Genomic DNA, 46,560 nt, shown 5'->3' with positions numbered 1-46,560 from the left:
TTCGATAGAATCCATCAACACGTTTTGGCCGACTGCAAAGTTGGGGCGCATGAACTTTCAGGGCTGTTTTAGGACATTTGAACTGGGGTTATAGCGACATTCATCAACACGTTTTGGCCTATAACCCGCCTATAACCCCGAATTGCGGCATAAAAGAAGCAGGCCAGAGAGTATAGCCTCTGACCTGCGAATGTATGGTGGGCGTTACAAGATTTGAACTTGTGGCCTCTTCCGTGTCAGGGAAGCGCTCTCCCCCTGAGCTAAACGCCCTCAAGGGTATGTCGCGTGCGCGACGCTTGCGTATTCTACCAAAGCTGTCCGTTTTGTAAACCGCTTTATAAAAAACGCCCATTATCGATGAAGATGGAGGCGACGTCCGGATTCGAACCGGAGATCAAGGCTTTGCAGGCCCATGCCTTACCACTTGGCCACGTCGCCATCTCACTTAAAAGGCCGGCCGAATAGTTGTGTTCGGCCGGCCCCATTCAGCAATGGAGCGGACAACGGGGTTCGAACCCGCGACCCCCACCTTGGCAAGGTGGTGCTCTACCAACTGAGCCATGTCCGCGCGCAAGAAAATATTATACGCGACAGACCCCTTGAAGCAAGCCCCAATTTTTGGGAGACCTACCGTCCATAACCTGAACACATGCCGGAACACATGCTCCAACCGTCTCCAACCACGCCGGAAACTGGCGGCGCAAAATCGCAAGCAGGCCATCCTGCCGACGCTGTTTCCGCTCCGAGCTGGGACGTGGACTCCAGCACAGCGCCTTACCCTCAGCACAAGCCTTTCCTATGAAAGCGCGCGAAGCGTTGTTCCAGCTCGACCTTCTTCGCCGCGATATCCGCATTGTAAATCCAATCCCAACCGAGCCATGTTACTTTTGCCCCTTCGGGCATATGGTTGTCCACGTTTGGATGCGTGGACAAGAAGTAGTTGTCCGAGAAGATACGCCCAACCTGCTCGGAAAGCAGCCAATCCAGCAGCGGTTGATTCTCGGGCTTCATATCCTTTCTGGCAAGCAGGGCTATCGGCTGCGCGAGCACGCCGTCTTCCGGCCAGACCACGTCAACGCGACCGGGGTTTTCAGACCCCTGCGCAAAGATCCACGGGGCCATGTAAATGGCGCAGCGAGGCTCCGATTTCGTACCGGCGGTGCGGGCGGCTTCGGGACCCACGAACCCGATACTGAAGTTGCGCTCCATCGCGGCAAGGCCCTCTTCGCCATACTGCTTCCAGATGTGCAGAAGGAATCTCGTGCCTATCTCGTTGTGCTGGTCGGGCGCCGCGATGCAGCCTTTGTATACGGGGTCCATCAGGTCCTCAAGCTTATGCGGGACCGGCCTGCCTCCCAATTCCTCCCTATCCACAAGCAGAACCTCGGGAAACAGCGCCAGCGGGTTGAACGCATCATAGCGCTCCCTGAACAGCACGGGGTCCATGATGGGAAGCGGCGCCGCATCCATCACGCGTTTAAACGCGCCCTTCGTCACGAAGCGATCGAAGAAATCTGTGAATATCAAGTCGCCGAACACCATATCGATCATCAGATCGGGGATATCATCGGTGGTTTTCATAGCCTCATAGTCGCGCACCGTGTTCTCGGTTTCCAAATCCGCAGGACACATCGTGGGAACGAAGCTGAAAAGCCTTCTGCCTGTTTCAGCACGGTATTTCGCTTCGTATTGGTCGTATTCATTCCTAAATCGCTGCTTCATCGGACAGGGAACGCCCACCATGAGATCGAGATTCCTTTTGGCGGTATGGCTTGCTACGGCATCTCCCACCAGGTCGAGCAAACCTTGGTCATATTCGAGCGTATGCAAGGTATCCATGTGCCCTCCTTCTACTCGGCTGCCGACAACGCGCCATGCAATCTGGCTCTCAGGTCGTCATCCAATCGTTCGCCACCCCGGATTCCATTGCGCAATGACAGCATGAACGAATCGAGCTTGCGAAGCAGCGAAAGATTCTTGCGCTCTTCAGGTGTGCTTTCCAGTATCGCCTTCACCGCGCCATTCTCAATGACGAGCCTGCGGCATCCGCCGAGCGCCAATACCGGGTCGTGGGTGGACAGCAGAACGATTTTGCCCTCATCGACGAGCATGGAAAGCGCTGCAGCGCGGTCGATGCCGGCATTCTCGATTTCATCGATAAGCACGATGGGGGATTCGGAAAGAACCACGGTATCCGCCACCATGAGCGCACGCGATTGTCCGCCCGATAGTTGCGTTATCGGCGTATCTCCCTCGAAATGCTCGCCCGACAGTTCGTTCGCGCATGCTATTACGCGGTCGATGATGCACGGATCGAATACGTTTCTGCTCTGAGCATGCATACTCACAAACGCCGCAACCGTCAGATCTATGACGAAGTTCATGTTCTGCGTGATTTGGGCGATCATGCGCCTCCCCATTCGAGCGCGCATCTCTTCGGATGGAGCTTCTCCGTTCACCAGCACCGACCGACCCGATGGCGTATCGTCCTGCGCAAGGGATTCCACATCCTCCAGCAGGCGGCTTTTTCCAGAACCTGTGGGGCCTACGATGCAAACTACTTCACCGGCACGCACCGTGACATCCAGGCCTTCGGGATAGCCGTCCTTATCATGCCCGCCGCGAATCGTGATGCTGGCGATCGCCGGGCTATCTTCCCGTTCCTCGAACCCATATGTGTCGATGAAATCGATGATGGATGTCGCAAAGGCGGTCTTAGTGAACCCGTAATCGGTAAAGCTCTCATCCGGGTATGAGTTCAGGATGTCTATAACGGTATCCGTCCCCGCAAATGGGCTGATACGAATGGCCGAGAACATGTTTTCCAGATAGGGGAACCGTTCGATCAGATCGTCGTACCCCGTCTTCAGCAGGTATCGCTCTACTTCGCGTTTTTCCATGATATCCCCCTGCTAGTGTCCGAAATCTATACGGCGCACGCTTCCCGATGAATTCGTATCGCTGATGAGCGTCTGCCCCAAGCAATACGAGCACAACCCCGAGGGCATCGAAAAGCGTAGGTGCTCCCCCAACAGCGTCTCGACATCACGCTCCGCAGCCATGAGATTGGCGATCTGAACAGAGCCCTGCCCGGTTATGCCGTTTGCGGGCACGATGCGCGCACGAGGGTTCACCTGGTGAATATGGTTGTAAAACACCTCGCGTTCCGCCTGGCTTACGATGTCGCCCTTGGTCACCACGACAACATCGGCGAGGCGAAGCATGGGACCGATCTTCTTCGGCGTATTGATGCCGGCCAGATTATCGATAACGCAGATTGCCAAGATGCCCCTCACGTGCGGCGAGCAACGGTTGCATAGGCCGGCGCTTTCGCTTATGAGCACATCGAAGCCTTCGCGTTCGCCCCACTCTATGCACTGCTCGATGTTGATGATGAAGAAGTGGTCTGGGCATAGGTTGCCCGCCAAGCCCACTACAACGGGGACATCGTGGCGTTCGTACGTCTTATCGTCGAGCGAGCTCAGGCAATCGAACTTCACCACGCCCACGCGCTTTCCCTGAGCTTTCAGCCGGTCTATCGCTTTGAGAATGACCGATGTTTTCCCCGATGACGGCGGTCCGGCAACGGTAATGAATTGCATGGCTGTCTCTCCTCCACTCGTTTTTCCTTTTCACTTGACGATGGGCCGCAGATGGCAAAGCACCTGATCCCCTGTCTCACCGTCATCGTTTGCCATCAAGTGCGCCGAGCGCGATGATGCTCCGATACGTTGATCCATCGATGCCCACTTCGCGAATGCGAATGTCTGCTCTGAACGCACGCCGCATATTCTCTTCGGTGATCACGGAAAGCGAATCGCCGAAGAGCGCTTCCCCCGGCCCTTCCAAAAGGAGGGCTTTCCCATGCCCCCGAAGCGCGTGTTCGGGATAATGCGTGGTCATGATCACGGCCAGCCCCTGTTCATGCGCCAGCTGGCTTAGCAGGTCCAGCACCACAAGCTGGTTGTGGAAGTCAAGCCCGGATTCCGGTTCGTCCAGAACCAGAACGTGGGGATGGGCTGCCAAGGCTTTCGCGATGAGCACGAGCCTCTGTTGGCCTCCGGACAGCAGCTGCAACTGCCTACGAGCTGCGCTCGCCATCCCCACATCGCCGAGCGCCCTCATGGCTGCCTGTTCGTCCTCAGCAGAAGGCTGCGAAAATAAACCGATGTGGGCGCTTCTTCCCAACAGCACGGTTTCCAAGGCGGTCAAGGACAGCGTCGTGTGATGCACCTGCGGCACATATCCCACATGCGACCACATGTCACGTGGCTTCAGCGCAGCAACATCTTGCCCATCCAGCAGCGTCCGGCCTTCGCTCCACTTGAGAATGCCCAGCATGCAACGGAGCAGCGTCGACTTCCCCACGGCGTTCGGACCCACCAGGTAAAGAAGCTCGCCGGCATCCACCCCGAAGGACAGGCTTCGAATGACCTCGCCGCCTTCGCCCTTCCCATAGCTGAAGGATGCATTTTCAACCCGCAGCTTCATTTCACCGCCCTACCCGTGTTGCGCAGAAGCACCACGAATACCGGGGCGCCAATGAATGCGGTGAGAATGGAGAGCGGGATCTCCATGGCAAGCGCCGAACGAGCCGCGGTGTCGACCACCACCATGAACAGCGCGCCGAGCAGCACGCTCGTCGGTATGACGAAGCGGTTGTTGGATCCGCAGATCAAACGCGCGCAATGGGGAATGACCAACCCCACCCAGCCAACCTGCCCGCAGATGGATACCACCGATGCCGTGATGAGCGTTGAAAGCACGATGACGGCAAGGCGCATGGGAGCGATACGCATACCCGATGCGCGCGCCTCCTCTTCGCTGAGTGCTAATATGTTCAGCCGCCACCGCAGCAGCATGAGCCCCGCGATGCCCACCGTGATACAGATGCCCCCATATGTGAGCGCGGTATCCGTGGCGCCCGTAAGCCCGCCCATGAGCCAATACGTGATCTCAGGTAGCTGGTCTGCGGGGTCGGCGACCAGTTTCACGATGGATATCGTGGCATTCATCAGCGACGTCACAATGACACCCGAGAGGATGAGCCTTGTTATCGTCATGGTGGCCTGCACGCGCGCGAACATCACCGTCAGCGCCGTAGCGCCCAAACCAGCTAGGAACGCGGACAAGTGCACTATCGCCATGGGAAAATCGAGCAGCAGGCCCACCACGGCGCCGACGGCCGCGCCGCTCGCAACGCCCAATGTATCGGGGGTGGCAAGCGGATTCGAAAACACGCTTTGGTACGAGGCGCCGGCACATGCCAACCCCGCGCCTACGAACAATGCAAGCAGAATGCGCGGGATGCGCAGCGAGAAGACGACGAGGTCGATATTGTGGTCGACATCGCCTCCCGTGAGGTGCGCGGCGATGTCGCCCCATACCTCCGAGACGGAAAGGGGCATGCGGCCGCACGTCAGGCATATGAACGCCGCCGCGGCAACCGCCGCGGCGAGCGCTCCGTAGACCACATAGCGCTTTCTGCTATCGAACAGCTTCTCAAGCACGCATGCCCCTTTATCGAGCCGGGGTCCCTGATCAGATTCCCGCGTAGTCGGGGAATATGTCGCTCATCTGGGCATCGCTGAGATCGACGTTGTAATAGCTCTTGTAATACGCCTTCGTGTCGGCAACGACATCGATGTCCGAGGTCAAATCAGGATGGGTGACCTTCGCAAGCCATTCCATCGTCAAAGGCCAGTCGACGCTCGGGGTGAACCAGCTCCAGCTGCCCAGGCCGTTGCAATACACTTTGCCGTTTTGAACTGCGGAGAGCGCGGAGAAATCGGCTCCTTCGATGGTGTTGCCGATCAGATCGGGCGGCAGGTATTGGCACTGACCGATGCCGGGCAGCAGAATGATGTCCGGGTTCCAGGCGACGACCTGCTCCATGCTGGTGCCGTCGATGCCATTGATCTCTTCGGCTGCGTTGGCCGCGTTTGCGTACTGATACCAGAATGTGGCGCGCGAACCGCTGCCCGTAACCTGCATGTTTCCATTTGAATACCCGAACACTGTCAGAATGCTGGGCTTGTCACTCGCATCGCCGACAGCTTTCTCAACCTTCTGGTACATGGCTTCGCCATCGACGATGCATGCATCCATCTTACCCGGCTCGTCGAACAGATCTTCTAGCATGCGCAACCACTCGACGTATAGCGCTTTCGGATCTCCGGCGACGTTGAACGCCACCGCGTTCAAGCCGGCTTTCTGCAGATTTTCGGCCAGCTCAGCATTCTGGTTGGGAATGATGATGACATCAGCCTTGAGCTTGACGAGCTCTTCCATGTTCAATTTGCCGTCGGCAAAGCAATCGGAGGAAAGATTCTGCAGGTCGGGAATCATGTCCATGAGAACCGAGCCCTTCATGCTGCCGATAATGTTCTTCGAGACGCCGACCAGGCCTTTGGTCGTGCCGCCTTGGTATGCGACATACGTGCTCAGGATAGGCACCTGGACGATTGCGACGCGTTCCACCTTCGCGGGAACCTTCACTTCGCGGCCCAAAGCGTCGGTTATCGTGCGCGTACCGTCCGCCGATGCGCTAGCGCTGGACACGCTGGCGCTTGACGCTCTCTCGTTCGAAGGTGAAGGCGATGCGCAACCTGCGCAGACCGCCAAAGCCATGATCAGGGCGATTGCGATTGCAACAAAACCGACGCTGCGCCGCCTATCCTTCCCTCTTCCCATGATGCGTTCCTTCATGCCTGCTCCTTTCCAACTTGTATCCATTGCATCGTCAAGCCATAAGCAGGATTATTCTTGCTTGCACCATATATCGAAGAGTAGATTATACTTGTTTGAGAATATGTTGGATATCCAACGGATGAGGAAATGAATTGCGGTCGATCGCTTAGCGGCTCCGCACGCGAGACAAAAGGTGAACCATGTCGCATTCGAACAATATGGATGAAGTTACACGCATCTTGATTCGGTCATCGCTTTTCAATGGCCTTTCCCGCGACCAGATCGACGCCGTAGCTAATCGCATGCAGGCTCGGTTCGCATCCGTTCCAAAGGGCGACCTCATATTCACGCTGCACCAACAGGTGTCCTGTTTCGACTACCTGGTATCGGGCAGGGTCGAAATCGCCACAACGGACGCATGGGGGGACAAGCACATACTCAGCATCGCGGGACCCGGGCAGACGATCGGGGGGATACTTGCGTTTTCGGACGTGGACAAGCCCCCGGCCAACGCCGTGGCGTTGACCGACTGCAGGCTCATACTGTTCGACCGTAACGCCATATGCCATCGCCGGGATGACCCGCTCGGCGAATGCTTCAGCATCCTGATCGGCAATTTCACGCGGATTATCGTGGACAGCAAACTGCAGCTCATGAAGAAACTCGATACCCTGTCGCAACGCACGATAAGAAAGAAGATACTCACCTTCCTGTCATACCAAAGCGAGAGCAGCGGTTCGCGCTCATTCGACATCCCCTTCGACAGGCAGCAGATGGCGAATTATCTGAATGTCGAGCGCAGCTCATTGTCGGCAGAATTGGGCAAGCTGAGAAGCGAGGGAATCATCGACTTTTCGAAGAACCACTTCAGGCTGAGCGGATTTATTGCACTCGAATGCGCCCTTCTCAACGAAAACTCCTCCTGCGGGGCCTGATCGGAATCATCCATGATGTTTCCGGCTTGCCCCTTAAACCTTCGAGCATCTCTCATCCGCAAGAAACGAACTAGAAAGATTCTCGCAGCACCTGCATACGAGGAGCCAATTTTGACTCCAGATCATCGGCGATATAAGGCGCCGCGCTAAAGCCAAGAGCGGCAAGTTTTTCCGCCTCGCTTCGCAATGCGGGAACGGCATGTGATTGAAAACCTTCCACCACTCCGTGGAGTAGGCGCGGCGCCACATCCATCTGCTTCGACAACATAGCTAAGTCAGAGGGGGCCACCGCATCGATATCGCGTGTGCCTCCTATCGCCATGCCCATCTGCCTGCTGAATCGCGCGAAATACGCAGTGCTCACGATGTCGTATGCCGGAGCAAGGCGGAAGGATCTACCATCTTCCGAATGCAGAATGGAGAAGTTCTTCAGGTGGTTGTCGCAGTTGCCGATGAGGTAGTTGAAAAGCGCCAGGCGTGCGAAGGCAAGGCGGGCAAGGCCAGGTGCCGAGAAATGCATCTGCATGAACTCTGCCACCGATTGCGCTGTCGATGGCTCGAGCTCGGCATACTTCGATGCAGGGAGCAGGCCCATGGCCTGGGTGAAGTCTTCTTGATGGAGCCGCAAGGGGGCCGGCAATCCACCGATTGTTCCGCCAGCGCGTTCTTTGCGATCGAACCTGCGCGAGCACAGAAGTGGAGCAGCTGGATTGACGAGATGCGTTTCAGCAACCTCTAAACCGCACGCCTTGGCACAGGCGAGGGAAAGGAACTCGACAGTGAGCAAGTCGGGCAGTTCGTCATGCGCGAACTTCACGATGAAATTCGAAGGAGCACCGCCCAACGGCTGGAACCAACCCTCCGAAAACTCTTCTTCATCATCGTGATAGAGGCCGACTTTCGACTGCGTTCCCGCAAGAGACAGGCGAGATTCACTTTGCATACGCGCGCTGGGGTTGGGGGTTGCCGTGTTCGAATGCAGCCTGTCCAGAGCAATCGGCCGATACGCTGCCGACTCGACATATGCCTGTTTATTCAATATGACGTCGCCGATGCAGTCGATTCCGCACCGTGCAAGAATCGCCAGATAGTCGTCTTCCCGCACGGCAAGTCGCGCTGCTAAGGCACGTCGTTCATCGCCTTCTGGCAGCAACCCCTCGAAATACGGCCTGAACTCGTCCTCGCTAAACGCTGCTTCCCGCAGGGGAAGGGAAAGCGACAACGAGCCACGCTGCGGATTGGTCAGATACTCAGGGAGATAGGAAAACCGCGGATTGAGACCCTCGATGTCGACGATACATCCCACATCGACAATCCCATCGGCAGTTTGGCGCGAAACGGGAAGGTCCATCACTGGCCCCGCTTCATGCAGGCCATGTCCAAGCCGAGCGTGTTCATGACGGTAAGGACCTTCCCGATTTCGGAGGTCGTCTTGCCGCGTTCGAGGTTCGATATGAAGGTGAGTCCCGACCCGCTTAAATCCGCAAGCTGCGTTTGGGTGAGCCCCTGCGCTTTTCGTTCTACGCGGATAGCCAACCCGAGGTCAGCTACTGAGTGGATCGTCTGCATAGAAACCTGGTTTCTGCGAACGCATAAAATTCTTTACGTTTACTATAATTTATGCGAACACAGAAATCAAGGAATGAGTTTCCCTCTTGAGAATTACAGCGACCTGCCCAAGCGGTAGGCCTCTTCGGGGAAGCGCGATGCCGCCGCCGCACGGCCCCGCTCCACCGAGCATCTGGCTGGGGGCTTCGCCGTTAAGGAAGCTGTGTTCAAGGCGGTTGCCGAGCTGCTGCCCGAGAAGACCTTCGACCTGCGAGCTGTGACAACCAACCGTAGCGTTTGTCACATCGAGAGAGGAAACCGCCATGGCATTCGATCACAAGACCATAATCGTAGGCGCCGGTGCCGCTGGCATGAACTGCGCGCTTGACCTGCAGAAGGCCGACCACGACTACCTGCTGATCGCCGACTACATGGGCGGGCGCATCTGCAACGACACCAGCATGCAGCTGGTCATGAGCCTGATCCGCTTCGACTTCGACGCCGACGGCATGACCGAGCGCCTGAGCCAGGCCAGCGGCAATGTGCTGCTGGGCAACCTGGTGACCAAGGTGGAAAAGGCCGGCGAGGGTTGGAAGGTGACCACAATGGCTTAGGGATGGAGCCCGCGGCCATCAGCGGCATTTACGCGGCCAATAATATCCTGGGCAAAACCGTGGACGAGAACCCGGGCACGTACGCATCTGTTTCCACCGCGTCGTACGCCGTGTCCGAGGGACTGGGTGGCACGCAGGAAACGCTGGCCAACTACGGCGCCGTTGCCGCCGATGCAGGCCAAACCGTCATGCAGGCGGCAAAGGACAACAAAGGCGTCGTAGCCGCTGCCGCAGTCGGCGCCGCCGCGTTAACCGCCGCCGTCATGATTGCCAAGCGCAAGTAAACACAGCTGCGGAAGACGGGGCGGAGACGTCGCTGCGCAAGGGGCGCGAATACAGCATGAGAACCATCCTGCCACGCCGAAAGCCGGTAATAAGCGCAAAGCCGACCCCGGATCGAGCGGGGTCGGCAGATGGCGTTCAGTTGGGTTCGCGAATAGACGGAAATCGTCCGCGGCGATCACGATACGTTGAGGATGTCCTGAGCCTCTTGCGCGCTGAGGGTCACGTTGAAGAACGTGCTGTAGAACTCCTGCGTCGTCTTCACCATATCCACATCGTAATAGGCGGGGTACAGCTTGTTGGCGAGCCACTGCATGCCGATGTAGCGGGTTACCGACGGGGGGCGATCCCCCCAGGTGTACGGCAGGCATGGGATCGTGTACACCTTGCCGTCCCGCACGGCGTCGATGGATGCCCAGTCGCTGCTCGTGCGGATCGCCTCATCCGATCCACCGCGATATTTGGCGCTCCATGCGATGATGACCTGCGGGTTCCACGCTATGACGTTCTCAAGCGAAACTTGCGTCATGCCGGACCCCTTGGTCATATCGCATTGCGCGGCATCGATGGCACCTGCGGTTGCGAATGTCGTGAAATGGGGTGAGTTCTGCGGTTCGGTCTTCAATCCGTCAGGCCCTTCGGCATAGTACACGCTGACCTTCTCGGAATCGGGCACCTTCGAAACAGCAGCCGTGACCTCGTCATAGGCTTTCTCGCAATATTGGGCGCATTGCTCGGCATGCTCTTGCTGGCCGAGCACCTCGCCGATTTGGCGGTAGGTATCCGGGGTCTTGTCCACCGATCCGTCGAACAGCACGACGGGAATGCCCGTCTGCTCTTGGAGCTCGTTGGCTGCGGAGATATCGCTATCGGTGATGGCGGATGATGACACATCCAGCAATAGCTTGATCCCGCCCGCCATCATCGCTTCGTTGTCGAGCGTTCCGTTCATGGCCCAGGTGCCATAGCTCGGCAGATCCTTCACCGTATCCGGAAGGTACTTCATCTCGGCATCGCTGTAGTTCGAATTCGTGCCGCCTGCTAGTTCAGGTGCGAGCGAATACAGGTACATCTGAGAGATCGGGCTCGTGCAGTAAACCGACTTCTCGAGATCTGCCACCGCGGGAATCTCGACGGTGCGACCGGCGGCATCGGTTATCGTGCGGGTAGCCGATTGGCTGGCGGAAGGCGAGCTCGATGCTTGGCTGGTCGAGCTTGAGCTGCTGCACCCTGCTAAGGCGGTAAACCCCGCTATGGCAAGGATGCATGCAAGCGCGATGCCGAGCATGCTCTTACGAAGCGTTTTCCTCATATCCCCTTCTTTCTTCAAACGCGAAGGCCTCATCCCTCGCTATTTGCAGATCCTATGATATATGATAAAGAATAAACATGTGCGAGAATAATGACAATGCGCCTGTTTTTCGATTGGATTGAATAGCGGGCGGGTAAATGGTTTTGCAACACCCGCGATAATCACCTGGAAGTTCACATGCACATCGAATCGTCTGAAACTCGTTTTGACCAGGAGGCCGATGATCTGTTCGGACGCGAAGCGGACCGGACATTCGCGCTTCGCACATCCCTGTGTGTGAAGATAGCGTTGCCGCTGGGCCTCGTCGCCATCGTGCTCATAAGCTTCGCGTTGGGTCGTTATCCGGTGACTCCCATCGAGCTCATCGAAGGTATTTCCCGCCATATCAACGACGCCGTCGCAACCCAGAGCGATTTGAGCCTCGACAAGGTCATCTTCAATATCCGCATTCCGCGCATCCTTCTGGTCGTATTGGTGGGCGCGGCGCTTGCGAGCGCGGGGGCGGCGTTCCAGGGCATGTTCCGCAACCCGTTGGTTTCACCCGATCTGCTCGGGGCGAGCGCGGGGGCGAGCTTGGGCGCCTGCATCGGGCTGCTCATCGGCCTTCCCAACGTGGTGACGCAGCTTCTCGCCTTCGGCGGGGGCTTGGCCGCTGTCGGCATGGCGGTGTTCCTCAACCGCATGGTGAAATACGACCGGCTGTTGGGATTGGTGCTGGGCGGCATCCTGGTATCGACCCTCTTCCAGGCGGGCACGTCGATCGTGAAGCTGGCTGCCGATGTGAACGATAAATTGCCCTCCATCACCTACTGGCTCATGGGCAGTTTTTCGGGAGCGAATCAAAGCGACCTCGCCATCGCCCTCATTCCGATGCTCATCGGATATGCGCTCCTCATCATCGAACGGTGGAAGCTCAACGTGCTCTCATTGGGCGATGACGAGGCGCGCGCCCTGGGGGTCGATACGAAGCGCACGCGCTTCATCGTGATCGTGGCCGCCACGCTGCTCACCTCCGTTTCCGTGGCAGTTTCGGGGGTCATCGGGTGGATCGGGCTCGTCATACCCCATCTCGCGCGTGCGCTGGTGGGCCCGAACTACCACAAGCTGCTCCCCGCAAGCATCATATTGGGGGCGACCTACCTGTTAATCGTCGACGACATCGCGCGCTGCCTGCTGTCCATGGAGATACCCATCGGAATCCTCACCGCCATCTTGGGGGTGCCGTTCTTCGCCGTCATCTTCCACCACAATTCGAAAGGGTGGAACTGACGATGACCGCTCGAGAGCAAGGCTGGGAATCTTCGCAATGCCGTGGAATCGGATGCCCACGTGGCCAGGGGGAAGGATGGTCGATGCTGGAGGTTCGCGACCTTACGAGCGGGTATGGCGGAAACCCCCTCGTCCACGATGTGACGTTCGATCTTGCTCCGTGCGAGTTCTGCTGCATCATCGGCGCGAACGGGTGCGGGAAGACAACGACGTTGAAGACCATCTTGGGACTGCTCGATCCCATTGCGGGCAGCATCCACGTGGGCGGCGAAGACGTGCTCGCGATGGGCGAGCGGGAGCGGGCCGGCCATTTCGCCTATATCCCGCAAACGCATAAGCTCCCCTTTCCCTTCCAGGTAAAAGACGTCGTGCTCATGGGGCGCACGCCCTATGTAAGCCAGATGGCATCGCTTACGCGGCACGATCGACGCGTTGCCTATGCGGCATTGTGCCAGCTCGAGATACAGAACCTTGCCAACGAACCGTACAGCGAGCTATCGGGGGGCCAGCAGCAGCTCGTGCTCATCGCCCGGGCGCTCGCGCAGCAGCCCGATATCCTCGTCATGGACGAACCCACGGCAAGCCTTGATTTCGGGAACCAGCAGCTGGTGCTCTCCCGCATGCGCAATTTGGTGGATAGCGGCATGTCGGTGCTCATGGTCACGCACGATCCGGCACATGCTTTCTACTGCGCCGACTCGGTGATAGTCCTCCACGGGGGGCGGGTGCTTGCGAAAGGAGCTCCCCACGAGGTGATCACGAAAGAGGCCATGCGCACAATCTACGGGACGGACGTGCTGATCGACCGTGTGGACGTGGGCGAGGGCAGGTGCGTTTACGCCTGCGTCGCGGTGACGCGGCATCGCGAAGTCGATGAGAGGTATTTGCATGAACTGCGGTCGAAACCATCTCGCGTGCGGTAGGCAGATGAAGCGCGCGATCGCGGAATGGCAGATGGCCGGAAGGGGAAATGGTGGGCAACGGATACGCGAGCGGCATAAAAAAAGGCTCGAAGCGAGCCTTTTGGATCCTGGTGTCGGAGGCGGGATTTGAACCCGCAAGCCCGAAAAGTAGGCACTAGCACCTCAAGCTAGCGTGTCTGCCGTTCCACCACTCCGACGTGATGCTTTGCAACGCTGGATAGTTTAGCAGAAGCCCATCGCGTTGCAAGGGGGAATTTATCCGATCGTCCCCTTTGGGTAGACGATCATCAGAAGCACGAGCGAGACGATGAAGACGATCGCGAACACGATCGTGATACGGTCGAGGTTCTTTTCGATGATGCTGGTGCCGGTGCTGCTGTTGTACAGCGAGCTGGCGATGGCATCGGAAATACCCGTCCCCTTGCCGGAATGGAGCATGATGAACACAATCAGCCCGGCGCCGGAGATGACGAGCGCGATGATGAGGATGATAAGCAGTGCGTTCACTGGCATGTCTCTTTCATACGTAGTATGCGGAAATCGGGCTCCTCCGCCCGCAAGTTCCCAATTATAAGGCGCCAAGCCGAATGCGCAAGGTTGCCGGTTCGCCCCTCACGCATTCTGCACGGCTCCTGCCGGCCGCTCTTGCCGCTCGGCCGACACGCGGGGGCATTAGCGGAGCAGGCTCTGCCCCGTCATCTCCCCGGGCGCGTCCACGCCGATCATCTCGAGCAGCGTGGGGGCGATGTCGCAGAGCGCGCCCTCCCGGTCCGCCGGGGCTTCGAGCGTCTTGCCCAATCCGGCGTAATCGACGAGGAAGAGCGGCACGGGACTGGTCGTATGCGCCGTATGGGGGCTTCCATCGGATGCGATCATCACATCCGCGTTGCCGTGGTCGGCGGTCACCAACGCGATGCCGCCCTTCCGCTTCAGCGCGGCGAGCACGCGCGCAATGCCGGCGTCGACGGCCTCGACCGCCTTCACCGCGGCGGGGATGACGCCGGTATGCCCGACCATGTCGCAGTTCGCGAAGTTGACGATATACACGTCGGCCTTGCCATCGTCGATGGCCTGGGCGAGGCTGTCCGCGACCGCGGGTTCGCTCATCTCCGGTTGGAGATCGTAGGTGGCGACCTTGGGACTGGGGATTATCTGGCGCTCCTCCCCCGCCTTCGGCGCCTCGACGCCGCCATTCAGGAAGAACGTCACATGGGCGTATTTCTCGGTTTCGGCGATATGGTATTGCGTGAGCCCCCCGTCGGAAAGGACGTCGGCGAGGACGTTGGATGGGAACTCCTTCGGGAACGCGACGTCCGCGGGGATTTTCGGATCGTATTCCGTGAGGCAGACGTAGTAGGGCCGCGGTGCCGTCTCCCCCGTTATCAGCTCTTTATCGACGAACGCATGGGTGATCTCACGGGCGCGGTCGGGACGGAAATTGAAGAAGATGACGGCATCCCGGTCTTGAACGCCCCGGTCCGTGAACGCGCCCGGAACGACGAATTCGTCGGTGACCCCGGCATCGTAGCTCGCCTGCATGAAGGATGCCGGATCCAGATCCGATGCGGGGTCGCAATGCACGAGGGCGCGGTACGCCTTCTCCACCCGCTCCCATCGGTTATCACGATCCATCGCATAGTAGCGTCCCGAGATGCTGGCGACATGCATGTCGCAGCCTTGGGCACGGCACTCCCCGACCACTGCCTGCAATTCCTCGATATAGCCCTTGCCGCTTGCCGGGGGCACGTCGCGGCCGTCCATGAAGCAGTGGATGTGCACATGGGGAACGCCCTGCCCCGCCGCGATGCGCATGAGCGTGTACAGATGCTCGCTGCTGGAATGGACGCCGCCGGGCGACACGAGCCCCATGAGGTGCAGGACGCTGCCCGGCCGCTTCGCGACGCGCAGGGCCTTCTGCACGAATTCGTTCGAAGCCATGCTGCCGTCCTTGCATGCGCGGTTGATGCGCGTGAGCTCCTGGAACACCACCCGTCCGGCGCCGATGTTCAGATGGCCCACCTCCGAGTTACCCATCTGACCGTCGGGCAATCCCACGTACTCGCCGGATGCTTGGATCCGTATGTGGGGGCACGTCTGCGCGAGCGCGTCCAACGTGGGCTTCTCGGCCAGGCTGATCGCGTTCCCAGGGCCGTCGGGGGCGATGCCGAACCCGTCCATGATGATGAGCGCGGCAGGCAGGTGCAAGTGGGATATATCCATTTCAAGGCCTTTCCCTGGAAGATATGTACAGGGAGAGTATACCGCTGCGCCACGGGAAAGGGGGAAAGGCACGCGTTGCCTTTCCCCCTTTGCGGATAGGGTATTCACCGGGCTACTTCAAGCAGGCTTCGACGAGCTGCTCGAACGCTGCGGCATCCAAAGCAGCGCCACCGATGAGGCCGCCGTCGATATCGGGCTGCGCCATGAGCCCCTCGACGTTCGCCGGCTTCATGCTGCCTCCGTAAAGCACGCGCACCGCCTCCGCTGCCGCGGGGCCGGCAAGCTCGCCGATGCACGCGCGGATGGCGGCGCACACCTCCTGCGCCTGCTCGGGGATGGCGGTGCGACCCGTGCCGATTGCCCAGATCGGCTCATAGGCGATGATGCTTTTGGCGATCTGGGCCTCATCGAGCCCGGCCAAAGCCGCGAGGACCTGCTTGGTGACGAATTCCAGATACGTGCCCTCGTCACGGATGGCGAGGCTCTCGCCGCAGCAGATGATAGGGGTCATGCCGGCTTCGAGGAGCGCGGTTGCCTTGTCGTTGACCATCTCGTCGGTCTCCCCGAAATAGCCGCGCCTCTCGGAATGGCCGACGATGCAGTAGGAGGCTCCGACATCCTGCAGCATCTTGATGCTCACCTCGCCGGTGAAGGCTCCCTTCGCCTCCCAATGGACGTTCTGGGCGCCGATGGCGACCGGCGTGTGATCGAATTCGAACACGGAATCGACGGCTTTGATGTTGACGGTTGCCGGACATACGACCACCTCGACATCGTCGTCCCATGAATCCTTGCTGCGGTTGCTGATGCCCTGCGCGAGCACGACCGACTCGGCCCACGTCTTGTTCATCTTCCAATTGCCCGCCATGACCGGTTTGCGCATGAGAGCCTCCTTATTTCAGGGCCTCGACGCCGGGAAGCGCCTTGCCTTCGACCAGTTCCATCGACGCGCCGCCGCCGGTGCTGATGAACGTCATGCGATCCGCTAGGCCGAACTTGTTCACCGCTGCCACGCTGTCGCCGCCGCCGATGATGGTGTCCCCCTCGGCATTTGCCGCCATCGCCTCCGCGACGGCCTTCGTACCGGCCTCGAAGGGCCTCATCTCGAACACGCCCATGGGCCCGTTCCAGAAGACCGTCTTGCCGCCGGCAACGGCATCGGCGTAAGCTTTGGCGGTTTCCGGGCCGATGTCGAGCCCCATCATATCCGCCGGGATGGCATCCACGGGAACGGTCGAGACGGCCGCATCCTCGGCGAACCTATCCGCCACGACCACGTCGCTCGGAAGCAGGATCTTGCATCCGGCGGCATCGGCCTTCTTCAGCATCTCGCCGGCGCGGTCGATCCACTCCTCTTCCTTCAGGCTGGCCCCGACGGCCTTTCCCTGCGCGAGGAGGAACGTGAAGCACATGCCGCCGCCGATGATGATCGTATCGGCCTTGTCGATGAGCGAGTCGATCACGCCCACCTTGTCGGACACCTTCGATCCGCCGAGGATGGCAACGAAGGGCCGTTTGGGATCGTCGAGCATGCCGGTGAGCGTGGCGACCTCGTTCTGCAGCAAGTATCCGGCATAGGCGGGAAGCAGGTGGGCGACGCCGGCCGTGCTCGCATGGGCGCGGTGCGCGGTGCCGAAGGCATCGTTGACGTATATCTCTGCGAGATCGGCAAGCGCACGGGCGAATCCGGGATCGTTCTTCTTCTCGCGCTTGTCGAAGCGCAGGTTCTCGAGGACGAGGATCTGTCCGCCTGCGAGGTTCTGCACCGCCTCCTTCGCCTTCGGGCCGATGGTGTCCCCTGCGAAGGCGACGGGCGCGTCGACGAGTGCGGCGAGGCGGTCGGCGGCGGGCTTGATGCTGAACTTTTCCTCGTATCCTGTGCCGGAAGGACGGCCGAGATGGCTCATCAGTATGACCTTCGCCCCCTTCCCAACCAGATAGGCTATCGTGGGAAGCGCTCTGCGGATGCGGGTGTCATCGGTGACGACGCCATCGGCGATGGGAACGTTGAAGTCGACGCGGACGAGGACGCGTTTCCCCGCTACATCCGCCTGCTCGACGAGTTTGATGTCAGCCATGGATTTCCTTTCGTTCAAGGGCTTCCTGGAAAGAGGCCCGGTTAACCCAGACAGGGCCGCTTCGCGACGCACTATAGTATATCGCTATTTCTGTTCCCCTGAGGAACTATCGCCATGCGCTCTGGCAGCCAGCCGCTCGATGCGGCGCACTCGATGGTACACGGCGCTTTTCGACAGGGGCGGGTTCGCGTATTCCCCCAACTCCCGCAACGTGGCATCGGGATGCTGCACCCTCAGCCTGATGAATTCCTGCAATGCGGGCGGAAGGCCCTCCATGCCGAAATGGTCGACCACGTCGTGGATGGCGATGACCTGCTCCACGCTCGCGTCGGTCGTCTTCTGTTGGTTGGCCAACTCCGCGTTGACCCGCCGGTTCACATCGTTGCGGACGCTTTTGATGACGCGTTCGTTCTCCATGGCGAGGGCCGCATTGTGGGCGCCCGTGAACGCGAGGAAATTCGATATGGCCGTGCCGCTCTTCAGGTACACGATGGTGTTGTTGCGGCGCTGCATCGTCTTCGCCTCGATGCCCGCCTCCGCCATGAGGGCCACGATGCCCTCCGCCTGCTCGACCGAGGCGATCGGCATCTCGAAGTGGAAATCGCCCTTGGGGCTCGACACGAATCCGCAGCCCAGGAATGCCCCGCGCAGGTAAGCCGCCGCGCAGCACCGTTTCTCGACGAGGTGCGGGTCGATCCCCTGCCCTATCCCCGCGTCGCCCAATATCCCCAGGTCGCGCAGCGCGGATTCAAGGCCCTCCTGCATGGGGACGTTGATCAGGTAGTTTGGGGTTTTGTGCAGGACGTTGCGCCGCATGGTCAGATCGGTCCGGAGATCGTAGCTGGAATGCAGCAGCTTCACCATGATCCGCGCAGCCTGCGGCGTATCCGTGTCGATCTCAAGGTGCATGCGGCCGCCCCCCTGGAGAAACAGCGATCCCTCGATGCGCACGAGGGCGGAGAGCGTCGCCCGCTCGCAATGGGAGCAGGTGGGCGCAACGCGCGAGAGCTCCTCCTTTATATCTGCGGTGAAAGACACAGCTTCAACACCCCCGTGAACGCTTCGCGCAGGGCACGCGGATCATGCCAGGTGGGGCGATTCGGATCGGCGAGGTCGCGGGCGATCACCACCGGCCCCGTCTGCTGTATGCGGCGGGCGCTTTCGTACGATATGCGGACAGGGCGCACGCGGGAGGAGATAGTGCCGGCGGACTCGTCCCGCCCGAGCGGAATGAGGCGCGGGTGGACGCCAGGGGTGCTCCCGCCCGGGCGCAGCGGATGGTCCGTGTGCACCAGGACGTAGTCGAGCATGCCGGCCAGGCCGTGGTCCTCGAGTGCGGCGACGTGCTCCTCCGCGGAAAGCCCCCATGTCTCCCCCTGCATGTCGGCCAAGCTGCAGACGAAGAGCGTCTTCGCCCGCGAGCTCTGGATCGCCTCGAGCACGCCGGGCACCAGCAGGTTGGGGATGATGCTCGTGAACAGGCTCCCCGGCCCCAGCACGATCAGATCCGCCTCGCAGATCGCCTTGATCGCCCCGGGATACGGCGTCCCGGTGTTGGGGGCCTTCAACCACACGCTCTCGAGCGCGGTGCGCGAGTGCGAGAGCAGCGCCTGCCCTTCGACCGTATGCCCGTCTCTCGTACGGCCGCACAGCACGACCTTGTCGAGCGTGCTGGGGTGCACGTGCCCCCGCGCGTGGAGGAGATCCTCGCAGATCCGTATCGCCTGGGGGAAAGATCCGGTGGCGTCCTCGAGCGCGGCGATCATGAGGTTGCCCAGCGTGTGGTTGTTCGCGAATTCGAACCGGTACTTGAACGCCTTCGTCAGCGGGTCAGCGGGGTCCGACGCGAACGCGGCCAGGCATTTGCGCACGTCGCCCGGGGGCGTCGCATCTGCCGCTGCGCGCAGCTCCCCGGTGCTTCCGCCGTCGTCGGCCATGGCCACGACGGCGCTCGTGGAAACCCCCATGGACAGGAGCGTCCGAATGGACATGGGCGCGCCCGTGCCGCCGCCGATCACCACCGCATGCGCGGGGCGCTCCCCGCCCGAGACGGGTTTCGCCGCGCCGATCGCGTCGAACGCCTCGGTGTTCGAAGGCTCGTAGCTGAAATGCCTCATTGCCCCGCCTCCCCGCTTCGGGATGCGTCTGCGCCGACGCGCGGGAGGTCGCGATGCGATACATGCACCGAATAGCCGGACTCCTTCAGGAAGGCGCCCGTCGCCTCAGCGAGGGCGACGCTGCGATGCTGCCCCCCGGTGCACCCGACGGCGATGCAGAGCTGGGACTTCCCCTCCGCAACGTAGCCGGGCATGACGCATTCCAGCAGCGCCTCCCATTTCTCCAGGAAGGCCTTCGTCTCGGGCCTCCCGAGCACGAAGTCGCGCACGGTGCCATCGAGGCCGGTCAGGTGCCGCATCTGGGGGTCGTAGTAGGGATTGGGCAAGAACCGCACGTCGATCACGATGTCCGCATCGCTGGCGGGCGCGTGCTTGAATCCGAATGAGTACACGACGACCTCCATCCCCTGCTTGCGCGTGCCCTCGGCGAACAGGTCGGCCACGCGGCGGCGCAGCTCGATCGGGCGCAGGCTGGAGGTGTCGATGATGCAGTCCGCCCGCAGGCGCAGATCGTGCAGAAGCTCGCGCTCCTGGTTGATGCTCTGGGTTATCGTGGCCCGCCCGTCGATGTTGAGGGGGTGCCGCCGCCTGCTGGCCTTGTACCGGCCCAAGATCACGCTGTCGATCGCGTCGAGGAAGATGATGCGGTAGTCGATCCCCGCCTCCTGCAGCCGGGCCAGCTCGTGGGTGAGCTCGCGGAGGTAGTTCTTGTTGCGGGCATCGCATACGACGGCGAGCCTGCGGCCGCCCTCCTTGTCGGTGGGGATGCTCTCGCTTGTGACGAGCGACTTCAGCAGGCTGGGCGGGAGGTTGTCGATGCAGAAATATCCCATGTCCTCGAAGGTGCGCATCGCCTCGGTGCGGCCCGCACCGCTCATGCCGGTGATGACAACGAGTTCGGGTGTGGATTCCGCCATCAGTCCTCCAATCGGCGCGGGTCGGATGCTTCGCTTCTGCCTTCATTATACTGGTGCAGCACGAGGTGCAACTCGCGCGCGACGTCTTCGGGGACGATATGCGCCCCGATGAGCTCCTCCTCCGTCGCCGTTCGCAGGTTCTTGAAGCTCTTGAATCGCTTCAACAGGGCTTTCTTGCGGACGGGCCCTATCCCCGCCACCTCGTCCAGTATGCTCGACGTCATCCCCTTCCCGCGCAACTCGCGATGGAACGAGATGGCGAAGCGATGCGATTCGTCGCGCACGTGCTTCACCAGGTAGAGGCTGGGCGACCCGCCCGGCAGGACGACCGGGCCCGAATCCTGCCAGGGGACGAACAGCTCCTCGTCCCGCTTGGCAAGGCCCGCCATGGGGATGTCGACGCCCATGGCGCCGAGCTGCTCCATCGCGGCGGTCAGCTGCGGTTTGCCGCCGTCGAGGATGAGCAGGTCGGGCTTCCGCCCGAACCGCTCATCGGCCATGCGCTCGGGGGAATAGCGGCGGCCCAGCACCTCCTGCATGCTCAGGAAGTCGTTGGCCTCGTCCAGTTCCGCCCTGATCTTGAAGCGCCGGTACTGGCTTTTGTCGGGCCTGCCGTCGGTGAACACCACCATGCTCGCCACCGTGTAGCTCCCATGGAGGGTGCTGATGTCGAAGCATTCGATGCGCAGCGGCGGCGCCTCGAGGGCGAGCGCGCTTTCGAGCTGCAGGAGCGCGTCGTTGATACGCTTGTCCTCGTAATCGGTGCGGACCTTGTACCGCATCAGCGTATGCTGCGCGTTGGCCTGCGCCATGGCGAGAAGGTCGCGTTTCCCCCCGCGCTCGGGAACGGTGAAGCGCACCCGGGCGCCATGCGCGCTCGCAAGCTTCCCGGTCAGCCACGCCTCCATCGCCCCGCGATCCTCGGGCTCATCCGCAACGATGACCTCGCGCGGGATGCTCGTGGTCGTATCGTAATAGCGCAGCAGGAAGCTGTGGAGCAGGTCCTGGTCGGGAACGTCGGTCCCCTTGTTCAACACGAACTCGTTGCCGTTGATCACGCGCCCCTCGCGCACCGACAGGACGTGCACGCCCGCGATGATATCCTCGCGGAAGAAGCCGATGACATCGGCGTTGGCGCGGTCGCCGAGCACCGCGTGCTGCTTGTCGGCGAGCGATTCGATGATGCCGATGCGGCTTTTCAGGCGGGCGGCTCGTTCGAAATCCAACTCCGCCGCCGCCTCCTGCATCTCCTGCGCAAGGCGATCGATGAATTCGCGGTGGTTGCCTCGCAGGAAGCGCTCGACGCGGCGCACGTTCTGCCCGTAGTCCTCCGCGGAGATCATCCCGCAGCAGGCGCCGGGGGCCAGCCCCACATGGCAGTCGAAGCACGGACGGTGCTCCGACGCGAAATAGGCGTCGGCGCCGCGCTTTTCGATATCGCGGTTCATCGCCTTCCATGACGTGCAGCTCGTGGAGCAGAGCGGGACGATCTTCCGCGCGATGTCGATCAGGCGACGGGCGGCGCGGCTGTCCGTGTACGGTCCGAAGTACGAGGTGGTCGGCTTGTGCTTCTCCCGTGTGAATTTAATAGCGGGGAACAGGTCGCCCTTCGTGACGGCGATGAAAGGGTAGCTCTTGTCGTCCTTGAAGTCCGCGTTGAAATACGGGCTGTATTGGTTGATGAGGTTCTTCTCGAGGACCAGCGCCTCGTATTCGTTCTGGACGACGATGTACTCGAACGAGCGGATGCTGTCGACGAGCAGCGGGATCTTCGCGCGGTCGTCCTGGAAGTTCACGTACTGCCGCATGCGGGCGCGCAGCTGCTTCGCCTTCCCCACATAGATGACCTGGCCATCCCCGTCCTTCCACAGATACACGCCGGGCAGCGTGGGAACATCGTCCAGCTGCCGTTTGATCTGCTCTATGCGCTCGTTATCCATGGATGCAAGTATAGGCGAGATGGGGGCCCCGCCGAGGCGAGACCCCCATCTGCAACGAATGCGTAGAAGAGGAGCGGGCGGGATCCTACACGATGCCCTGGGCCATCATGGATTCGGCCACCTTCTTGAAGCCCGCGATGTTCGCGCCCGCTACGTAATCGCCCTCATGGCCGTATTCCCTGGCTGCATCGTCGGCCGCATGGTAGATGCTCTTCATTATGCCGGCGAGTTTCGCATCGACCTCTTCGAACGTCCAGCTGAGGCGCTCCGAGTTCTGGCTCATCTCCAGGCCGCTCGTCGCGACGCCGCCCGCGTTGGCCGCCTTCCCAGGGAAGAAGACGATCCCGTTGCCCTGCAGGTAGGCGGTGGCGTCGAGCGTCGTGGGCATGTTCGCGCCCTCGGCGACGATCGAGGCACCGTTCGCGACGAGCGCCTTGGCATCGTCGATCAGCAGCTCGTTCTGCGTCGCGCACGGCAGCGCGATATCGCAGGGGATCGCCCATACGCCGCGCCCGTCATGGTACTCGACGCCCTCGACGCGCTTCGCGTAATCGCTGATGCGGCCGCGCTCGACCTCCTTGACCTGCTTGATGGCCTCGATGTCGACGCCCTGGGGGGCATGGATCCACCCGGTGCTGTCGGACAGCGTGACCACGGTCGCGCCGAGCTGCTGGGCTTTCTCCGCCGCGTAGATCGCCACGTTGCCGGAACCCGAGATGCACACGGTCTTGCCCTCGAAGCTGTCGCCCTTGCATGCCAGATGCTCCTGCACCAGGTACACCAGGCCGTAGCCGGTCGCCTGGGTGCGGGCGAGGCTGCCGCCGTAGGAAAGCCCCTTGCCGGTCAGCACGCCACCCCATTCGTTGCGCAGGCGCTTGTACTGGCCGAAGAGATAGCCGATCTCGCGTGCGCCGGTGCCGATGTCGCCAGCCGGAACGTCGGTGTCGAGGCCGATATGGCGGTAGAGCTCGCTCATGAAGCTCTGGCAGAAGCGCATGACCTCGGCATCGGATTTGCCCTTGGGGTCGAAGTCGCTGCCGCCCTTGCCGCCGCCCATGGGCAGCGTGGTGAGCGCGTTCTTGAACACCTGCTCGAAGCCGAGGAATTTCAGGATCGAGAGGTTCACGCTGGGATGCAGGCGCAGGCCGCCCTTGTAGGGCCCGATGGCGCTGTTGAATTGGATGCGGAACCCGCGGTTGACGTGCACGCCGCCGTTGTCGTCCTGCCAAGGGACGCGGAACATGATGACGCGCTCGGGCTCGACGATGCGCTCGAGCAGCCCCGCCTTCTCGTACTCGGGATGGGCTTCGATCAATGGCTCGATGGAGGCGAGGACCTCGGTTACCGCCTGGATAAACTCCGGCTGGCCCCCGTCCTTCGCCTTGACCTGTTCGATGATGCGCTGGGTATACGTCACGGTTCCTCCTCTAAAGGGTTGCTGGTGACCCGTATTGTGCGCGTTTCCGCGGGCGAACAGGTTTCGCGTTTGTTAACTTTCGGGGGACGTCGATGCCGGCGGGCTATTTCCCGGACAGGGCCTTGCTGGAAACCACGTTGCTGGGGCTCACCAGTATCGTGCCGATTTTGCCGGCGGCGGGGCTTTCGACGACGTACGCCTCGCCATGGTGGCTCTTGAACGATGGGGAAAGGGGGTCGGTCGTGATCACGATATCGATGCCCTGCACTCCCTCGCTGCCGACCAGGAGCGACCCGTCAGAGGTGATGCAGACGATGAAGTCGACCTCCTCCTTCGCGAACGTCGAGACGCGGTTCTGGTACTGGCTCGCCTCCGCGCGGGTGAACACGCTGAAAACGCCGATGCGCCTCCCCCCGGCGCGGAGTATGGTTCCTTCGCTGTACTGGCTCGGCTGCACCGAGTCGAGCTGGATGACATCGGCCTTCTTGCCCTGGTACTCCTCGGCGACCGACGCGCGCGTGCGAGGCGCCGCCGAGGTTTCGGAGCCCGCCTTGGGAACGGCCACGCCGTCGTATATGATGGCGGTATAGTTTTCGAGCGATCCCGTCGCCTCGTCGATCGTCGTGGCGGCGGTGTTCCACTGGTGCCCGACGCTCATATACCAAATGCTTCCGCAGATTCCCCCGAACAGCAGAAGGAGGAACACGACGAGCGCGATTTTTTCTCGTTGCCTCTGGTTCATAGCGAACGGATTATATCAGGCTTTGAGCATGTCCGCGAGGAAGCGGCCGGTATGGCTCTCGTAGCAGGCGGCGACATCCTCGGGCGTGCCCGCGCATACGACCGTGCCGCCGCGGTCCCCTCCCTCGGGACCCAGGTCGATGATCCAGTCGGCGCTCTTGATCACATCGAGATTGTGCTCGATGACCAGCACCGTGTTGCCCGCGTCCACGAGGCGCTGCAGCACCACGAGCAGCTGGCGCACGTCCTCGAAATGCAGCCCGGTCGTCGGCTCGTCGAGGATGTAGAACGTTTTGCCGGTCTGCACGCGCTGGAGCTCGCTCGCGAGCTTGACGCGCTGCGCCTCGCCGCCCGAGAGCGTGGTGGCCGGCTGGCCCAGCCGGATGTAGCCGAGCCCGACGTCGTGGAGCGTCTGCAGCTTTCGTGCGAGGCCAGGGATGGCATGGAAGAAATCGAGAGCCTCGTCCACCGTCATCTCGAGCAGATCGTAGACGTTCTTACCGCGGTAGGTCACCTGCAGCGTCTCGCGATTGTACCGTTTGCCGCCGCAAACATCGCAGGGGACGTAGACATCGGGCAGGAAGTGCATCTCGATCTTCACCTGGCCGTCGCCTTTGCATGCCTCGCACCTGCCGCCCTTCACGTTGAAGCTGAAGCGGCCTGGGGCGTACCCGCGCGCCTTGGCCTCCTGCGTGCTCGCCATCAGCTGGCGGATATCGTCCCACAATCCGACGTACGTGGCGGGATTGCTGCGAGGCGTGCGGCCTATGGGCGTCTGGTCGATGTTGACGACCTTGTCGAGCTTGTCGATGCCGGCGAGCTTCCTGTATGCCCCCGTGCGCCGATGGGCATGGTTCACGCGATTCGCCAGGGCGGGTGCGAGGGTGTCCGTTACAAGCGAGCTCTTCCCGCTGCCGGAAACGCCGGTGACCAGCGTGAGCGTGCCCAGGGGTATCTCGATGGAGACGTTTTTCAGGTTGTTCTCCGAGGCGCCGTCGAGCTTGATGCCACCCCGTTGGGGATGGCGCCGCTCATCGGGTATGGGAATCTCCCGCCTGCCCGTTAGGTAGGCGGCCGTGAGCGAGTCCGGCGAATGCATGAGTTCCGCTGGCGTGCCGCTGGCGACGACCTCGCCCCCGTGCTCCCCTGCTCCCGGACCCATGTCGATGACGTAATCGGCATGGCGGATGGTGTCCTCGTCGTGCTCGACGACCACGACCGTGTTCCCCAGGTCGCGCAGGTGCTCGAGTGTGGCTATCAGGCGCTCGTTGTCGCGCTGGTGCAGGCCGATCGAGGGTTCGTCGAGGATGTAGAGCACCCCCATGAGACCGGCGCCGATCTGCGTGGCAAGGCGTATGCGCTGTGCCTCGCCGCCGGAAAGCGTCGCGGTCACGCGCTCGAGGGTGAGGTAATCCAGCCCGACGTCCACGAGGAATTGCAGGCGGGTGCGGATCTCTTTGACGATGGGCGCGGCGATGCGCGCCTGCGAACCTGCGAACTCCAATCCCCGGAAGAACGCGAGGCAGTCCGCCGCGCTCATCTCGCAGACGTCGTGGATGCTCCGCCCTTCGATGGTGACCGCGAGGATCTCGGGGCGGAGGCGCTTGCCCCCGCAGGTTTTGCAGGGGATCGTCGCGAAGAACTGGCCGAGCTTCTCCCTCTGCCGATCGCTTTGGGCCTCGGAATACCGGTGCTCGACCGCCTTGCAGATGCCCTCCCACTCGATGAACCAGTAGGTGTCGCGGCCGTCGACCGTATGGTAGTCGACGCGCACCTTCTCGTTTTTCGGCAAGCCGTTCATGAGCTTGTCCTGCGCTTTGCGAGACATGTCCTCCCAAGGGGTGCGCTCGTCGTATCCCAGATGCTTGGCAACCGCCCTCAGGACCTGGGGATAGTAGTTGCCCGTGACGAATGGGGCAACGGCTCCCTCGGCGAGGGATTTCGAGGGGTCGGGAACGATGAGCCTCGGGTCGACCTCCTCGCGGCTGCCCAACCCAGAGCAGTCGGGGCAGGCACCGTAGGGGGCATTGAAGCTGAAGTCGCGCGGCTGGAGCTCGTCGATCGAATGGCCGTGCTCGGGGCACGCGAGCGCCAGGCTGTAGAAATGATCCCGCTCGTCCGGGAGCGTGCGGACCACGACCCTGCCTTCGGCCAAGCGCGTGGCGGTCTCCACCGCCTCGGCGATGCGTGCCGTCGCGGAGGCTTTCAGCACGACGCGGTCGACGATGACCTCGATCGTGTGCTTGAACTTCTTGTCGAGCTTCACCTCCTCGCGATCGAGATGGATCTCCTCCCCGTCGATGCGCAGGCGGGCGAACCCTTCGCGTCGCAGGTCGGCGATGAGTTTAGCGTGCTCCCCCTTGCGCCCCACCACCATGGGGGCGAGCACGAGCGCGCGCACGCCCTCGCCCAGGCGGAGGATATCGTCTGCCACCTGGTCGGTCGTCTGCTTCTTTATCTCCCGCCCGCATTCGGGGCAGTGGGGGATGCCGACCCGGGCGTAGAGCAGGCGGAGGTAGTCGTAGATCTCCGTCACCGTTCCGACCGTCGAACGGGGATTCTTGCTCGTCGTCTTCTGGTCGATGGAGACGGCGGGCGATAGCCCGTCGATGCTGTCCAAGTCGGGTTTGCTCATCTGGCCCAGGAACATGCGCGCGTAGCTCGAGAGGCTTTCAACGTAGCGCCGCTGGCCTTCCGCGTATATGGTGTCGAACGCCAGCGAGCTCTTCCCGCTCCCGGAAAGGCCCGTGATAACAACCAGCTTGTCACGGGGGATCGCGACGTCTATATCCTTGAGGTTATGCTCCCGCGCGCCCTTGATGACGATGGAATCCGTAGCCACGTCTGCCTGCTTTCTCGATCTTCACTAAACACGTGATGGTAGCACGTTCGTTCGGGCGCGCAAGATTCGCTTATCCGCGGGGATGCGCCTGCGCATGGGCGGATTTCAGCTTCTCGACGCTCAGGTGGGTGTAGATCTGGGTGGTCGAAAGGCTGCTGTGCCCCAGCATCTCCTGGACGCTGCGCAGGTCGGCCCCCCCGTCGAGGACGTCGCTGGCGAAGGTATGGCGCAGGTCGTGAGGCGTGTACACGGCATCGACCCCGGCCCGAACCAACGTCTCGTGGAACATCTTGCGCATTCCATCGGTCCCCCATCTATTCCCACGCGAGCTCACGAAGCAGTACGGGTTCTCGCCGCGCCCGCGGACGAGCTCGGGGCGCGCAACGTCGATGTAGGCGCGCATGCTGTCCAACGCCAGCCGATGGATCGGTATGATCCTCTCCTTGCTCCCCTTGCCGAGCACGCGCACCTCCATCGCGGCGAAATCGATGTCAGCGATGAGCAGGCTCGACGCCTCGGCGATGCGCGCCCCGCAGGCGTAGAGGAATTCGAGCAGCGCCTGGTTCCTCATGTCGAGCGCGGTTTGGGCGCGCGGTTTCCCCTCTTCGTCGGTTCCGCTCCATACCCGCAGGATCCGGGCCATGTCCTCGGGCCCGATCCGATGCGGCAGGGTTCCCCCCCGCTTGAGCGACGCTATCGAGTCGGCGGGGTTCGCCTCCGCATGGCCTGCCTGGATGCACCAGCGGTAGAAGCCGCGGAGGGCTGATATCCGGCGGTTGATCGTCCCCCGCGCATAGCGGGCGGCGTCCAGGTCGGCGAGGTAGCGCCGCAGCTGCCGGTGCGTGGGACCGAGGGGGTCGACGTGCGCGCGCTGCGCCCAGCGGCCGAAATCGCAGAGGTCGAGCCGGTAGTTGCGGACCGTATGCTCCGAGGCGTTCCGCTCGACCTTGAGAGCACGGCAGAATTCCTCGATGAGCGCGGCGAAGCCCCCGTCGATTTCGCAGTCGCCGGACATGGGGCTACCCCACCGCCCGTGCGTAGCGCTCCAGCGCCTGCGTCCCCCGTTCGGCGTAGGCCGCGTAGCGGGCCTGCTTATTGCGGATCGGCGGCTCCAGCGGCGGCATGATGCCAAAGTTGACGTGCATGGGCTGGTAATCGACGGTCGCGGGGTCGGTCGCATAGGCGATCAGCGCCCCGAACGCCGTCTCCCTCGGCAGCGCAGGGGGTCGCATGCCCCGGAGGAGGAAGTCGATCGAGATCGCCGCATGCAAGCCGGAGCGCATCGCCTCGCAATACCCTTCCGTGCCGGAGAGCTGGCCGGCGAGATACACGGGCACGCCGCGGGCGGAGCTGAGGCGCAGGTGCGCATCGAGGATGTGGGGGGCATCGACGAAGGTGTTGCGGTGCATCACCCCGAACCGCGCGAATTCGGCGTGCTCGAGGCCGGGGATCATCCGGAACACCCGTTTCTGCTCCCCGAAGGTCAGGTTGGTCTGGAAGCCCACCAGATTGCAGCTTTGCCCCGCGGCATCCTCCGCCCTCAGCTGAAGCGCTGCCCATGGGCGCCTGCCCGTGGCGGGATCGACGAGCCCCACCGGCTTCAGGGGGCCGAACCGGGGCGCATCGACGCCCTTCCGTGCGATCTCCTCGATCGGTTGGCATGCGTTGAACAGGTCCTTCGTTTCGAAATCGCGTCCGATCACGCGGTCGGCGGCAATCAGCTCGGCGATGAACGACTCGTACTCCTCCTTGGTGAACGGCGCGTTGAGGTAATCGCCCGGGGCATCGCCCCCGTATCGGCTCTGCCGGAAGATCCGCGATTCATCCAATGAGTCCGCCATGACGATGGGGGCAGCGGCGTCGTAGAACGCCAATCCCCTCGAGCCGGTCTTATCCTCGAGCCAGTGCGCCAAAGAATCCCCGGTGAGGGGTCCGGTGGCTATCAGCACCGCGTCCGCGGGGGGCGAGACGCGCTCGTCCCCCGCAGCATCCCGGTAGACGACGCGGCCGTCCTCGCGGACGGAGACCGCCTCCCCGCCCACCCTTCCGATGAGGGGATGCTCTTTCACCAGGCGCGTCACCGATTCCGAGAACCGCATGCGGTCGACGGCGAGCGCGCCTCCCGCCGGCACGCTCGTTGCCCGGGCGCAGGCAAATACGGGCGAACCCAACGTTTCCAGTTCCGCCTTCAGCATGCCGGCAGCGCTTGCGGGCTTCACGCTCTTCAGCGAGTTGGAGCATACCAACTCGGCGCAGAGGCCGGTTTCGTGCACGGCGGTCCGGACGGCGGGCCGCTGCTCGAAAAGGGAGACGCGCACGCCGCGCGCGGCGAGCTGGAGGGCGGCCTCCGACCCGGCGAGGCCGGCGCCGATGATGTGCACCTGTTTCGAATCCATAGCGAGGCTACTATAGCAAACCTCTTCCACTACGCCTTGCAGGGACCGTAACGACCATCGGGATAGCGTGCAATCAGCTTGTCCCGCTCCAACTCAGCCAGGTGGACGTTGATATGCGCCACGGGCTCCTCCTCATGCGGGAGAAGCGGGGGCACGGTCCTGAGGATGTCGTCCATGCGCATGGGATCCGCCAGAAGCGCTTCGAGCAGGACGTCGCGCCGTCGTTCGGGAACATCGGTGAAACGCGCGTACGGATCCCCTGTGCCCGAGGGGGCCTCCTGCTCCGCGATGGGGAAGATCCTACTGAGCGCATCCTCGAACGCCTCCCCGCTCACCACGGGATAGGCGCCTTGATGCATCAGCTGGTTGGAGCCGGCCGACGTCGGGCTCGTGATGGCCCCGGGGACGACCAGCACATCCCTGTTCGCCGCAAGCGCCTCGTCCGCCGTGCTGAACGTCCCCGACGGCAATCCTGCCTCGACGATGAGCACCGCGCGCGCCAGCCCGGCGATCAACCGGTTCCTCTCGCGGAATGTATAGGGGAGGGCCGGGAACGACCACTCGCGCTCCGACACGACGACGCCCCCCGCATCGACGATTTGCTGGAACAACCGGTAATGGCTGGCGGGGTAGATTTGGTCGCACCCCCCGCCCAGGATCGCGACCGTGGGCGTGCCGCAGGCCAGCGCGGCCCGATGCGCGACGCCATCGCACCCCCGCGCTCCCCCCGAGATGATCGCTATGCCGTGCTGGGCGGCGATGGACGCGAATTTCTCCGCGCAGGCCCTTCCATAGGGCGTTGCTCGGCGCGCGCCGACGACGGCAAGCCCCTCGGCCAGCGCCGCTGGATCCCCGATGCAGTACAGCGTGGAAGGAGGGTTGCGCACGAATCCCAGGGATGGAGGGTACCGATCGTCGTCGACGGCGATCTCCGCACGCGGACCCTCGAGCTTCGGGCCGTTATACGGCCGGTAACCCAGACGGGCTTGCTGCGCCCGCCCCTCCTCGACTGTGGGCTCAAGCGACGCGCTCATGCCGCTCCTCCCACCGACGAGCGAACCCTGAGGTTCAACGCCTCGGCGATGTGCGCCTGCCCGACGCGCATGCTCTCCTCCATGTCCGCGATCGTGCGGGCGACGCCCAGCACGCGCATGATCCCCCGCCCGGAAAGCAGATATGCTTCCGCCATGCTTTTGAAGTACCTCGTCGTGGGATCATCCATGCCGCAGAGCGCCATCATCTCGTGCGGGGAGGAGGCCCGCTTGAAGCCTTGATGGCTGGCGCGCTGGAATGCGAACGAGCGGCCCATCTGCACGCCCTCCCGCATCGCCGACGAGCCAAGGCCCATACCGCCCCCGACCACCTCGTCGAAATCGCCGCGCCAGACGTCGAGGCATATGTCGATCCGGTCGATCAAGGGACCGCCGATGCGGTTTTGGTAAGCGCTCACCTGCGTGGCGCTGCAGGTGCAGGCGACCTTCGAATCCCCATAGTACCCGCAGGGGCAGGGATTGCTCGCCGCCACGAGCATGAACCTCGCCGGCATCGAGACGGTGCCCGTCGCGCGGGTGATCGAGATAGACCCTTGCTCGAGGGGCTGGCGGATGGATTGGAGCACCGCTGGGGAGAACTCCGCCAGCTCGTCGAGGAAGAGGACCCCGTTGTGCGCGAGGGAGATCTCCCCCGGCCTCACCGGATTCCCTCCCCCGATCAGGCCGACCATCGTGGAGGAATGATGGGGTGCCCTGAACGGCCGCCTGCCGAGGAAGATTCCCGAGAGGTCCTCTCCGACGATCGAGTGGATGCGGGCGGTTTCGAGCCGTTCGCGCTCAGTCAGCGGAGGCAGTATGCTGGGGAGCCGCGAGGCGAGCATGCTCTTTCCCGAACCGGGAGGCCCCATGAGCAGAACGCCGTGGTTCCCCGTAGCCGCTATCTGCAATGCGCGCTTCGCCGTGGCATGGCCTCCCACATCGGCGAAATCGAGCAGTTCGGTTGCGGGAGGCTCGTCAGAAACGAGGGGGTCCTCGAAACCGCCATCCGAAAACGCCGTCAACGTGTGCGCCGTTCGTATCGGGATATCGCACCACGATGCCAGGTCCTCCCCGCTGGGCGGGCAGATGAGCCCCCTTCCCTGCTGTGCGGCGCATAGCAGGTACGCGAGCATTCCCCGCACCGGCTTGCAGCTCCCTTCGAGCGAAAGCTCCCCCACGATCAGGTTCCCCTCCGCGAACGCACGGGGGACCTGCTGGCTGGCGGCGAGTATCGCTACGGCGATGGGAAGGTCGAATCCCGAGCCCGTTTTCCTGATAAAGCTCGGAGACAGGTTGACGACGACCTTTCCTCGCGGCATATCGAAGCCGCATGCGCGGATGGCAGCCCGTATGCGCTCGCGCGCCTCCTGTATCGCAGCGTCCGGCATGCCGACGATCGAAATGCCCGGTATGCCCTGGGTGATGGCCACCTCCACGTTCACGGGCACCGCATCTACCCCCACGATGGTGGCGCTCTGCACCGTGCATTCCCTCATCGCCGGAAGCCGTCACTCGCGAAGGCGTTCCGATGGAACCGCAGGAAAGCAGAATTAGAACCGGTCACGATGATGGAGATGATGCCGAATTCGATGCCCACGTCAACGGGGATGTCGTGGTCGCGCAGGTAGACCTCCACCAGTATCTCGTAGCGCCTTCTCTTGCGCGCATCGACCGCCTCGGCGGGAAAGCCCCGCTCTTCGGACAGCCGCGTTTTGACCTCGATGAAATGAAGGGCAGCCCCGTCGAAGGCGATGATGTCCGCCTCCCCGTATCGGCAGCGCCAGTTGCGCTCGAGGATGCTGTACCCTTCATGGACGAGAAACGCCGCAGCGGCATCCTCCCCCTTCTCGCCGAGCTCGCTGTTATGCCGCCCGGGGCTGGAGTCATCGACTTTGAAGAACGGCGGGCGCCCGTCCGCTCCCCCCGAGCCCTCATCCTCGAACGTGACGCCGACCTGATGCGATCCGGTCGCATCCCTAAGATGCCTTCCTCCGTTCGCGACGAAGCCCGCCTGGATGGTCTGATCGATGTTGACGGCGATTGAAGATGGATTCATGGTCTTCCCCTTTCATCAGGGATGGACCTTACCCGAGCACGGTCACCGAATGATGCGGGATGGCGTACCCGCGCCACTCGCGCGCCGATAGCGGGGCAATCGCAGGATCATACCGCGACAGGCATCGGACGAGCTGCCGAAGGACGCGCCTCGCCGCAACCATGAGGAGCGGCCGCACCGCTAGGGAAGCACCAATGAATTCCACCTTGGCCGGGGACGGCGGGCTGAGTGCCAAAGCGGCGGAAGCCGAGCGAGCGCAGGCGTGCGCGAACGGGGATCGAGCCCCTCCGACGCCAGCATACCGTCCCCGGGCTGGCGGAATTCACCAGCGGTTCCCTAGAATAGGGCATCTTGAAGAAACGAGGTACAGAACGAGCGTCGGTGGATGGGGGTGAGGCCATGCTCGCGGATGGCAGCCTGGTGCTCCTCGGAACCGTAGCCTTTGTTGCGTTCGAACCCGTATCCGGGGTACTCGCTTGCGAAGCGCACCATGAGGGCGTCCCGCTCGACCTTGGCGATGATGCTGGCGGCACCGATGCTCGCGCAGGTCGCATCGCCCTTGACGACGTTGACTTCCCTCGGGTCGAAACGGAGGGGGTTTCCGTCCAGGAGCACCACATCGGGGATGATTCCCTGCGCCTCGATTTCCCGCACCGCCCGAGAAAAGGCGGTTTTGAGGCAGGCGGTCATGCCGAACTCGTCGATATCGCGCGGGGGGATGTGGACGATGGCGTATGCCGCCGCTTCGAGCCTGATCCGCGCGGCGCATTCCTCGCGGGCCTCCGCGGAAAGCTGCTTCGAGTCGTGTATGCCCTGGATGCGGGGATCCAGGGGGAGGATGACCGCGCCCACGGTGAGCGGCCCGGCGAGGGGACCGCGCCCGACTTCGTCCAGCCCGACGGCCACGCGCCCATCCGCGATCCGCTCCTGCGTCTCGTACATGGCGTCGAGACGGGCCGCCTCGGCCCTCTGCGCATCGATGCGTTTGCGCGCCGTCCGCAGGGCGCCCTGCACCGTCTTGCGCGTGTCGGCCCGCACCGTGCGTTCCAGCACGGCCAGCTCGTCGGCGTCGGCCGCTCTAAGGCGTGCGATGATGTCGGCAGCGGTTTGGAAGTTCTTCGCCATCGGAGGTCGCTCCAAAAAAGAAGGGCCCGTGCGGGCCCCTGAAATCGGCTTAAAACGCCTTTTCCTTGATTTTCGCGGCCTTGCCCACCTTGTCGCGCAGGTAGTACAGCTTCGCGCGGCGGACATCGCCGCGGCGAGTCACCTCGACCTTGTCGATTTTGGGGCTATGTACCGGGAAGGTGCGCTCAACCCCCACGTTGAAGCTGATCTTGCGCACCGTGAAGGTCTCGCGGTTGCTCGCGCCATGACGCCTGATGACATCGCCCTGGAACACCTGGATACGCTCGCGGTTGCCCTCGGTGATGCGGTAGTGGACCTTCACCGTGTCGCCCACATTGAAATCAGGGAGGTCCTGCTTGATCTGCTGCTGTTCGATAGCGCGAATGATGTCCATCTTCGTTCCTTCTATAATCGATCCGAAACCGGGCGGGCTTCGTATTTGACGCGATTGAGAAGTATAACGCCCTCCGTTCGCTCCTGCAAGGAGAACAACCGATTGTGGAGGAACAGTGGCAACCTACAGCATGAGAAGCAAGGCGTAGGCGACAACGCCCGTGAGCGCGCACCAGATGAGCGATTTCGTCGTGCGGGCGACCGCGAGCACGATGGCGGCGGCGACAAGCGGGAGCAGCCCGGGCCACAGGCCCGCATCGAGCATGCCGGGAGAGAGGAGGTCGTTGGCGACCAGGGCAGCGAACGCGGCGGGCGGGATGAGGTTGAGCGCATCCTGGACCCCCTGCGAGAGCTCGCGGCCCTTCAACACGAAGATCGGCAGGCACCGGCAGGCGAGCATGGTGAGGAACGAGAGCCCGTACACCACGAGGAAATCGGCCGTGCTCATGAGGCGCGCACCGCCTTGAACGCCAATCCGGCGACGACGCCCGCGATCGCGCCCAACAGGATCGCGGGGCCGGCCAGGCCGATGCTCTTGCACATGAAAACGCCGAGAGCGGAGACGATGATCACCACGATGTTGACCGCGCTCGCCTTCTGCGCGGCGAGCAGGCAGATGAAGATCGACGTCATGGCGAACGACGCGATCGCGGTGGGGATGGCGATGGCCCCGCCCACGAGCACCCCGATCGCGTTGGCGAGCGCCCACGTCGTCATGCACATGACGTTCACCATCGTCGATTCGGCGGCCGACCACCCGGAATCCTCTTGGAATTTAGCCATGTTGACGCCGAACGACTCATCGGTCACCGTGCCGCTGAAGAGCAGGGTCGCCCGCTTCCTGACGTGGGTGAAGAAGCGCGAGAACGCGGCGGAATAGAGGATTTGCCGCGTGTTGACGAACGAGACGCTGGCGACGATCGCGCCGATCGGCTGGCCGGCGAGCCACATGCTGGGAACCATGAACTGGCCGGCACCCGAGTAGAAGGTCATGCTCACCACGAAGGCCATCAGCGCATCCATGCCGATCTGATGCTCCATGATCCCGCAGGGGATCCCTATGCCGACATAGCCGGCCATGACCGGCAATGCGACGCGGAGCGCCCGGGAGGCTTGTTGCTTTCTGGATGCCATAGCTCATGCATTGTAGCCGTTCCCCCGCCGCGGGGAATCGGCTCCAAAGAATTTCCGACAGGTGAATCGGCCCGCCTCCCCGCCCTATTCGACGATGAGGATCCGCCCGCAATGCGGGCAGGTGGACAGCGGCGCCTCGCGCCTGATTTGGAGCAGGCGATTCTCCTCGATGACGTTCCTGCACGCCCCGCACCTGCCTTCCTCGAGCAGCGCGATCCCGATGCCGCCATGGAGCCGTGCGGCATCGCGATACCATGCAAGAAGGTTGCGCGGCAGGTCGGAGGCGACGCGCAAGGCGGCTTGGCCCTCATCCTCCATGATGCGCTTCAATTCAACGGCCTTCTCGCCGTAGGAATCCGAAAGCTTCGCCTCCTGCGCGGAAAGCTGCTCGAGCGCCGCGGCGACCTTCGACGCAAGGACGGAGATCTCATCGAGCTTGCCCATGATGTTCGTCGACTCGAACTCGAGCGTTTCACGGCGCTTCGCGATGCCCTCGAGGTCGCGCGTGAGCGAGTTGACGCTTCGATAGTCGCCCTGAAGCTCGTCGATCTTCGCCTGCGTCTCCTTCTGGCGCTCGACGAGCTGGGCGTCCTCGTCGCCGATATGCTCCAACGCTTCGTCTTGCCGTTGCCTCAACGTCTCTATCTGGTCGAATTTCGCCTGAACCGCCTCCCTCTTCGACCGGACGGCCGCGATCTTCGCCGGCTGCGGCAAATTCTCCAATGCGAGCTTCGCGCGGAGCCTCCGGCGGTCGTGCTCTTGAAGCTGCTGGAGGAGGGAAATCTGTTCGGGAGTGGCTTCCATGCCGCCTACTTTCTCAAAAGATCCGGTGTGGCCCAGTTCGAATTCTGATCGAGCACCGCGATCGCGCTCTCCGGAAAGCCCGCATCGCGAAGGGAGGATGCGAGGACGCCGCACAGGGGCAACTCGCTCACATCATGCCCCAGCTCCACGATGACGAGCCCGGCCTCTGCGGCGTCGAGGGCATCGTGGTAGCGCACCTCCCCGCAGACGAGCGCATCGTAGCCGCTGGCCACGCAGATGCGGGCAAGTCCCGACTGGGATCCCGTGCACGTCACGGCCGTGCGGATGCGCGCCTCCGCATCGCCCCATATCCGCGGTTGCCTGCCGAACACGCGAAGCGCGCGAGCGGCTAGTTCGCCGGCAGTCATGCCCGCAGCTGCGGGGATGTCGCAGAGCTGCCCGTATCCGTGGCCGTTGCGAGGCACGCGGACGTCGACGATGCCGCGCAGTTCCAACCCCAGCATCCCCGGCAGGACGGCCGCCGCCTCCTCGCTCGCATCGAGGGCGGTGTGGAAGTTCATCAGGGCGACCCCTGTGCGGACCGCCTCCCAGACGACGGTGCCCGGGCCGAATGCGCCGGGACCCGCCGGGGAGATGCGCGCAGGCGGATCGAGGTATGCCGGATGATGCGTCACCAGGACGTTCGCCCCGAGCCGCACGGCACTGCGGACGGCTCGGACGGTCGCGTCGAGGGCGACGGCGACACCCGCGGCGGGACTGGAGGGATCCCCCACCAGAAGGCCGGTCCGATCCCACTCCTCCGCCTCATCGGAGGGGAACCGCCTCAGCAAAACGGCCTCAAGCGCGCCGACCGTCCAGCCGGCGATCCCGGATCGCCCCTCGGGGGCGCTATCGGCCCGCATCTCCGATCCGCATTGATTTGGAATCCTGCAAGGGATCTCTGGATTCGATGCTTGCATCCCTTTCCGCCTTTCCCGGAGAACCTCACGCCTGCCAGGCGATGACCCGTTCGAAGAGTTCGAGCGCCCGGTCGATTTCGGCTTCGATCGTCCCCCGGCCCAAGCTGAATCGCAGACTGCACAGCGCCGTGTCGCGATCGATCCCCAACGCCTTCAGGACGCGGCTCGGCTCAAGCGAATGGGAGCTGCAGGCGCTTCCCCCGGACACGGCAACGCCGAGGTGGTCGAAGCGCAAGATCAGCGTCTCGCTCTCCAGGCCGCGCACGCACACGTTGACGATGTTGGGGAGGAACCCCTCAGATCCGGCAGGGCAGTCGACCGTCGGACGCACCTGCGGAAAGGCCGCCAGGCGCTCGTACAGTTTATCGCGCAGCGCCATCAGGCGAGCTGATTCCCGTCTCACCTGGTTGGAATCTGAGGCGACCGCCCGTGCGGCGGCGGCGAACCCGACCATGCCGACGACGTTCTGGGTGCCGCCCCGCCTGCCGCCCTCCTGGCCCCCGCCGCTCATGAGGGGCGTGAACGGCGCACCCGACCTCAGCACGAGTGCGCCCACCCCCTTCGGCCCTCCGATCTTATGGGAGGACAGGCTCAGCGCATCGACGCCGAGCCCGCGGAAATCGACGGGGAGTTTCCCCAGAGCCTGCGTCGCGTCGGTGTGCACCAGCGCCCCGCACGCCTTCGCAGCCTTCGCGATGTCGGCAACGGGCTGGATGCTGCCCACCTCGTTGTTCGCCATCATGATGCTCACGAGCACCGTCTCCGGCCCGAGCGCCTCCCGAACGTCGTCGAGCGACACGAACCCGCCGCCGTCGACCGGGAGGACGTCCACCGCAAAGCCGAACCGCTCCAACGACAGGGCGGCGTTCAGGACGGCATCGTGCTCGATGCTGCATGTGACGATGCGCGGATGCTCGACAGGTTTCCCAGCTTGGGCGCGGCTCGCCCTCGCTGCGAGGGCGAGCCCGAAGATCGCCTCGTTGTCGGATTCGGTCGCCCCGCTCGTGAAGACGATTTCATCAGGCCGCGCCCCCACGCAGCGTGCAAGCTGCGCCCGGGCGTCCTCCATGGCGGCGAACGCCGTCCTGCCTTCCATATGCAGGCTGTTCGCGTTCGCGTTCACCGCGATGTTGCCCTCGACGGTCTGGAACGGGAGCATGGCAGCGGCTGCTTCGGGGCATAAGGGTGCCGTGGCCGCCCAATCCAGGTAGATCCGGCCCTTCTCCATCGCAGTCACGCTTCCTTCGCCGCAGAGCGGGATCGCTCGGCGGAACATCTGATGCCCTCGATGGCCGCCGCCCGGTCATCCGCCTTGAAAATCCCGTTTCCGGCGACGATGACGTCCGCGCCCTGCGCTCCAACGTACGCCGCCGTCGTCGCGTTCATCCCCCCGTCGACTTGGATGAGGGGGGCTGTACCCGCCGCCCGCGCCAGAGCGGCGACCCGCCCGACGCGCTCAGCGCTTTCCGGGATGTAGCTTTGCCCGGAGAATCCAGGGAACACGCTCATGACCAGCACCATGTCCCATGCGTCGATCGTGGGGGCCAGAACGTCCACGGGGGTATCCGGCTTCAGCGCGATGCCGGCCTTCGACCCTGCCTCGTGGACGATGCGCACCACCTCGCGCGCATCGTCCACGGCCGATGCGCCATCGCGGCCCAGTGCCTCCCAATGGACGGTGACCACGGCGGGCTTGCACGTGAGGAACCACGGGAGCTGCACCAAGGGGTTCGAGATCATCAAATGGACGTCCAACGGGATGCGCGCGATGGAGGCGAGCTGGCTTTCCACCGGGACGCCGATGGTGAGATTCGGCACGAAATGGCCGTCCATGACGTCGACGTGCAGCCAGTCGGCCCCCGCCTCCTCGCAGCTTCGAACCTCTCGCTCGAGATTCATGAAATCGGACGAAAGTATGGAGGGCGAAATGCGTATGCGATCGAACACGGAGGCCTTTCTTCTCGCTCGTATGCGGTTGTAGCCTCGATTGTAGCCGTTTTAGGAGGAGCGCTGCTCCAATGCGAGCAGCAACCGCTTGAGTTCCACACCGCCTGCATAGCCGGTGAGGCTGCCGTTGCTGCCCACCACGCGATGGCAGGGGACGAGGAGGGGCAGCGGATTGGCGTTGCATGCGAGGCCGACGGCGCGGAACGCCGTCGGCCTGCCAATGGAGGCCGCCACGTCGGCGTACGAACGCGTCTGCCCGTAGGGAATCGCCGCGATGCAGCGCCAAACAGCCCGTTGGAATTCGGTTCCCCGCGCCTGCATGGGGATATCGAACACCTTGCGCTTCCCGGAGAGGTACTCGTGGATCTGGTTGACGGCCCGGTTGCTGAGCTCGGACGGGCGGCGCTCACCTTCGGCGGGCTCGCGTGCGCCGAAGGATACGCGTGAGACCGCCCCCTCCCGGCAGGAGATGGTGAGCACCCCTATCGACGTGGGGTAGGAATAATACGAGGGCGCTTCCCTACTCAAGGCCGTAGAACTCCCGGTTCAAGGGGCGGGAAGCCAGGGCTTCCCCCGCCTCCTGCGGATCCGCGCCCTCCCAGATGACGTCGTGCACGACCTGGGCGATGGGAAGCTCGACGCCCACCCTTTCCGCGAGGGGCAGAATCGTCTGCGCCGCCAAGGCGCCTTCGACCACCATATGCGTCTCATCCTGGAACTCCTTGAGCGTTCCGCCGCGGGCGATCATCTCCCCGAACCGGCGGTTGCGGGAGTGCTGCGAGGTGCAGGTGACAACGAGGTCCCCCATGCCCGCAAGCCCCATGCACGTTATCGCTTCCCCTCCCAACGCATTGGTGAGGCGGCTCATCTCGGCGAGCCCGCGCGTCATGAGAAGGGCCGCCGTGTTATCGCCCATGCCGAGCCCGTAGCTCAAGCCCACCGCGATCGCCATGACGTTCTTGGCTGCGGCGCACACCTCCACACCGACCACGTCGGTGCTGGCATACGTTCGAAAATGCGGGGCGGCGAAGACCTCCTGCAAAAATGACGCGACCTCGGAGCTTGTGCTGGCGATCACGCTCGCGCTGTACTCCCCCGATATGACCTCCTCGGCGTGGTTCGGGCCGGAGAGCACGGCAAATCGGTCGGCATCGCCCATCTCCTGCTCGAAGATCTGCGTCGCTAGAAAGCCGCTCTTCGCCTCGATGCCCTTGCTGCAGATGACAACCGGGATGTCCGAGGGCGTGCACCGCGCCAGCGCGCGCGCCGTGCCGCGCAGCAGGTTCGAGGGGGTGACGACAGCGACTGCGCTGGCATTCGCCAGGCAATCCTCGTACGCGACCGTCGCCACGACATTGCGCGAGAGCTCGATATCGGAGAAGTACCGTGGGTTCACGTGGTCGCAGTTGATGGACGACACCACGTCCGGTCGACGGGCCCATATGAGGACGTTATGCCCTTGCCGCCCAAGGAGCTGGGCAAGCGCCGTGCCCCACGAACCCGCGCCGATGATTCCGATTTTCATTCCAACCACCTATTCCGCAATCATGCGAACAACAACCCTACTGTCCGATTTTCCTTTCCGTGCGGGAGATGAGCCGCGAGAGGTTCTCCCGATGCGCCCATACCACTGTGAGCGCCGCCGCCGTGCAGAGGATCCACGCCGGCAGGTCGCCCCAGAAATAATAAGCCGCGAAGAGGGGGCAGAGCGCCGCGGCGGCGAGCGAGCCCGCTGAGACGTACTTGGTCAGCATAACGACGACGATGAAGGAGGCGAGCTCGAGCAGGGCCCCCACCGGCCCGAATGTGGCGAACAGGCAGCCGACGGCGACGGCGATGCCCTTGCCGCCCTTGAAGCCGAGCCAAGGACAGAAGATATGCCCCCAGATGCAGCAAGCGAACGCGACGGCGAGGAAATCCCCAACCGTCAGACCGCCATCTCCGTCAGCGAGCGCCGCGCCCGCGATCAGCCAAGCCACCGCGCCCGAAAGGACGCCCTTGAGGAAATCCAGGGCGAACACCGCGTACCCGCCCTTCTTCCCCAGGGCGCGGATCGCGTTGGTCGTGCCGATGTTGCCCGACCCCACCGTCCTTATGTCGGTATGGTAGAACAGCTTCCCCACGACGATCCCATTCGGAATCGAGCCGAGGACGAATGCGATTGCAGCCGCGGCGATGAGCGCAATGTGGGGAAGCAAGATCAGTCCCTCCGCTTGAATTTGATCCGGATCGGAGTGCCCGTGAAGTCGAATCGCTGGCGCAGGCGCCCCTCGAGGTACCTCTCGTACTGGTCGGTCACGATCTCGGGATGGTTGGCGAAGAAGGTGAACTGAGGCGGCCTCCCGGCGGTTTGCGTGACGAATTTCAGCTTCAGCTGCTTCTTGCCCCGGCTGATCGTATGGCCGAACTCCCGCAGATCGCCCAACCAGGTGTTGAGTGCGTTGGTGGACACCGTGCGGCTGTATCCCTCGAACGCCGTGTCGATATGCTCCCATATCTTGCCGGTGTTCTTCCCCGTCAGAGCGGACACGGCGATGACCGGCGCATAGCCGATGAAATGCAGCTTCTCCTCCACTTGGTCGCGGACGGCCTGCTTCGCGTCCGGTCCCTCGACCGCGTCCCACTTGTTCAGCACCGTGACGATGGCGCAGCCCTTCTCCGCAGCGATCCCGGCGACGCGCTGGTCCTGATCCGTCACGCCGAGCGTGCCATCGATGATCAGGAGCGCGACATCGGCGCGGTCGATGGCGCGCATGCTGCGGACGAACCCGTAGTATTCGACGCTGTGGTCGATCTGGCTCTTCCGCCGCATGCCGGCGGTGTCCACCAGCCGATAGGCCTTCCCATCGTGGCGCACCACCGTGTCGATGGCGTCGCGCGTGGTCCCCGACACGTCCGAGACGATCGAGCGCTCGTCGCCGGAGAGCATGTTCAGAAGGCTGCTCTTCCCAGCGTTCGGCCGCCCGATGATCGCCACGTTGACCTCGTCCCCGTCGTCCTCGTCGCGCAAGGGGATCTGGTCCAGCTCGGCCACCAGGGCGTCGAGCAGGTCTCCGGTCCCGATCCCGTGGATGGAGCTGATCGGCCAGGGATCGCCCAGCCCCAGGCTGTAGAACTCGTACGCTGCGCTCTGGTCGGCGGGGTTGTCGAGCTTGTTGACGGCAAGGAGCACCGGGGTGCCGCCTTTGCGCAGGATGCGCGCGACTGCCTCGTCATCCGCATTGATGCCGGTCTTGCCATCGACGAGGAAGATGATGACGTCGCATTCCTGGGCCGCTTCGAACGCCTGCCCCCGTATGGAGGATTGGAAGCGGTCGTCGCCGCCCATCTCGATGCCGCCGGTGTCGATCAGGGTGAAATCGCGTCCGTTCCAATCTGCCTCGTGATAGCTGCGATCGCGCGTGACGCCGCGCATATGATGGACGATGGCATCGTCGTTCCCGGAGATGCGGTTCACGAACGTGGATTTCCCCACATTCGGACGTCCGACGACCGCCACAAGATGATGGGCCATGGCTACCTTCTTAATTACCAACGTTCCAATTGAGCGATGACAGAATCTATCATATCTTCGGGGGTGGAGGCCCCGGCCGTGATGCCAACCGACGAGACCCCCTTGAAATCTTCGCGCTTGAGCTCGTCGGGGGTTTCGATATGGAAGGCCTTCGGAGCGGCGGCGGCGCAGATCTCGTAGAGCCTGGTGGTGTTCGAGCTGTTGTGGCCGCCGATAACCACCATCGCGTCCACCGTGCGGGCGAGGTCCTCCGCCGCCTGCTGGCGGTCGCGCGTGGCGTTGCATATCGTGTCCTGGACCTCGGGGTCGATGCCGCGATTGCGCAGGGCTGCAAGCACCTCGTTCAGCACCGCCCTGCGCTGCGTGGTTTGCACGACGACGCCGACGGGCTCGTCGATGCGCTCGGGAAGGTCGTCTGCCGAGGCGACGACGAGCACCCTGCCCCGCCCGGCCGCCTCGGCCCAGGCCCTGAGCCCCTCGACCTCCGGATGGCTTCGCTCCCCGACGACGATGACGGTCCGCCCCGCGCGGGCAAGCTCGTGCGCGGCATTCTGCGCGCGCAGCACATGCGGGCACGTCGCATCCACGACCGAGCAGCCCTTTCCATCCACCTGCGCTTTCACCTGCGGCGTCACTCCATGGCTGCGGATGATGACGCTATCGGCGGTGACATCGTCCGGGCCGTCGGCGACGGTGACGCCCCGCCGTTGCAGGCGGGCGACGACTTGGGGGTTGTGGATCAGCGGTCCGAGCGTCTGGACGCTGCCGGCGGATTCCGACGCCTCCATGGCCAGGTTCAAAGCGCGCTGCACGCCATAGCAGGCTCCCGCGCAATCGGCTTTCACGATGTTCATCAGACCTGCCCCTCCCCCAGCATGCGCCCGGCGAACACGGGAGCGTAGTCCTTGGAGTCGGGGAAGAGCGCCGCCATATCGACGTCTTCCGGGGCGCAGCCTTCCTGCAGGGCGAAGGATTCGCGCATAACGTACCACACGCATGCCTCGAGCCGCTCCTCCTTGGGAAGGAAGTCGAACCATTTCACAAACACCGGCTTACCGAAGAACACGTGGACCGTGGGCCACCGGAAGAAGAGCCGGCCCTTCTCCTTCACCTTGTCGGAGTTGCGCGCGCAGGCGGGGATCAGGGGCGCCTTGCCCATGCGGGCGATCAGCGCGGCGCCGGCGTGCAGCGTGGGCGGCGTGTCCGTTTTCCCGCGGCGCGTGCCCTCGGGGAAGATGCATACGATCTCCTTGTTCCTCAGCATGCCCGCCGCGCGCTTTATCGCCGTGCGATCGGCGGAGTCCCGCGTCACGGGGAAGGCGGCGCACCGCGCCATGAGCTGGGCGATGAGCCGATTCTTCTTGAACAATGTGTCCCGCGCCATCATGCGGCCCCATTGGGTGGGGCGGATCGCGCACCATATGAACGAGACGTCGAGGAACGAATGGTGCGTTGCGGCGACCACGCCCCCGGAAACCCCCTGCAGGTTCCTGACGTTCTCGATTCCGTGCACGCGATAGCGCGTGATGATCTTCTGCACGAGCGTCACGAGGATCCAGAGGATGTTGCCGCACCAGTGGGGGATCTCGTTCTCCTTGTTCTCGCCGCCGATGGGACGGTCGAACATCTCCTCCGGTGCTAGCATGCGGCGGCCCCTTGCGCCATGGCGCAGATCTGATCGACGACCTCGTCGGCGGGCATCTCGCTCGAGTCCACGATCAGCGCATCGCCCGCGGCGCGCAGGGGGGCGGCCGAACGGGAGGAGTCGCGGTCGTCGCGCTGCTTGAGGTCCTCGAGGACCTCGGCCAAATCGATGCTGCCGATTCCGCGCTGCCTGTTCTGCTCGACGCGGCGCCGCGCGCGCTCCTCGTCGCTTGCTGTGAGGAACACCTTCACCTCGGCATCGGGGAACACCACCGTTCCGATGTCGCGTCCTTCGACCACGTAGTTCCCGGAGCGCCCGATGCGCTGCTGCTGCCGCGTCAGGGCCTCGCGCACTTCCGGATGGGATGAGACCGAGGACACCGCTCGATCGATAGCTGCGGTGCGGATGGCGTCGGTGACGTCGGCGCTGCCGATGCTCACGCGCTGCGGCAGGCCCGGCCCCTTGGGAACGGCGAATGCGATCTCATGCGTGCGGGCCACCGCCCCGAGCGCGGCCCCGTCATCGAGCGAGACGCCATCCTGCAGCGCCCGCCATGCGACGGCGCGGTACATCGCGCCCGTGTCCAAACTCGCAAACCCCAAACGCTGCGCCACGGCCTTCGAAACCGTCGACTTTCCCGCACCCGAAGGTCCGTCAATCGCAATTATCATCGAGCAAGCTCCTCCATCGTTTTCAAAAAACCGGGAAAGCTGATAGTAACGCAGTCGAAGTCATTCACCAAGACGGGCGTATCATGGCACAATCCGGCAAGCGCCCAGGTCATAGCCAGGCGATGATCGTTATGGGAATCGAAGACCACGTTGTCGGGGACGGTGAAATCGGGGTCGCCCTCCACAAAGAAATCGTCTCCGTGGGTCCATGAGGAGATGCCCAGCCGGTCGAGCCCCTCGACGGTCGCCTCGAGACGGTCGGTTTCCTTCACCCGCAGCTCGCCCGTCTGGCGGAACACCGTCACACCCCGAGCATGGGCGGCGACCAGAGAAAGCACGGGGATCTCGTCGATGACGCTCGCGATGTACTGGGGCGGGATCTCGCACCCGACCAGGTCGCCGCCATAGCAGGCGCCGATGATCCCGAAAGGCTCCTTGCCCGCTTTCCCCGTGCGCTTGATGGACACGCTCGCACCCATGCGCTCGAGCGTGCGCGTGAATCCGATCCGTGCGGGATTGAGGGAAACGTTCTCGATCTGCACCGCGCTCCCTTTCCTCATCAGCGCCGCGCAGACGATGAAGGCCGCGCTGCTCGGGTCGCCCGGAACGCGGATCTCGCAGGCGCGGAGCGTGCAAGGTCCGGCGACGCTTGCGGTCCGGTCGCTCGCCGTGGTTATCGCGCCGAACTCCGGGAGCATGAGCTCGGTGTGGTTGCGCGAGATCGCAGGCTCGTTGATCGTCGTGGTGCCGTGGGCGCCCAGGCCGGCGAGCAGGACCGCGGTCTTCAGCTGCGCCGATGCCATCGGGGAATCGTATTTCAATGGCTTGAGCTCGCGCGAGCCGATCTCGGTGATGGGCAGATGCTCCTTCCCCGCAGGGTCGAACGACGCCCCCATCTTCATCAAGGGCGCCGTTATCCGCCTCATCGGGCGCTTGCGCAGGGACTCGTCCCCGGTGAGCGTGACGCGTATGGGCCATGGGGCCAGCGCCCCCATGAGCAGCCGCGCAGTCGTGCCCGAGTTCCCGCAATCGATGGGATCGGCGGGCTGCACGGGCCCGTCGGACCCCCACCCGGTGAT

General features: G+C 63.2%; 46 protein-coding genes and 4 tRNA genes (1 of these 50 cut by a window edge). 5 read left to right on the top strand and 45 right to left on the bottom strand.

Translation table 11 applies throughout. The features are described 5' to 3' along the window. Nucleotides 1-195 precede the first annotated feature (195 nt). From NOV21_RS10850 to NOV21_RS10810, 9 genes are all read right to left on the bottom strand, one after another. A tRNA-Val gene (locus NOV21_RS10850) sits at nt 196-270 on the bottom strand. A 94-nt stretch (nt 271-364) separates the two neighbouring features. Beyond that, nucleotides 365-438, bottom strand: a tRNA-Cys gene (locus NOV21_RS10845). A 54-nt stretch (nt 439-492) separates the two neighbouring features. Further along, nucleotides 493-568: transfer RNA gene (locus NOV21_RS10840), tRNA-Gly, on the bottom strand. A 212-nt stretch (nt 569-780) separates the two neighbouring features. Next, complete coding sequence (locus tag NOV21_RS10835) at nt 781-1,839, bottom strand: ABC transporter substrate-binding protein (protein WP_283170975.1); 1,059 nt, start codon at nt 1,837-1,839, stop codon at nt 781-783. A gap of 11 nt (nt 1,840-1,850) precedes the next feature. Beyond that, nucleotides 1,851-2,900 carry an ATP-binding cassette domain-containing protein gene (locus tag NOV21_RS10830; protein ID WP_283170976.1) on the bottom strand — a complete coding sequence of 350 codons (1,050 nt, stop codon included), beginning with the start codon at nt 2,898-2,900 and terminating at the stop codon, nt 1,851-1,853. Nucleotides 2,901-2,912: 12 nt separating this feature from the next. Next, nucleotides 2,913-3,602 (bottom strand): GTP-binding protein, encoded by a 690-nt coding sequence (locus NOV21_RS10825; RefSeq protein ID WP_283170977.1) that lies wholly within the window; start codon nt 3,600-3,602, stop codon nt 2,913-2,915. 82 nt (nt 3,603-3,684) lie between these two features. After that, on the bottom strand, nt 3,685-4,491 hold the full coding sequence (locus tag NOV21_RS10820; RefSeq protein WP_283170978.1) for an ABC transporter ATP-binding protein: 807 nt from the start codon (nt 4,489-4,491) through the stop codon (nt 3,685-3,687). After that, nucleotides 4,488-5,510, bottom strand: coding sequence for a FecCD family ABC transporter permease (locus tag NOV21_RS10815; protein ID WP_283170979.1), 1,023 nt, complete (start codon nt 5,508-5,510; stop codon nt 4,488-4,490). The genes NOV21_RS10820 and NOV21_RS10815 overlap by 4 nt, the downstream gene beginning before the upstream one ends. A 31-nt stretch (nt 5,511-5,541) precedes the next feature. After that, complete coding sequence (locus NOV21_RS10810) at nt 5,542-6,708, bottom strand: ABC transporter substrate-binding protein (protein WP_283170980.1); 1,167 nt, start codon at nt 6,706-6,708, stop codon at nt 5,542-5,544. A gap of 182 nt (nt 6,709-6,890) precedes the next feature. Here NOV21_RS10810 and NOV21_RS10805 point away from each other — a divergent pair, with 182 nt between their 5' ends. Further along, a complete protein-coding gene (locus NOV21_RS10805) occupies nt 6,891-7,625 on the top strand; it encodes a Crp/Fnr family transcriptional regulator (RefSeq protein ID WP_283170981.1) in 735 nt (244 codons plus the stop codon). A 70-nt stretch (nt 7,626-7,695) separates the two neighbouring features. On the opposite strand, the gene NOV21_RS10800 is transcribed toward NOV21_RS10805, so the two are convergent. Both NOV21_RS10800 and NOV21_RS10795 read right to left on the bottom strand, forming a co-directional pair. Beyond that, nucleotides 7,696-8,976 (bottom strand): HipA domain-containing protein, encoded by a 1,281-nt coding sequence (locus tag NOV21_RS10800; protein WP_283170982.1) that lies wholly within the window; start codon nt 8,974-8,976, stop codon nt 7,696-7,698. Continuing rightward, the gene (locus NOV21_RS10795; RefSeq protein ID WP_283170983.1) at nt 8,976-9,194 is read right to left on the bottom strand and encodes a helix-turn-helix domain-containing protein; all 219 of its coding nucleotides are present in this window, start codon (nt 9,192-9,194) and stop codon (nt 8,976-8,978) included. The genes NOV21_RS10800 and NOV21_RS10795 overlap by 1 nt, the downstream gene beginning before the upstream one ends. A 302-nt stretch (nt 9,195-9,496) precedes the next feature. On the opposite strand from NOV21_RS10795, the gene NOV21_RS10790 reads away from it, so the two are divergent. Further along, nucleotides 9,497-9,787, top strand: a complete 291-nt coding sequence (locus NOV21_RS10790) for an NAD(P)-binding protein (RefSeq protein ID WP_283170984.1) — start codon at nt 9,497-9,499, stop codon at nt 9,785-9,787. A 2-nt stretch (nt 9,788-9,789) separates the two neighbouring features. Next, nucleotides 9,790-10,071 carry a hypothetical protein gene (locus NOV21_RS10785; RefSeq protein WP_283170985.1) on the top strand — a complete coding sequence of 94 codons (282 nt, stop codon included), beginning with the start codon at nt 9,790-9,792 and terminating at the stop codon, nt 10,069-10,071. Nucleotides 10,072-10,247: 176 nt separating this feature from the next. Here the strand turns inward: NOV21_RS10785 and NOV21_RS10780 are convergent, their stop codons facing one another. Then, complete coding sequence (locus NOV21_RS10780) at nt 10,248-11,381, bottom strand: ABC transporter substrate-binding protein (protein WP_283170986.1); 1,134 nt, start codon at nt 11,379-11,381, stop codon at nt 10,248-10,250. 177 nt (nt 11,382-11,558) lie between these two features. Here NOV21_RS10780 and NOV21_RS10775 point away from each other — a divergent pair, with 177 nt between their 5' ends. Then, nucleotides 11,559-12,650: a FecCD family ABC transporter permease gene (locus NOV21_RS10775; RefSeq protein ID WP_283170987.1), complete on the top strand. Its 1,092-nt coding sequence runs from the start codon at nt 11,559-11,561 to the stop codon at nt 12,648-12,650. Nucleotides 12,651-12,733: 83 nt separating this feature from the next. Beyond that, entirely contained in the window at nt 12,734-13,573 is an 840-nt protein-coding gene (locus NOV21_RS10770; protein ID WP_283170988.1) for an ABC transporter ATP-binding protein, read from the top strand. 108 nt (nt 13,574-13,681) lie between these two features. Here NOV21_RS10770 and NOV21_RS10765 read toward each other — a convergent pair. The 33 genes from NOV21_RS10765 to aroA form a co-directional block, all read right to left on the bottom strand. Then, a tRNA-Leu gene (locus NOV21_RS10765) sits at nt 13,682-13,770 on the bottom strand. A 58-nt stretch (nt 13,771-13,828) separates the two neighbouring features. Next, a complete protein-coding gene (secG, locus tag NOV21_RS10760; RefSeq protein WP_283170989.1) occupies nt 13,829-14,080 on the bottom strand; it encodes a preprotein translocase subunit SecG in 252 nt (83 codons plus the stop codon). A 165-nt stretch (nt 14,081-14,245) separates the two neighbouring features. Further along, nucleotides 14,246-15,793: a 2,3-bisphosphoglycerate-independent phosphoglycerate mutase gene (gene gpmI, locus NOV21_RS10755; RefSeq protein WP_283170990.1), complete on the bottom strand. Its 1,548-nt coding sequence runs from the start codon at nt 15,791-15,793 to the stop codon at nt 14,246-14,248. Between the two features lie 112 nt (nt 15,794-15,905). After that, nucleotides 15,906-16,676, bottom strand: coding sequence for a triose-phosphate isomerase (gene tpiA, locus NOV21_RS10750; RefSeq protein WP_283170991.1), 771 nt, complete (start codon nt 16,674-16,676; stop codon nt 15,906-15,908). Between the two features lie 10 nt (nt 16,677-16,686). Continuing rightward, nucleotides 16,687-17,871, bottom strand: a complete 1,185-nt coding sequence (locus tag NOV21_RS10745) for a phosphoglycerate kinase (RefSeq protein ID WP_283170992.1) — start codon at nt 17,869-17,871, stop codon at nt 16,687-16,689. Nucleotides 17,872-17,955: 84 nt separating this feature from the next. After that, a complete protein-coding gene (gene whiA / locus NOV21_RS10740) occupies nt 17,956-18,909 on the bottom strand; it encodes a DNA-binding protein WhiA (RefSeq protein WP_283170993.1) in 954 nt (317 codons plus the stop codon). Beyond that, nucleotides 18,888-19,988 carry a gluconeogenesis factor YvcK family protein gene (locus NOV21_RS10735; protein ID WP_283170994.1) on the bottom strand — a complete coding sequence of 367 codons (1,101 nt, stop codon included), beginning with the start codon at nt 19,986-19,988 and terminating at the stop codon, nt 18,888-18,890. The genes whiA and NOV21_RS10735 overlap by 22 nt, the downstream gene beginning before the upstream one ends. Then, nucleotides 19,985-20,905: an RNase adapter RapZ gene (gene rapZ, locus NOV21_RS10730; protein ID WP_283170995.1), complete on the bottom strand. Its 921-nt coding sequence runs from the start codon at nt 20,903-20,905 to the stop codon at nt 19,985-19,987. Before rapZ ends, NOV21_RS10735 begins: the two co-directional genes overlap by 4 nt. Further along, nucleotides 20,905-22,845 carry an excinuclease ABC subunit UvrC gene (uvrC, locus tag NOV21_RS10725; RefSeq protein WP_283170996.1) on the bottom strand — a complete coding sequence of 647 codons (1,941 nt, stop codon included), beginning with the start codon at nt 22,843-22,845 and terminating at the stop codon, nt 20,905-20,907. The genes rapZ and uvrC overlap by 1 nt, the downstream gene beginning before the upstream one ends. 85 nt (nt 22,846-22,930) lie before the next feature. Further along, the gene (gene gdhA, locus NOV21_RS10720) at nt 22,931-24,262 is read right to left on the bottom strand and encodes an NADP-specific glutamate dehydrogenase (protein ID WP_283170997.1); all 1,332 of its coding nucleotides are present in this window, start codon (nt 24,260-24,262) and stop codon (nt 22,931-22,933) included. 103 nt (nt 24,263-24,365) lie between these two features. Next, on the bottom strand, nt 24,366-25,004 hold the full coding sequence (locus NOV21_RS10715; protein ID WP_283170998.1) for a hypothetical protein: 639 nt from the start codon (nt 25,002-25,004) through the stop codon (nt 24,366-24,368). Between the two features lie 15 nt (nt 25,005-25,019). Then, nucleotides 25,020-27,845: an excinuclease ABC subunit UvrA gene (gene uvrA, locus NOV21_RS10710; protein ID WP_283170999.1), complete on the bottom strand. Its 2,826-nt coding sequence runs from the start codon at nt 27,843-27,845 to the stop codon at nt 25,020-25,022. 70 nt (nt 27,846-27,915) lie between these two features. Further along, entirely contained in the window at nt 27,916-28,860 is a 945-nt protein-coding gene (locus tag NOV21_RS10705; protein ID WP_283171000.1) for a tyrosine-type recombinase/integrase, read from the bottom strand. 4 nt (nt 28,861-28,864) lie between these two features. Next, nucleotides 28,865-30,241 carry a methylenetetrahydrofolate--tRNA-(uracil(54)-C(5))-methyltransferase (FADH(2)-oxidizing) TrmFO gene (gene trmFO, locus NOV21_RS10700; RefSeq protein ID WP_283171001.1) on the bottom strand — a complete coding sequence of 459 codons (1,377 nt, stop codon included), beginning with the start codon at nt 30,239-30,241 and terminating at the stop codon, nt 28,865-28,867. Between the two features lie 29 nt (nt 30,242-30,270). Further along, complete coding sequence (gene dprA, locus NOV21_RS10695; RefSeq protein ID WP_283171002.1) at nt 30,271-31,275, bottom strand: DNA-processing protein DprA; 1,005 nt, start codon at nt 31,273-31,275, stop codon at nt 30,271-30,273. Beyond that, on the bottom strand, nt 31,272-32,768 hold the full coding sequence (locus NOV21_RS10690; protein ID WP_283171003.1) for a YifB family Mg chelatase-like AAA ATPase: 1,497 nt from the start codon (nt 32,766-32,768) through the stop codon (nt 31,272-31,274). Before NOV21_RS10690 ends, dprA begins: the two co-directional genes overlap by 4 nt. Continuing rightward, nucleotides 32,765-33,328, bottom strand: a complete 564-nt coding sequence (locus NOV21_RS10685; protein WP_283171004.1) for a YraN family protein — start codon at nt 33,326-33,328, stop codon at nt 32,765-32,767. The genes NOV21_RS10690 and NOV21_RS10685 overlap by 4 nt, the downstream gene beginning before the upstream one ends. A 336-nt stretch (nt 33,329-33,664) precedes the next feature. Then, nucleotides 33,665-34,453 carry a ribonuclease HII gene (gene rnhB / locus NOV21_RS10680; RefSeq protein WP_283171005.1) on the bottom strand — a complete coding sequence of 263 codons (789 nt, stop codon included), beginning with the start codon at nt 34,451-34,453 and terminating at the stop codon, nt 33,665-33,667. Nucleotides 34,454-34,502: 49 nt separating this feature from the next. Continuing rightward, nucleotides 34,503-34,847 carry a 50S ribosomal protein L19 gene (rplS, locus tag NOV21_RS10675; protein ID WP_283171006.1) on the bottom strand — a complete coding sequence of 115 codons (345 nt, stop codon included), beginning with the start codon at nt 34,845-34,847 and terminating at the stop codon, nt 34,503-34,505. A 123-nt stretch (nt 34,848-34,970) separates the two neighbouring features. Continuing rightward, nucleotides 34,971-35,294, bottom strand: coding sequence for an AzlD domain-containing protein (locus NOV21_RS10670; protein ID WP_283171007.1), 324 nt, complete (start codon nt 35,292-35,294; stop codon nt 34,971-34,973). Continuing rightward, nucleotides 35,291-35,980: an AzlC family ABC transporter permease gene (locus tag NOV21_RS10665; RefSeq protein WP_283171008.1), complete on the bottom strand. Its 690-nt coding sequence runs from the start codon at nt 35,978-35,980 to the stop codon at nt 35,291-35,293. Before NOV21_RS10665 ends, NOV21_RS10670 begins: the two co-directional genes overlap by 4 nt. 84 nt (nt 35,981-36,064) lie before the next feature. Continuing rightward, the gene (locus NOV21_RS10660) at nt 36,065-36,784 is read right to left on the bottom strand and encodes a zinc ribbon domain-containing protein (protein ID WP_283171009.1); all 720 of its coding nucleotides are present in this window, start codon (nt 36,782-36,784) and stop codon (nt 36,065-36,067) included. A gap of 5 nt (nt 36,785-36,789) precedes the next feature. Further along, entirely contained in the window at nt 36,790-37,647 is an 858-nt protein-coding gene (locus tag NOV21_RS10655) for a Nif3-like dinuclear metal center hexameric protein (protein ID WP_283171010.1), read from the bottom strand. 82 nt (nt 37,648-37,729) lie between these two features. Further along, complete coding sequence (locus NOV21_RS10650) at nt 37,730-38,932, bottom strand: cysteine desulfurase family protein (protein ID WP_283171011.1); 1,203 nt, start codon at nt 38,930-38,932, stop codon at nt 37,730-37,732. Between the two features lie 5 nt (nt 38,933-38,937). Then, entirely contained in the window at nt 38,938-39,651 is a 714-nt protein-coding gene (rpe, locus tag NOV21_RS10645) for a ribulose-phosphate 3-epimerase (RefSeq protein WP_283171012.1), read from the bottom strand. A gap of 51 nt (nt 39,652-39,702) precedes the next feature. Then, complete coding sequence (locus NOV21_RS10640) at nt 39,703-40,179, bottom strand: methylated-DNA--[protein]-cysteine S-methyltransferase (protein WP_283171013.1); 477 nt, start codon at nt 40,177-40,179, stop codon at nt 39,703-39,705. Continuing rightward, the gene (locus NOV21_RS10635) at nt 40,172-41,176 is read right to left on the bottom strand and encodes an NAD(P)H-dependent glycerol-3-phosphate dehydrogenase (RefSeq protein ID WP_283171014.1); all 1,005 of its coding nucleotides are present in this window, start codon (nt 41,174-41,176) and stop codon (nt 40,172-40,174) included. Before NOV21_RS10635 ends, NOV21_RS10640 begins: the two co-directional genes overlap by 8 nt. A gap of 37 nt (nt 41,177-41,213) precedes the next feature. Beyond that, the gene (plsY, locus tag NOV21_RS10630; RefSeq protein WP_283171015.1) at nt 41,214-41,849 is read right to left on the bottom strand and encodes a glycerol-3-phosphate 1-O-acyltransferase PlsY; all 636 of its coding nucleotides are present in this window, start codon (nt 41,847-41,849) and stop codon (nt 41,214-41,216) included. Nucleotides 41,850-41,851: 2 nt separating this feature from the next. Then, nucleotides 41,852-43,165, bottom strand: coding sequence for a ribosome biogenesis GTPase Der (gene der, locus NOV21_RS10625; protein WP_283171016.1), 1,314 nt, complete (start codon nt 43,163-43,165; stop codon nt 41,852-41,854). 14 nt (nt 43,166-43,179) lie between these two features. Continuing rightward, nucleotides 43,180-44,019, bottom strand: a complete 840-nt coding sequence (gene ispH / locus NOV21_RS10620) for a 4-hydroxy-3-methylbut-2-enyl diphosphate reductase (RefSeq protein ID WP_283171017.1) — start codon at nt 44,017-44,019, stop codon at nt 43,180-43,182. Continuing rightward, nucleotides 44,019-44,810, bottom strand: a complete 792-nt coding sequence (locus tag NOV21_RS10615; protein WP_283171018.1) for a lysophospholipid acyltransferase family protein — start codon at nt 44,808-44,810, stop codon at nt 44,019-44,021. The genes ispH and NOV21_RS10615 overlap by 1 nt, the downstream gene beginning before the upstream one ends. Beyond that, nucleotides 44,804-45,481 carry a (d)CMP kinase gene (gene cmk / locus NOV21_RS10610; protein WP_283171019.1) on the bottom strand — a complete coding sequence of 226 codons (678 nt, stop codon included), beginning with the start codon at nt 45,479-45,481 and terminating at the stop codon, nt 44,804-44,806. Before cmk ends, NOV21_RS10615 begins: the two co-directional genes overlap by 7 nt. Continuing rightward, nucleotides 45,478-46,560: the 3' portion of a 3-phosphoshikimate 1-carboxyvinyltransferase gene (aroA, locus tag NOV21_RS10605; RefSeq protein ID WP_283171020.1), read on the bottom strand. Its footprint extends 243 nt past the window's final position; only the last 1,083 of its 1,326 coding nucleotides appear in the window; its start codon lies off the right edge, out of view — the gene reads right to left on this strand; it ends in the stop codon at nt 45,478-45,480. Before aroA ends, cmk begins: the two co-directional genes overlap by 4 nt.

The organism is Curtanaerobium respiraculi, from assembly GCF_024609215.1.
In the GTDB taxonomy this organism is placed as follows: Bacteria; Actinomycetota; Coriobacteriia; order Coriobacteriales; family Eggerthellaceae; genus Curtanaerobium; species Curtanaerobium respiraculi.
The sequence above is the reverse complement of the archived record's forward strand: the minus strand, read 5'-3'. Positions and strand labels throughout refer to the sequence as shown.

Coding starts and splice junctions, on each gene's coding strand:
- NOV21_RS10665 (WP_283171008.1), bottom strand. CDS start 35,980: ATGGCATCCAGAAAGCAACAAGCCTCCCGGGCGCTCCGCGTCGCATTG.
- NOV21_RS10715 (WP_283170998.1), bottom strand. CDS start 25,004: ATGAACCAGAGGCAACGAGAAAAAATCGCGCTCGTCGTGTTCCTCCTT.
- NOV21_RS10795 (WP_283170983.1), bottom strand. CDS start 9,194: ATGCAGACGATCCACTCAGTAGCTGACCTCGGGTTGGCTATCCGCGTA.
- NOV21_RS10685 (WP_283171004.1), bottom strand. CDS start 33,328: ATGAATCCATCTTCAATCGCCGTCAACATCGATCAGACCATCCAGGCG.
- rapZ (WP_283170995.1), bottom strand. CDS start 20,905: ATGGCGGAATCCACACCCGAACTCGTTGTCATCACCGGCATGAGCGGT.
- NOV21_RS10820 (WP_283170978.1), bottom strand. CDS start 4,491: ATGAAGCTGCGGGTTGAAAATGCATCCTTCAGCTATGGGAAGGGCGAA.
- NOV21_RS10800 (WP_283170982.1), bottom strand. CDS start 8,976: ATGGACCTTCCCGTTTCGCGCCAAACTGCCGATGGGATTGTCGATGTG.
- NOV21_RS10785 (WP_283170985.1), top strand. CDS start 9,790: ATGGAGCCCGCGGCCATCAGCGGCATTTACGCGGCCAATAATATCCTG.
- der (WP_283171016.1), bottom strand. CDS start 43,165: ATGGCCCATCATCTTGTGGCGGTCGTCGGACGTCCGAATGTGGGGAAA.
- NOV21_RS10615 (WP_283171018.1), bottom strand. CDS start 44,810: ATGCTAGCACCGGAGGAGATGTTCGACCGTCCCATCGGCGGCGAGAAC.
- ispH (WP_283171017.1), bottom strand. CDS start 44,019: ATGAACATCGTGAAAGCCGATTGCGCGGGAGCCTGCTATGGCGTGCAG.
- dprA (WP_283171002.1), bottom strand. CDS start 31,275: ATGAGCGCGTCGCTTGAGCCCACAGTCGAGGAGGGGCGGGCGCAGCAA.
- NOV21_RS10805 (WP_283170981.1), top strand. CDS start 6,891: ATGTCGCATTCGAACAATATGGATGAAGTTACACGCATCTTGATTCGG.
- rnhB (WP_283171005.1), bottom strand. CDS start 34,453: ATGGCGAAGAACTTCCAAACCGCTGCCGACATCATCGCACGCCTTAGA.
- NOV21_RS10735 (WP_283170994.1), bottom strand. CDS start 19,988: ATGAGGCATTTCAGCTACGAGCCTTCGAACACCGAGGCGTTCGACGCG.
- gpmI (WP_283170990.1), bottom strand. CDS start 15,793: ATGGATATATCCCACTTGCACCTGCCTGCCGCGCTCATCATCATGGAC.
- NOV21_RS10655 (WP_283171010.1), bottom strand. CDS start 37,647: ATGCGGGCCGATAGCGCCCCCGAGGGGCGATCCGGGATCGCCGGCTGG.
- trmFO (WP_283171001.1), bottom strand. CDS start 30,241: ATGGATTCGAAACAGGTGCACATCATCGGCGCCGGCCTCGCCGGGTCG.
- NOV21_RS10635 (WP_283171014.1), bottom strand. CDS start 41,176: ATGAAAATCGGAATCATCGGCGCGGGTTCGTGGGGCACGGCGCTTGCC.
- NOV21_RS10745 (WP_283170992.1), bottom strand. CDS start 17,871: ATGGCTGACATCAAACTCGTCGAGCAGGCGGATGTAGCGGGGAAACGC.
- NOV21_RS10705 (WP_283171000.1), bottom strand. CDS start 28,860: ATGTCCGGCGACTGCGAAATCGACGGGGGCTTCGCCGCGCTCATCGAG.
- rplS (WP_283171006.1), bottom strand. CDS start 34,847: ATGGACATCATTCGCGCTATCGAACAGCAGCAGATCAAGCAGGACCTC.
- NOV21_RS10810 (WP_283170980.1), bottom strand. CDS start 6,708: ATGAAGGAACGCATCATGGGAAGAGGGAAGGATAGGCGGCGCAGCGTC.
- NOV21_RS10825 (WP_283170977.1), bottom strand. CDS start 3,602: ATGCAATTCATTACCGTTGCCGGACCGCCGTCATCGGGGAAAACATCG.
- NOV21_RS10650 (WP_283171011.1), bottom strand. CDS start 38,932: ATGGAGAAGGGCCGGATCTACCTGGATTGGGCGGCCACGGCACCCTTA.
- NOV21_RS10775 (WP_283170987.1), top strand. CDS start 11,559: ATGCACATCGAATCGTCTGAAACTCGTTTTGACCAGGAGGCCGATGAT.
- NOV21_RS10830 (WP_283170976.1), bottom strand. CDS start 2,900: ATGGAAAAACGCGAAGTAGAGCGATACCTGCTGAAGACGGGGTACGAC.
- NOV21_RS10790 (WP_283170984.1), top strand. CDS start 9,497: ATGGCATTCGATCACAAGACCATAATCGTAGGCGCCGGTGCCGCTGGC.
- NOV21_RS10660 (WP_283171009.1), bottom strand. CDS start 36,784: ATGGAAGCCACTCCCGAACAGATTTCCCTCCTCCAGCAGCTTCAAGAG.
- NOV21_RS10835 (WP_283170975.1), bottom strand. CDS start 1,839: ATGGATACCTTGCATACGCTCGAATATGACCAAGGTTTGCTCGACCTG.
- NOV21_RS10780 (WP_283170986.1), bottom strand. CDS start 11,381: ATGAGGAAAACGCTTCGTAAGAGCATGCTCGGCATCGCGCTTGCATGC.
- NOV21_RS10690 (WP_283171003.1), bottom strand. CDS start 32,768: ATGAGGGAATGCACGGTGCAGAGCGCCACCATCGTGGGGGTAGATGCG.
- cmk (WP_283171019.1), bottom strand. CDS start 45,481: ATGATAATTGCGATTGACGGACCTTCGGGTGCGGGAAAGTCGACGGTT.
- uvrC (WP_283170996.1), bottom strand. CDS start 22,845: ATGGATAACGAGCGCATAGAGCAGATCAAACGGCAGCTGGACGATGTT.
- tpiA (WP_283170991.1), bottom strand. CDS start 16,676: ATGCGCAAACCGGTCATGGCGGGCAATTGGAAGATGAACAAGACGTGG.
- NOV21_RS10770 (WP_283170988.1), top strand. CDS start 12,734: ATGCTGGAGGTTCGCGACCTTACGAGCGGGTATGGCGGAAACCCCCTC.
- NOV21_RS10670 (WP_283171007.1), bottom strand. CDS start 35,294: ATGAGCACGGCCGATTTCCTCGTGGTGTACGGGCTCTCGTTCCTCACC.